The 57,671-nt window shown below is 40.0% G+C and carries 60 protein-coding genes and 4 pseudogenes (1 of these 64 only partly in view); 34 read left to right on the plus strand and 30 right to left on the minus strand.

The window, feature by feature from the left end:
- The 6 genes from SB658_RS15845 to cspC all read left to right on the plus strand — a co-directional run.
- Window positions 1–1,219, plus strand: partial view of an MFS transporter gene (locus tag SB658_RS15845; RefSeq protein ID WP_003234253.1) — the 3' portion only. It extends 92 nt beyond the left edge of the window; 1,219 of the gene's 1,311 nt are visible here — the last part of the coding sequence; its start codon lies off the left edge, out of view; it ends in the stop codon at window positions 1,217–1,219.
- A gap of 595 nt (window positions 1,220–1,814) precedes the next feature.
- Window positions 1,815–1,991, plus strand: a complete 177-nt coding sequence (locus SB658_RS15850) for a hypothetical protein (RefSeq protein ID WP_009966645.1) — start codon at window positions 1,815–1,817, stop codon at window positions 1,989–1,991.
- 24 nt (window positions 1,992–2,015) lie between these two features.
- Window positions 2,016–2,678, plus strand: a complete 663-nt coding sequence (locus SB658_RS15855; protein ID WP_032677461.1) for a hypothetical protein — start codon at window positions 2,016–2,018, stop codon at window positions 2,676–2,678.
- Window positions 2,679–3,102: 424 nt separating this feature from the next.
- On the plus strand, window positions 3,103–3,288 hold the full coding sequence (locus SB658_RS15860) for a hypothetical protein (protein ID WP_009966647.1): 186 nt from the start codon (window positions 3,103–3,105) through the stop codon (window positions 3,286–3,288).
- Between the two features lie 349 nt (window positions 3,289–3,637).
- Entirely contained in the window at window positions 3,638–4,231 is a 594-nt protein-coding gene (locus SB658_RS15865; RefSeq protein ID WP_003234249.1) for a type 1 glutamine amidotransferase family protein, read from the plus strand.
- 262 nt (window positions 4,232–4,493) lie between these two features.
- Complete coding sequence (gene cspC, locus SB658_RS15870; protein WP_003234247.1) at window positions 4,494–4,694, plus strand: cold shock protein CspC; 201 nt, start codon at window positions 4,494–4,496, stop codon at window positions 4,692–4,694.
- A gap of 683 nt (window positions 4,695–5,377) precedes the next feature.
- Here cspC and SB658_RS15875 read toward each other — a convergent pair.
- The 3 genes and pseudogenes from SB658_RS15875 to SB658_RS15885 all read right to left on the minus strand — a co-directional run bounded on the left by SB658_RS15875 (window position 5,378) and on the right by SB658_RS15885 (window position 7,616).
- Entirely contained in the window at window positions 5,378–5,839 is a 462-nt protein-coding gene (locus tag SB658_RS15875; RefSeq protein WP_010886417.1) for a CarD family transcriptional regulator, read from the minus strand.
- Window positions 5,840–6,406: 567 nt separating this feature from the next.
- A pseudogene (locus SB658_RS15880) lies at window positions 6,407–6,673 on the minus strand (DMT family transporter); the annotation flags it as partial.
- 67 nt (window positions 6,674–6,740) lie between these two features.
- On the minus strand, window positions 6,741–7,616 hold the full coding sequence (locus SB658_RS15885) for an AraC family transcriptional regulator (protein ID WP_410601911.1): 876 nt from the start codon (window positions 7,614–7,616) through the stop codon (window positions 6,741–6,743).
- A gap of 112 nt (window positions 7,617–7,728) precedes the next feature.
- On the opposite strand from SB658_RS15885, the gene SB658_RS15890 reads away from it, so the two are divergent.
- A complete protein-coding gene (locus SB658_RS15890; RefSeq protein ID WP_015252746.1) occupies window positions 7,729–8,688 on the plus strand; it encodes a DMT family transporter in 960 nt (319 codons plus the stop codon).
- A 122-nt stretch (window positions 8,689–8,810) separates the two neighbouring features.
- Here SB658_RS15890 and SB658_RS15895 read toward each other — a convergent pair whose 3' ends face one another.
- Entirely contained in the window at window positions 8,811–9,689 is an 879-nt protein-coding gene (locus tag SB658_RS15895) for an AraC family transcriptional regulator (protein WP_019712424.1), read from the minus strand.
- A 225-nt stretch (window positions 9,690–9,914) separates the two neighbouring features.
- Between SB658_RS15895 and SB658_RS15900 the strand changes: the two genes are divergently transcribed.
- The 4 genes from SB658_RS15900 to SB658_RS15915 all read left to right on the plus strand — a co-directional run bounded on the left by SB658_RS15900 (window position 9,915) and on the right by SB658_RS15915 (window position 14,140).
- Window positions 9,915–11,303 (plus strand): aminotransferase-like domain-containing protein, encoded by a 1,389-nt coding sequence (locus tag SB658_RS15900; protein ID WP_019712425.1) that lies wholly within the window; start codon window positions 9,915–9,917, stop codon window positions 11,301–11,303.
- 109 nt (window positions 11,304–11,412) lie between these two features.
- Window positions 11,413–12,705 carry an MFS transporter gene (locus SB658_RS15905; protein ID WP_144500899.1) on the plus strand — a complete coding sequence of 431 codons (1,293 nt, stop codon included), beginning with the start codon at window positions 11,413–11,415 and terminating at the stop codon, window positions 12,703–12,705.
- 230 nt (window positions 12,706–12,935) lie between these two features.
- Window positions 12,936–13,310, plus strand: coding sequence for a hypothetical protein (locus SB658_RS15910; protein WP_003243802.1), 375 nt, complete (start codon window positions 12,936–12,938; stop codon window positions 13,308–13,310).
- Between the two features lie 236 nt (window positions 13,311–13,546).
- Entirely contained in the window at window positions 13,547–14,140 is a 594-nt protein-coding gene (locus tag SB658_RS15915) for a YdeI/OmpD-associated family protein (protein ID WP_003234230.1), read from the plus strand.
- Between the two features lie 351 nt (window positions 14,141–14,491).
- On the opposite strand, the gene SB658_RS15920 is transcribed toward SB658_RS15915, so the two are convergent.
- Both SB658_RS15920 and SB658_RS15925 read right to left on the minus strand, forming a co-directional pair.
- Window positions 14,492–15,151 carry a lipoprotein gene (locus tag SB658_RS15920; RefSeq protein ID WP_003243990.1) on the minus strand — a complete coding sequence of 220 codons (660 nt, stop codon included), beginning with the start codon at window positions 15,149–15,151 and terminating at the stop codon, window positions 14,492–14,494.
- A gap of 420 nt (window positions 15,152–15,571) precedes the next feature.
- Window positions 15,572–16,435 carry a DMT family transporter gene (locus tag SB658_RS15925; protein ID WP_144500888.1) on the minus strand — a complete coding sequence of 288 codons (864 nt, stop codon included), beginning with the start codon at window positions 16,433–16,435 and terminating at the stop codon, window positions 15,572–15,574.
- Window positions 16,436–16,589: 154 nt separating this feature from the next.
- On the opposite strand from SB658_RS15925, the gene pdxR reads away from it, so the two are divergent.
- Both pdxR and SB658_RS15935 read left to right on the plus strand, forming a co-directional pair.
- The gene (gene pdxR, locus SB658_RS15930; protein WP_048654929.1) at window positions 16,590–17,981 is read left to right on the plus strand and encodes a MocR-like pyridoxine biosynthesis transcription factor PdxR; all 1,392 of its coding nucleotides are present in this window, start codon (window positions 16,590–16,592) and stop codon (window positions 17,979–17,981) included.
- Window positions 17,982–18,174: 193 nt separating this feature from the next.
- Window positions 18,175–18,600, plus strand: a complete 426-nt coding sequence (locus SB658_RS15935) for a MaoC family dehydratase (protein WP_048654930.1) — start codon at window positions 18,175–18,177, stop codon at window positions 18,598–18,600.
- Window positions 18,601–18,652: 52 nt separating this feature from the next.
- Here the strand turns inward: SB658_RS15935 and SB658_RS15940 are convergent, their stop codons facing one another.
- On the minus strand, window positions 18,653–19,225 hold the full coding sequence (locus SB658_RS15940) for an alpha/beta hydrolase (protein ID WP_048654938.1): 573 nt from the start codon (window positions 19,223–19,225) through the stop codon (window positions 18,653–18,655).
- An 82-nt stretch (window positions 19,226–19,307) separates the two neighbouring features.
- Window positions 19,308–19,637: a winged helix-turn-helix transcriptional regulator gene (locus SB658_RS15945; protein WP_021481668.1), complete on the minus strand. Its 330-nt coding sequence runs from the start codon at window positions 19,635–19,637 to the stop codon at window positions 19,308–19,310.
- Window positions 19,638–19,891: 254 nt separating this feature from the next.
- On the opposite strand from SB658_RS15945, the gene SB658_RS15950 reads away from it, so the two are divergent.
- From SB658_RS15950 to SB658_RS15970, 5 genes and pseudogenes are all read left to right on the plus strand, one after another.
- Window positions 19,892–20,764, plus strand: a complete 873-nt coding sequence (locus tag SB658_RS15950; RefSeq protein WP_021481667.1) for a YitT family protein — start codon at window positions 19,892–19,894, stop codon at window positions 20,762–20,764.
- A gap of 562 nt (window positions 20,765–21,326) precedes the next feature.
- Window positions 21,327–21,662: a metal-responsive transcriptional regulator AseR gene (gene aseR / locus SB658_RS15955; RefSeq protein ID WP_015482851.1), complete on the plus strand. Its 336-nt coding sequence runs from the start codon at window positions 21,327–21,329 to the stop codon at window positions 21,660–21,662.
- A gap of 12 nt (window positions 21,663–21,674) precedes the next feature.
- Window positions 21,675–22,982, plus strand: coding sequence for an arsenic transporter (locus tag SB658_RS15960; RefSeq protein WP_003243030.1), 1,308 nt, complete (start codon window positions 21,675–21,677; stop codon window positions 22,980–22,982).
- A 58-nt stretch (window positions 22,983–23,040) separates the two neighbouring features.
- Window positions 23,041–23,286, plus strand: a pseudogene (locus SB658_RS15965) (low molecular weight phosphatase family protein).
- A 186-nt stretch (window positions 23,287–23,472) separates the two neighbouring features.
- Entirely contained in the window at window positions 23,473–24,258 is a 786-nt protein-coding gene (locus SB658_RS15970; protein WP_082359965.1) for a GNAT family N-acetyltransferase, read from the plus strand.
- Window positions 24,259–24,314: 56 nt separating this feature from the next.
- Here SB658_RS15970 and SB658_RS15975 read toward each other — a convergent pair whose 3' ends face one another.
- Window positions 24,315–25,235, minus strand: a complete 921-nt coding sequence (locus SB658_RS15975) for a DMT family transporter (protein ID WP_053581896.1) — start codon at window positions 25,233–25,235, stop codon at window positions 24,315–24,317.
- Between the two features lie 132 nt (window positions 25,236–25,367).
- Between SB658_RS15975 and SB658_RS15980 the strand changes: the two genes are divergently transcribed.
- Complete coding sequence (locus SB658_RS15980; RefSeq protein WP_029725822.1) at window positions 25,368–26,816, plus strand: aminotransferase-like domain-containing protein; 1,449 nt, start codon at window positions 25,368–25,370, stop codon at window positions 26,814–26,816.
- Window positions 26,817–26,933: 117 nt separating this feature from the next.
- On the opposite strand, the gene SB658_RS15985 is transcribed toward SB658_RS15980, so the two are convergent.
- A complete protein-coding gene (locus tag SB658_RS15985) occupies window positions 26,934–27,557 on the minus strand; it encodes a flavin reductase family protein (protein WP_029725823.1) in 624 nt (207 codons plus the stop codon).
- 88 nt (window positions 27,558–27,645) lie between these two features.
- Between SB658_RS15985 and SB658_RS15990 the strand changes: the two genes are divergently transcribed.
- Complete coding sequence (locus tag SB658_RS15990; RefSeq protein ID WP_014478969.1) at window positions 27,646–28,326, plus strand: ArsR/SmtB family transcription factor; 681 nt, start codon at window positions 27,646–27,648, stop codon at window positions 28,324–28,326.
- Window positions 28,327–28,393: 67 nt separating this feature from the next.
- On the opposite strand, the gene SB658_RS15995 is transcribed toward SB658_RS15990, so the two are convergent.
- The 3 genes from SB658_RS15995 to SB658_RS16005 all read right to left on the minus strand — a co-directional run bounded on the left by SB658_RS15995 (window position 28,394) and on the right by SB658_RS16005 (window position 29,241).
- A complete protein-coding gene (locus SB658_RS15995) occupies window positions 28,394–28,837 on the minus strand; it encodes a carboxymuconolactone decarboxylase family protein (RefSeq protein ID WP_029725825.1) in 444 nt (147 codons plus the stop codon).
- Between the two features lie 87 nt (window positions 28,838–28,924).
- The gene (locus tag SB658_RS16000; RefSeq protein WP_080348091.1) at window positions 28,925–29,101 is read right to left on the minus strand and encodes a hypothetical protein; all 177 of its coding nucleotides are present in this window, start codon (window positions 29,099–29,101) and stop codon (window positions 28,925–28,927) included.
- Window positions 29,098–29,241, minus strand: a complete 144-nt coding sequence (locus SB658_RS16005; protein WP_014478971.1) for a hypothetical protein — start codon at window positions 29,239–29,241, stop codon at window positions 29,098–29,100. Before SB658_RS16005 ends, SB658_RS16000 begins: the two co-directional genes overlap by 4 nt.
- A gap of 247 nt (window positions 29,242–29,488) precedes the next feature.
- On the opposite strand from SB658_RS16005, the gene ydfH reads away from it, so the two are divergent.
- The 3 genes from ydfH to SB658_RS16020 all read left to right on the plus strand — a co-directional run bounded on the left by ydfH (window position 29,489) and on the right by SB658_RS16020 (window position 33,636).
- Window positions 29,489–30,712 (plus strand): two-component system sensor histidine kinase YdfH, encoded by a 1,224-nt coding sequence (ydfH, locus tag SB658_RS16010; protein ID WP_032678641.1) that lies wholly within the window; start codon window positions 29,489–29,491, stop codon window positions 30,710–30,712.
- The gene (ydfI, locus tag SB658_RS16015; protein ID WP_003244318.1) at window positions 30,705–31,346 is read left to right on the plus strand and encodes a two-component system response regulator YdfI; all 642 of its coding nucleotides are present in this window, start codon (window positions 30,705–30,707) and stop codon (window positions 31,344–31,346) included. The genes ydfH and ydfI overlap by 8 nt, the downstream gene beginning before the upstream one ends.
- A gap of 115 nt (window positions 31,347–31,461) precedes the next feature.
- Window positions 31,462–33,636 carry an MMPL family transporter gene (locus SB658_RS16020; protein ID WP_032678643.1) on the plus strand — a complete coding sequence of 725 codons (2,175 nt, stop codon included), beginning with the start codon at window positions 31,462–31,464 and terminating at the stop codon, window positions 33,634–33,636.
- Between the two features lie 412 nt (window positions 33,637–34,048).
- On the opposite strand, the pseudogene SB658_RS16025 reads toward SB658_RS16020, so the two are convergent.
- The 4 genes and pseudogenes from SB658_RS16025 to mneP all read right to left on the minus strand — a co-directional run bounded on the left by SB658_RS16025 (window position 34,049) and on the right by mneP (window position 37,751).
- A pseudogene (locus tag SB658_RS16025) lies at window positions 34,049–34,950 on the minus strand (carboxylesterase).
- A gap of 202 nt (window positions 34,951–35,152) precedes the next feature.
- A complete protein-coding gene (locus tag SB658_RS16030; RefSeq protein WP_033883509.1) occupies window positions 35,153–35,842 on the minus strand; it encodes a DUF554 domain-containing protein in 690 nt (229 codons plus the stop codon).
- A gap of 89 nt (window positions 35,843–35,931) precedes the next feature.
- Entirely contained in the window at window positions 35,932–36,744 is an 813-nt protein-coding gene (locus SB658_RS16035) for a MerR family transcriptional regulator (RefSeq protein ID WP_038427434.1), read from the minus strand.
- A 113-nt stretch (window positions 36,745–36,857) separates the two neighbouring features.
- Window positions 36,858–37,751: a manganese transporter MneP gene (gene mneP / locus SB658_RS16040; protein WP_015252717.1), complete on the minus strand. Its 894-nt coding sequence runs from the start codon at window positions 37,749–37,751 to the stop codon at window positions 36,858–36,860.
- Between the two features lie 477 nt (window positions 37,752–38,228).
- Here mneP and SB658_RS16045 point away from each other — a divergent pair, with 477 nt between their 5' ends.
- The 4 genes from SB658_RS16045 to SB658_RS16060 all read left to right on the plus strand — a co-directional run bounded on the left by SB658_RS16045 (window position 38,229) and on the right by SB658_RS16060 (window position 40,815).
- Entirely contained in the window at window positions 38,229–38,849 is a 621-nt protein-coding gene (locus tag SB658_RS16045; RefSeq protein ID WP_038427437.1) for a nitroreductase family protein, read from the plus strand.
- Window positions 38,850–38,864: 15 nt separating this feature from the next.
- Window positions 38,865–39,803 (plus strand): ring-cleaving dioxygenase, encoded by a 939-nt coding sequence (locus SB658_RS16050; protein WP_029725830.1) that lies wholly within the window; start codon window positions 38,865–38,867, stop codon window positions 39,801–39,803.
- A gap of 98 nt (window positions 39,804–39,901) precedes the next feature.
- Entirely contained in the window at window positions 39,902–40,291 is a 390-nt protein-coding gene (locus SB658_RS16055; RefSeq protein ID WP_003234169.1) for a DoxX family protein, read from the plus strand.
- A gap of 185 nt (window positions 40,292–40,476) precedes the next feature.
- On the plus strand, window positions 40,477–40,815 hold the full coding sequence (locus SB658_RS16060; protein ID WP_029725831.1) for a thioredoxin family protein: 339 nt from the start codon (window positions 40,477–40,479) through the stop codon (window positions 40,813–40,815).
- A 39-nt stretch (window positions 40,816–40,854) separates the two neighbouring features.
- Here SB658_RS16060 and SB658_RS16065 read toward each other — a convergent pair whose 3' ends face one another.
- The 4 genes from SB658_RS16065 to SB658_RS16080 form a co-directional block, all read right to left on the minus strand.
- Window positions 40,855–41,091, minus strand: coding sequence for a spore germination protein (locus SB658_RS16065; RefSeq protein ID WP_003244342.1), 237 nt, complete (start codon window positions 41,089–41,091; stop codon window positions 40,855–40,857).
- A 206-nt stretch (window positions 41,092–41,297) separates the two neighbouring features.
- Window positions 41,298–41,591, minus strand: a complete 294-nt coding sequence (locus SB658_RS16070) for a hypothetical protein (RefSeq protein WP_009969672.1) — start codon at window positions 41,589–41,591, stop codon at window positions 41,298–41,300.
- 33 nt (window positions 41,592–41,624) lie between these two features.
- Window positions 41,625–41,855 carry a spore germination protein gene (locus tag SB658_RS16075; RefSeq protein WP_017695984.1) on the minus strand — a complete coding sequence of 77 codons (231 nt, stop codon included), beginning with the start codon at window positions 41,853–41,855 and terminating at the stop codon, window positions 41,625–41,627.
- 123 nt (window positions 41,856–41,978) lie between these two features.
- Window positions 41,979–42,560: a DUF421 domain-containing protein gene (locus SB658_RS16080; RefSeq protein ID WP_003234158.1), complete on the minus strand. Its 582-nt coding sequence runs from the start codon at window positions 42,558–42,560 to the stop codon at window positions 41,979–41,981.
- Window positions 42,561–42,768: 208 nt separating this feature from the next.
- Here SB658_RS16080 and SB658_RS16085 point away from each other — a divergent pair, with 208 nt between their 5' ends.
- Window positions 42,769–43,476, plus strand: a complete 708-nt coding sequence (locus SB658_RS16085) for a DUF421 domain-containing protein (protein ID WP_015715314.1) — start codon at window positions 42,769–42,771, stop codon at window positions 43,474–43,476.
- 14 nt (window positions 43,477–43,490) lie between these two features.
- Here the strand turns inward: SB658_RS16085 and cotP are convergent, their stop codons facing one another.
- From cotP to SB658_RS16100, 3 genes are read right to left on the minus strand one after another with little or no spacing between them, the layout of a single operon-like run.
- A complete protein-coding gene (cotP, locus tag SB658_RS16090; RefSeq protein WP_015715315.1) occupies window positions 43,491–43,922 on the minus strand; it encodes a spore coat protein CotP in 432 nt (143 codons plus the stop codon).
- Between the two features lie 12 nt (window positions 43,923–43,934).
- Window positions 43,935–44,177 carry a spore germination protein gene (locus SB658_RS16095; RefSeq protein WP_003234151.1) on the minus strand — a complete coding sequence of 81 codons (243 nt, stop codon included), beginning with the start codon at window positions 44,175–44,177 and terminating at the stop codon, window positions 43,935–43,937.
- A 13-nt stretch (window positions 44,178–44,190) separates the two neighbouring features.
- Complete coding sequence (locus tag SB658_RS16100) at window positions 44,191–44,463, minus strand: spore germination protein (protein WP_003243854.1); 273 nt, start codon at window positions 44,461–44,463, stop codon at window positions 44,191–44,193.
- Window positions 44,464–44,818: 355 nt separating this feature from the next.
- Here SB658_RS16100 and SB658_RS16105 point away from each other — a divergent pair, with 355 nt between their 5' ends.
- From SB658_RS16105 to SB658_RS16115, 3 genes and pseudogenes are all read left to right on the plus strand, one after another.
- Complete coding sequence (locus SB658_RS16105; RefSeq protein WP_015715316.1) at window positions 44,819–45,418, plus strand: TetR/AcrR family transcriptional regulator; 600 nt, start codon at window positions 44,819–44,821, stop codon at window positions 45,416–45,418.
- Window positions 45,415–45,759 (plus strand): DoxX family protein, encoded by a 345-nt coding sequence (locus SB658_RS16110; RefSeq protein WP_015715317.1) that lies wholly within the window; start codon window positions 45,415–45,417, stop codon window positions 45,757–45,759. The genes SB658_RS16105 and SB658_RS16110 overlap by 4 nt, the downstream gene beginning before the upstream one ends.
- A 162-nt stretch (window positions 45,760–45,921) precedes the next feature.
- A pseudogene (locus tag SB658_RS16115) lies at window positions 45,922–46,394 on the plus strand (GNAT family N-acetyltransferase).
- Window positions 46,395–46,557: 163 nt separating this feature from the next.
- Here the strand turns inward: SB658_RS16115 and vmlR are convergent.
- The 3 genes from vmlR to dinB form a co-directional block, all read right to left on the minus strand.
- Entirely contained in the window at window positions 46,558–48,201 is a 1,644-nt protein-coding gene (vmlR, locus tag SB658_RS16120) for an ABC-F type ribosomal protection protein VmlR (protein ID WP_069703793.1), read from the minus strand.
- Between the two features lie 317 nt (window positions 48,202–48,518).
- The gene (locus tag SB658_RS16125) at window positions 48,519–49,895 is read right to left on the minus strand and encodes an amino acid permease (RefSeq protein WP_014475969.1); all 1,377 of its coding nucleotides are present in this window, start codon (window positions 49,893–49,895) and stop codon (window positions 48,519–48,521) included.
- 171 nt (window positions 49,896–50,066) lie between these two features.
- Window positions 50,067–50,585 (minus strand): damage-inducible protein DinB, encoded by a 519-nt coding sequence (dinB, locus tag SB658_RS16130; RefSeq protein ID WP_069703794.1) that lies wholly within the window; start codon window positions 50,583–50,585, stop codon window positions 50,067–50,069.
- Between the two features lie 168 nt (window positions 50,586–50,753).
- Between dinB and SB658_RS16135 the strand changes: the two genes are divergently transcribed.
- Both SB658_RS16135 and SB658_RS16140 read left to right on the plus strand, forming a co-directional pair.
- Window positions 50,754–51,212, plus strand: coding sequence for a MarR family transcriptional regulator (locus tag SB658_RS16135; protein WP_042977030.1), 459 nt, complete (start codon window positions 50,754–50,756; stop codon window positions 51,210–51,212).
- The gene (locus tag SB658_RS16140; protein WP_069703795.1) at window positions 51,209–53,866 is read left to right on the plus strand and encodes an MMPL family transporter; all 2,658 of its coding nucleotides are present in this window, start codon (window positions 51,209–51,211) and stop codon (window positions 53,864–53,866) included. The genes SB658_RS16135 and SB658_RS16140 overlap by 4 nt, the downstream gene beginning before the upstream one ends.
- 148 nt (window positions 53,867–54,014) lie before the next feature.
- Here SB658_RS16140 and SB658_RS16145 read toward each other — a convergent pair whose 3' ends face one another.
- Complete coding sequence (locus SB658_RS16145; protein WP_069703796.1) at window positions 54,015–54,644, minus strand: nitroreductase family protein; 630 nt, start codon at window positions 54,642–54,644, stop codon at window positions 54,015–54,017.
- 15 nt (window positions 54,645–54,659) lie between these two features.
- Entirely contained in the window at window positions 54,660–55,154 is a 495-nt protein-coding gene (locus tag SB658_RS16150) for a MarR family transcriptional regulator (protein ID WP_080477811.1), read from the minus strand.
- Between the two features lie 310 nt (window positions 55,155–55,464).
- Here SB658_RS16150 and SB658_RS16155 point away from each other — a divergent pair, with 310 nt between their 5' ends.
- Window positions 55,465–56,673, plus strand: coding sequence for a Bcr/CflA family efflux MFS transporter (locus tag SB658_RS16155; protein ID WP_015382899.1), 1,209 nt, complete (start codon window positions 55,465–55,467; stop codon window positions 56,671–56,673).
- A gap of 36 nt (window positions 56,674–56,709) precedes the next feature.
- Here the strand turns inward: SB658_RS16155 and SB658_RS16160 are convergent, their stop codons facing one another.
- Window positions 56,710–57,447 (minus strand): sulfite exporter TauE/SafE family protein, encoded by a 738-nt coding sequence (locus SB658_RS16160; RefSeq protein ID WP_015252701.1) that lies wholly within the window; start codon window positions 57,445–57,447, stop codon window positions 56,710–56,712.
- Between the last annotated feature and the right edge of the window lie 224 nt (window positions 57,448–57,671).

The following is a 57,671-nucleotide window of genomic DNA, read 5'->3' on the forward strand; positions in this document are numbered from 1 at the left end:
TTATAAAAAAACATTAAAAATCTTGATTTTTTCACAAATATTTGGGGGAGCAGGACTTGGAGCTGGGATAACAGTTGGGGCGCTTCTTGCACAAGATATGATAGGATCGGAAAATGTAGCAGGAATTCCAACTGCCCTCTTTACTTTTGGATCTGCCGTAGCTGCCCTGCTTATAGGAGCATCCTCACAACGTTTTGGTCGCAGAGCTGGACTTGCAGGTGGTTTCCTTATAGGCGGATTAGGTGCTATAGGTGTGATAATCGCGGCTTTAATTAACAGCGTTGCCCTATTATTTGTTTCTCTTCTTATTTATGGAGCAGGTATGGCTTCTAATCTTCAAGTTCGGTATGCTGGGACAGACCTTGCAAATGAGAAACAACGGGCAACTGCTGCAAGTATGGCCTTAGTTTCTACTACTTTAGGAGCTGTAGTAGGTCCTAACTTAGTTAATACAATGGGGGAATTTGCAGATTCAATTGGTGTTCCCAATTTAGCTGGTCCGTTTATTATGTCAGGAGCAGCTTTTATAATTGCTGGAATTATTCTCTTAATTTTTCTTCGTCCAGATCCGCTGTTTGTATCAACAGCTATTGCGAATGCTGAGAAAAAAGACGATAAAGTACAAATAGGAGGAAGTCTAAAAAATCCTGCTATAGACAAAAAAGGAATAATGGTAGGAGCTGTCATTATGATTTTAGCTCAACTAATCATGACAGCTATTATGACAATGACACCGGTTCACATGGGTCATCACGGTCATGGTTTAAGCGAAGTGGGATTAGTTATAGGACTCCATATTGCAGCGATGTATCTTCCTTCACCATTGACTGGTTTATTAGTAGATAAGTTTGGTCGCACAACTATGGCTATTGCTTCAGGTGCCACACTTCTTGCCGCTGGGTTGGTGGCAGCTATTGCACCGGCAGACTCATTATCATTGCTAATCCTAGCACTAGTATTACTAGGGGTAGGTTGGAACTTTGGTTTACTAACGGGAACTGCCCTTATTATAGATTCAACACATCCATCTCTACGTGCAAAAACACAGGGAACATTCGATGTTTTATTAGCACTATCAGGAGCAGCAGGTGGAGCCTTGTCAGGAATGGTTGTTGCACATTCTAGTTATACAATACTATCAATTTCTGGAGCCGTTTTATCATTGTTACTCATTCCAGTAGTTATTTGGTATTTTAGAAGGATTCAGGAAAAAGCATAAGCTTATATAACTGTCTTTGAAGAACCTAAGTAGACATTACTTTACCGGAACCTCCTTTTTCTATTTATTATAGTAAGGAGTTGACATGGCATTAGTGGCATGTGTATAACTACACAATTATTTGGGATTCAGAGAGCATGTAATGAACGGAAGAGATAATTATTTATCACTTTTATTATTGTACGGTGTTCTTGTGGCATTAAGTTCAGTCAATTTTGGTCTAACTGTTTTCTTTTTGTTTTCATCACCTCTCCATATTATCAACAAACACGAAAAGGATTTTAATGAAAATAAAATGATTAGCGTATGTATCTCTAATTTTCAAAATGAATGAATAGTCCTTTTTAAGATTTACACACAGTTATTCTCCAAGGAAAAATGACTCAATTTTTCGATTTTTTATGTAAATCAAAAAAGAATCATGTTAGAGTAGGTGTGCTGAAAATAATTCAAAAAATTATTTTGCGATATGATTAAAGTAATATTGCCAGAGAGTTTCAATTGGACAAAATTGTAAGTGTTTAATACGCTGGGGCTGCAATTGGGCTGCAATCAAATATGCACCTGGAATCAATTGCCAAACGGGGGAGTTTATATGAACAACAAGAAAAATATCTTTGATATTGTTATGTACATTATTTTCGGTGTGTTAAGTCTTTTTCTAGTTGCAAAAACTGATTATGGCACTGGAGTTTTAGTGTTTGTTGCAATTTTATACCTCGCTGTTATTGCTTATAAAATTAAGCAAGTATTTAGTAATTCAGATTCTTAAGGTGTAACACAAGGAGGATTTCAATTGAGAAAGAAAAGAGTTATTACTTGTGTTATGGCTGCATCATTGACTTTAAGCTCACTTTTACCTGCAGGTTACGCTTCTGCAAAGGAGGACTCTAAGACAACCCCTTCTTACGAAGAACTAGCTCTACATTACAAAATGAAAAGTGAAATTGAAATTGAGTATGTGAGTGGAAATGAAACTCACAAAGTTCAGATGAACGGAAATGATCATACTGTAAAAGTCGATGGCATAGAACAAAAAGGTTTAAACTTTGAGTATGATGAAAATGTTGCTAAAAGAACAAATTATGAAAAAAATAATTTGAAATCAAATGAATTCACAACACAGGCTGCAAAACCTAAAAAGGGATACAATTATGTGGGGACTTTATCTGAGCATACAAAAGCAGCTAAAAATGCGTTATCAGTTACAATGTCATTAGTCGGTATTGTCCCTGGCTTGGAATGGGGGAGTAAGGCTGCCACTATTTTATTCTCTTATTGGGCAAAAGAACAAATCCCTGATGCGTATTATAAATATGATTTATACGAAAAAGGAGCAATGACTGATAGTTGGTATCAGTATGCTACAGTTCAATTTTTTGAAGATAAAGCTCATAAAAAGAAAATGGGCAAACCTTGGACAAGTACTCCTGCAAAAGTAGATTTACCTAATAGCTAATTTTAAAATCACTTTGTCTTTATAAAGGACAAAGTGATTTTTTGTTATACAGAAGTAAAATCCCTCGTCTGAGGAATCTTGGAAAAAACTTGGTTCAATTTTGATATAACATGTTTTTTTCTTGCTAATTTAGTTTTTCTATGTATCGCTACACATTCTAAATAATAAGATATTAGCCGGACGGTTGATGCCAAGCTCAAAAGTTTATATGGAAGTCAAAGCATAAAAAAGGGTGTTACAACGTGTAGTCTTCTTTTTATTTTGCCAACGTAACAAGTGTGAAAGTAATGATTTATAGGATCAGTTAAGAAAGGTTTAAGATTAGATATTGAAAAATTTTATATATTTTCAATAAAATACTGGTACTATAATAAATGTATACAGATTGTATGGAGATGTAATTAATTAAAAAGGAGTTTTTTAATTGCGTTGGAGTAAATGGTTCAATGTTTTTTGTATAGTAGCATTGGGATCAATATATGGTTATAAATTATTTACTAACCAAGAAGTCAGTACTACTCGTTTAATAATAGCTTCTGTAATTGTGTTGTGGAATATTGTTGGACTTTTTAGCAAAGAATCAGTAAAACAAGCACAGCAAGCAAATTAAAAGTCATAAAGTTGGGAAAGAAGGATGTTACTTATGTAGTATCCTTCTTTATTATTCCTTGAAAAATGAAACAAATTGGAGATTACAGCTTATATAATCAATTGAAGTCGTTGATTATTTTCATGAACAGGAGATTTAATGCTTTCTGATGAAATATTATCGTATGAATGTTGCAAGAGGAAACGTTACTCAAAGATTACAGGGATGTGATGAACACTCCTCTTTATCGCACTCACCTGACCCCAAATTGTTGGGGAAGGGCAGGTACGGAAGATAGAGTATTTTTTCTTCGTAACAAATCGAAAAGGTTGGATAATAAAAAACTTATAATCTAAGGCGGTATATAGTTGTGAAAAAGGCGTTATTTCTTATATTAGACCAGTATGCAGATTGGGAAGGTGTTTACTTAGCATCTGCATTAAATCAAAGAGAAGATTGGTCGGTTCACACTGTTTCTTTAGACCCTATTGTAAGCTCAATAGGTGGTTTTAAAACATCTGTCGATTACATAATAGGGTTAGAACCTGCAAATTTTAATTTGCTAGTTATGATTGGCGGGGATTCCTGGAGTAATGACAATAAAAAACTATTACATTTTGTAAAAACTGCATTTCAAAAAAACATTCCAATAGCAGCGATATGCGGTGCAGTGGATTTTTTGGCGAAGAATGGTTTGCTGAATAATCATAGCCATACAGGTAATTTTGTTTACTTATGGAAAGATTACAAACAATATAAACCGATTAGCAGTTTTGTAGAGAAACAAGCAGTAAGAGATAAAAATTTGGTTACTGCTAATGGAACTGCCCCTATTGAATTTACTAATTTAATTTTAGAGATGATTGATTTTGATACTCCTGAGAACATAGAGAAAATGATGTATATGAATCGTTATGGTTTTTATCATTTTTGTGATAAATATGGAAATCCATTTGTTGATTAATTTGCTGGAAATGATTTTCCCGAATAGGGGGCTTTGCGATTGAGTTGAATTTCCTAATAAAGCAAAGAAAGATGATTTGAGGTCAAGTTTAACAAATAATGCCATCAATATTAATTTGCAGTTATTTCCGATACCTGATATAATAAAGAAGAATTATTTTTGTTCGGTGTAAAGGATAGTATGAAGATTGACTTTTCGTCTTGATGATACTTTGGGCAAGGATAGTATATACTGTGTGGTTACACACTAGGAGGCAACAAAAATGGAACAAGGTACAGTTAAATGGTTTAATGCAGAAAAAGGTTTTGGCTTTATCGAACGCGAAAATGGAGACGATGTATTCGTACACTTTTCTGCAATCCAAAGTGACGGATTCAAATCTTTAGACGAAGGTCAAAAAGTATCGTTTGACGTTGAGCAAGGTGCTCGTGGAGCTCAAGCTGCTAACGTTCAAAAAGCTTAATCTTCATTCGTTTATACAAACAGGCTCTTTATATAGGGCCTGTTTTTTTATGTCTATATCATACTCAATAAAAAACCCTACTCAACGTTCGAGTAGGGAGATGCTACAAGGTAATAGAAAAAGATTTAAAACTTCAAAGGTTTGTTTACAGTATAACATACTGGATTGACAATATGCGGAATGTATATAAAATATTTAATTTTTTGTTCAAGCATAGATAACTCTTTTTTTCACTAACCTGTTCGTTCATTTAAGTAAGATTAGATGAATTATAAAAATGGTTTCATCTAAATGTTATCAACTCGCATATCTCTTTTATGAGAAGAAGATAAACAATTATTATTCAATGTGGCAGTGGATATAAGAAATTCTTAAAAATAATGAGGAGATCGATTGTTTTTTTCTCCTGGAAATAATCACTTAGAGATACCTAAAACAATGAAAGCCCTACCTCTCTTCCATCCTTACGGCTCCTTGTCCGTGCCAGTGTGAATCAGGATACTAATAACAAGTGACTATTTTATTGAGTTTTTTGGTAAAACTTCAATCTTCGCAGAAGAAATGTAAATAATAAAAATGGATTAGAATGTAGGAATAACAAAAGAGGTCGTTAATGTTCTAAACATAAGTTGGAGAAGATTTGCTTTTCATCATAATATTCCGAAATATCTTTTGGGATGTATCTAACCAAAACTTTTTATTTGTTTTTCAGTGATTCCTTTAATTACTTCCAGTTCACTAATCAAAAATTCATATGCATTATCCAGCATTTTTTTTTCGCTTGCATTAAGTGCTTTTTCTTTCTTCATACGCATTAAATCACGTACAACTTCAGCACCTTCTTGTATTTCACCTGTTTTTATTTTGTCCGTGTTTATTTTGTACCTTTGCTTCCATGGCAGTAACCTATCGGATTCTCCATGCTGAAAAATGTGCATAATGTGTTTTAATGCAAGTATATCGGTAACTGGTCGTATATTCGAACTCAATATTTTACTCGTTGGAATCATAACTGTCATATTACTGATTGACATTCTTATGACATAATACTGTTGTTTTTCCTCTAAGAATTCTTTTTCTTCTATGGCTTCAATTATACCTGCTCCGTGCATTGGATAAACAATGTTATCGCCAATTTGAAACATATCATCCACCTCCATATATGGTATCCTTCTTAAGATTACCATATATGGAGGTGTAATATCAAAATTTTAATAATAACATGATCGAATTTTTGATGTCAATAACTTTTTTGAAAAAACAGATCAAGCAAAAACAATAGGGAACGTGTCGGATTTCCAATCAGGAAAAGGTCAATTGATCCGTGTGAGCAGTTTTTCATTGGCTCAATGACATTACAGAAATGATTTGAGTAGATAAGAAAGAACGATATTCGTGAAATGTCAGCTAAAAATATTTAAAGCACATGATTAAGTTCTAATTTCTTTACCGATTTGATATGGATAACGGCCGACTTACTTAATGATGCATTTTCACTTATCTTGCAAGCAGAAAAAGGTTTGTTGATAAACATTTAGCCACCAAATTGGCATTATTATCAGGGAAATTGACAACCTTCAAATGGGTATTGAGGCGAGAAGAAAAATAAAGAAAGGAGAGATTATAAATGAAGACCAGAACATAAAGAAGTAAAGGGGAAAGAACAAGGTTAATTGAAAAGCAAACTATATAAAATAGTTTGCTTTTTTTTGTTATGACTTCACTTCTTTTTCTTTCTCTTTAATGACTAATAAAACACCGCTCAGAATTAAAAACGAACCTATCCAAAATGTCCCGCCTATTTGTTCTCCAAGCAGAATCCATCCGAGTAAGGTTCCAACCAGAGGCTGAAAAAAGAAAAAGAGGCCTCCACTTGAGGCATTTAATAATTGTAAGCCGTGGTTCCACAATAAAAATGCACAAGCTGTTGAAACAATTCCCAAATACAAAAGGCCACCTAGAATTTTAGGGTCAAGCAGTAGTGGCGTAAAAATCGTGCTAGGGGAGTACCATTAACAGGGACTCCATTTATTAATAGAATAAACTTTATGAATTCATTTTTTTGTATGATAATGGCGTCATATTCATCGCTTGTTGAAATTTACTTATGAAATAACTGGTACTGTTAAATCCAACTTGATAAGACACTTCTGTCACATTGGATTCAGGGTGTTGCAGTAATAATAAGCTTTTTTGAATTCTATAATCCATTACATAACGTAATGGCGTCTTATTCAGCATTCGTTTAAAATAACGGCAGCATTCAGAACGGCTCAGTTGGCCAGCTTTTGCAATGTCCTCTAATGTGATTTTTTCAACATAATGGAGATGGATCCAGTTTAACATTTGTTTCATTCGATGACTTTTTATCATTTCAGATTGATCGTACTCTAATTGAAAACCATTAACGACCAGGTTTTTCCACATTAACGTTAATTGCATCGTAATGTCAATCTCATAGAGCGATGTCTTTTGTTGAATCAATTGATTTATTTTTTTAACAGCATCTAGAATATTTTTTGCCCACTGTTGATTTCCAGCCAAAAATAAATAGGGCAAATTGGTTGAAAACATATAGGGCTGAACATAGCTTGAATACAGTTCCTGAGATAAAACGAAATGGGGTGACACATTCAAGCAAATATACGTACAATCCGAGCCTTCCTTTTCTTCGGCCATGTGCAGGCAGCCGCTATTGATAAATAATCCATCCCCTTCGTGAACCTCTATTTTTTCTTCATTTATTTGAAAGAGAGCTATCCCTTTTAGTATCAAAACAAATTGGATTTCATCATGCCAATGAAGCGGAATATAGCCATTTATATTTTGATTGATCGTTGTCTTGTAGCAGGCAACTGGCAATTCTACCGTTCGGTGCTCTGTTAATTCTTTTAAATTTTGATCGATCACAAAATTCTTCATTCTGACTTCACACCTCAATATATTTATATTTTTTCATTCAATTTGAGTATTTTTTATCATGTTTTGCATTTATTATAACACTATTATTATATTTATTAGTGAGGAGTCATGTATGAATACTTCCAATAGAAGAATGGGATTGTTCTATGTTATCACAGGGGCGACATGTTGGGGGATTGGAGGCACAGTAGCCAAAAAACTTTTTCAAGAATATCAAATTGATGTCAATTGGCTTGTAACGACACGCTTGCTTACGGCTGGAATGTTACTTTTAATGCTGCAACTGTTCAGAAAGGATCGGTCTCAGGTTATTGAGGTTTGGAGAAACAAAGCGTCGGCTGGCCAGCTTCTTATTTTTGGCCTATTGGGAATGCTAGCTGTGCAGTACACATATATGGCATCCATTCAACATGGGAATGCTGCCGTTGCTACATTATTGCAATATTTATCCCCAGTAATCGTCATTATCTACACGCTTTTGCGAAAACAAACGGTTCTTACCAAACAAGATATCATTACTGTTGTACTTGCTTTAGTGGGTTGCTTTTTTTTGTTAACAAATGGTTCAATGTCTCAACTTTCAGTGCCGGCAGCTGCAGTAGTATGGGGAGTTTTATCAGGATTCGCGGCAGCTTTTTATACTTTGTATGCCGTTGGTTTATTAAATAAATTTGATTCTCTTGTCGTTGTAGGTTGGGCTATGATTATTGGCGGTTTTGCATTGGGTTTTATCCATCCGCCATGGCAACTGGATTTTCAACGATTAACTGCTGAGGCGTATGCATATATTTTATTTGTGATATTATTTGGAACAATGATTGCGTTCTGGTTCTTCATAAAAAGCTTGGAAAGCCTCTCTCCAAAAGAAACAAGCCTACTAGGCAGTCTAGAGCCTCTATCAGCTGTTGTAACAACTGTCGTTTGGTTAAAAGCGCCATTTGGTTCTTTTCAATGGATTGGTGCTATTTGTATTATAGGGATAACTTTAATATTGGCTTTACATAAAGAGCCTTCTATGGAGAGTGAAAAATCGATATTAAAGATTAGGAATCATGCAAATCGGGATATATAGGGGCTTTTTTTGCTTACATGACCGGTCCGGCAATGAAAAACACTGGTGGAGTTTGAGCCCTCTCGGCAATATCAAAAATACCAAGGGTTTTGACGCCCTTGGTATTTTTTCTTCAAGAACCTTCAATTTTTCTTTTTTGTAATTGGTATCCAAATTTCGCTTTTAAAAGATGGTGATGTTACATCCTTATGCTCGTTCCACAATATTTCTGGACCTTCTATTTGTTCGTAATTTGACGATGGAAACCATTCGGAATAAATGCGTCCCCATACTTCTTGCAGTGTATCCGGAAATGGCCCGATTGATTCGAATACAGCCCATGTTGAGGCAGGAACTTCAAGCCGTGAGAAGTTATCTGGACACTGTTTCGTTGTGGCTGCGCCAATATAGTGATCGAGCTCTCCTTTTTCCTCTGTCCGACCTTCAGAAAAATTGGTGGATGCACTAATGAGTCCTGATAGTGCTACATTAGAAAGCTCTTTTAGTTTATTTATTGCTTTTTCATCTAAACTTTCCCACATAGATGCAATTTCCGGATTAATTCCTTTGAAAATAATAGGAACTCTTTTTTTAATGCCAACGATGCGAAATGCCTCTTTTTCTTCAATACGGTAGTTCATTTCATTTCCTCCTTTAATTGTTAGCTGGAAGGTCATTCGTGGATAAGCTTTAAGGGAATGGCCATTAAGTCTGGCTTTTGATGGGTTTATGCCATGTAAATTTTGGAATGCCCGTGCAAAAGAATCTGGTGAGTTATAACCGTACTTTATTGCAATATCAATCACTTTTACATTGCTGTCTTTCAGTTCAAAAGCTGCAAGAGTAAGACGTCTGCGACGAATATATTCCGATAATGAAATACCTGCAAGGAAGGAAAACATCCTTTTAAAATGATATTCAGAGCAGAAAGCAAGCTTTGCTGCCTCTTGAAAATCAATATCATTAGTGAGGTTTTCTTCAATATACTTTAACGCCCTATTCATACTTTTAAGCAAATCCATTTATTTGGCCTCCTTTAACCAAAGAATAACAGGAGTGAAATGTATTTATCCGACATTCTGTGCACAGTTTTGCAGGATGACTTATATGAAATAAAGTAAGTGATTCACTTGTATTTGTACAGGTTTTATTGAAGCATGCTGTTCATAAAAAGGCATCAATAAAGAAAGTTATAATTGTCTTATAAGCAGCACATTCATATAATTGAGTGAAAAAGGATGCGTATCATGCCTATCAATTCTTTTGAAAATTATCCGATGAGCTGGAAGCCATCGATTGATAAAGCTGAAAAGCCTATTTATAAAGCACTTGCAGGGCAATTGGAACAGGATATTTTAAACGGAGTTTTATTACCTGGAACAAAACTTCCTCCACAGCGAGAATTGGCCGATTATTTAGATTTAAATGTGAGTACGATTTCCAAAGCATTTAAAGTGTGTGAGTTAAAGGGGCTGCTGAGTGCGACTGTAGGGAGCGGCACATTTGTATCGTATGATGCGTTGTCGAATGCGTATTTACTTGAGGATACAAAGCCGACACATTTAATTGAAATGGGAGCAATACTTCCAGATCACGCTTCATATGAGCCCTTGTTACACCAACTGAAAAACATGATTCAGGAGGAGGATTATGAAAAATGGTTTAGCTACGGCCGGGCAGGCGAAAGCCTTTGGCAAAAAGATGCAGCTGTAAAGCTCATCCAAAGAGGCGGATTTGAAACATCCGTGGATCACATTTTATTTGCAAATGGAGGGCAAAATGCGATTGCTGCGACATTGGCGAGTCTTTGTAAGCCTGGAGATCGCATCGGTGTTGACCATCATACGTACCCTGGATTAAAAACTGTTGCATCATTGCTTAGTGTGCAAATCGTACCGATAAAATCAGAAAACGATGAAATGAGTCCGGAGTCACTTGAATATGCGTGTAAAAACGAAAATATTAAAGGTTTGTATTTAATCCCGGATTATCATAATCCGACGACTTCCTTTATGTCTGTTGAGAATCGAAGAATGGTTGCAGACATTGCAAAGAAATATAATCTATTTGTTATTGAGGATGCATCGTACCATCTTCTCAACAAAAATCCGCTTCCGGCACTCGCCTCATTCGCACCGCAACAGGTTATTCATATTGCAAGTTTATCAAAATCGTTAGCGCCAGGCCTGCGTTTGGCTTATGTAGCAGTGCCGAGACAATATAAGGAGCCAATATCGAAGGCGCTTTATAATTTAAATATAACCGTTTCCCCGCTATTAGCTGAACTTACTGCTCGCACGATTGTATCAAATCAATTTGAAGTCTTAATTGAGAGTCATCGTGAACAAACCATTCGCAGAAATCAACTCGTAAACCGATATGTTGCGGGATATACATGTTTAGGTGTTGAAACAGGCATTTTTCGTTGGTTGTTGTTACCGGGTAAAATGTCTGGTGCCGAATTTGAAGAATTGGCTGCTCGACATGGCGTGCAAGTGTATGCGGCTGAACGCTTTGTAGTGGGAAATAGTTGTCCTGAAAGGGCTGTAAGGGTTTCTGTCTGTGCACCAAAAACACTTGAAGAGCTTGAACAAGGATTAATGATCCTGAGACGTTTGCTAGACGATCTTACCTAATATTGTTTGCCATACAATTATGACATTGTATGGCTTTTTTGTGCGTGTTATGATGATCCACATCTAGAGGGAGGTTTATACAAAATTGGCTTTTAGAAAGGAAGGTCAGATGATGTTAGACAAGGACAGCGTAAAAGCAATAGATGTTCAAACTGCTTCATTACAGAGCTACATCAGTTCACCAGAAAAACAAAAATCGTTATACAAGCGTACACTATTCGTTGTGAGTATCTCACAAATTTTTGGCGGTGCGGGGCTGGCGGCAGGAGTGACTGTCGGTGCGCTTATTGCACAGCAAATGCTTGGCACTGATGCGTTTGCTGGTTTGCCTTCTGCTTTATTTACTTTAGGGTCAGCAGGATCTGCATTAATTGTTGGAAGACTTTCTCAACGTTATGGCCGTCGAACAGGTCTTTCAGCTGGCTTTATGATTGGCGGACTTGGAGCAATAGGCGTTATTATGGCAGCAATCATAAATAGTATTTTCTTGTTATTTATTTCGTTGCTTATTTACGGTGCAGGTACAGCCACTAATTTACAGGCCCGTTATGCAGGTACAGACTTAGCAAATCATAAGCAGCGAGCGACTGCTGTTAGTATAACCATGGTTTTTACTACATTTGGCGCAGTGGCAGGTCCAAGCTTAGTGAATGTGATGGGGGATTTCGCTCTTTCTATTGGTGTTCCATCACTTGCTGGCCCTTTCATTTTAGCCGCAGCAGCATATATGTTAGCAGGTGTGGTCCTTTTCATTATGCTTCGTCCAGATCCATTAGTTATAGCAAGAACAATAGAAGCGGCAAATGAAGAGCCTGGTGATAAAGGACATTTGGCGGCAACTGAGCATACAGAAAACAAAAAAGGGATAATCGTTGGGGCAACGGTTATGGTTCTTACCCAAATAGTAATGGTAGCTATTATGACAATGACACCGGTTCATATGAGACATCATGGGCATGACTTGGGTGCAGTCGGTCTTGTTATTGGTTTTCATATAGGTGCTATGTATCTCCCTTCACTTGTTACAGGTGTTCTTGTAGATAGGTTGGGACGTACCGCAATGGCTATTTCCTCTGGAACAACGTTGCTTTTGGCAGGTGTAATAGCAGCATTTGCTCCGGGAGAATCTATGATTCTTCTCGTCATTGCTCTTTCTTTACTGGGATTAGGGTGGAATTTTGGTTTGATAAGCGGGACTGCCCTTATTGTAGATTCAACTGATACTGCCACACGAGCTAAAACGCAGGGGACAGTGGATGTTCTGATTGCGTTGTCAGGGGCTGCTGGCGGAGCATTATCTGGAATGATTGTGGCAGGTTCAAGTTACCTAGCATTATCATTTGCTGGAGGGATGTTGTCCTTATTACTCATTCCAGTGGTGGTATGGTTTAGGGGACGATAAAGGATAGGATTGTTTAATTTACATTAATTTGTTATATTGTTAGATAAAGTCTATTGCGTCGTCTAATAATCTAACTAACTATAGTTGCTCCATTAAATCTATTATAAAGATTTGACCAGGATTCCTTATAGCTGTGTCACTCACTGCATATTCTTTAATTGAATCACATAAAATGGTTATCGGATTTGAAAAAGGCAGGATTACTCGCTTTAGGTAAAGGAGTCATAACGTTGTTAAAAAGGTTTTCTCTTGTTATTGTTACACTAATGATGTCTATCGTTGTTGTTTTAGCGGCTGCTAAAGAGTCGCCTGGAGATCATGTCATCTCATTTGATGAACCTATTATCTTGATGATCTCAATTGGAATCGTTGTATTTTTATTGATCCCTCCATTAGTCATGTCCTTTTTTGGCAATTTGGTTGTAAGAATAATATCTGGTGTATACCAATGTTTTATCGTTTTCACTTTTCTGGGGCTCATTCCAATTGGATTTCTTATTCCCAATGGCTTTTTGACAATTCTAGTTTCTATTGCAGGAACTTTAGTCAGTATAGCTAGTGTTGCCGTAACCTTATGCATTGGCAAGAATAAAAAAGATATATAATCATCGAATTGTTATTTTTTCAGATTGTCAGTGAAATAATTATACAAAAAGAGAAGGCTTGTGGGCCTTCTTTTTTTGTTGTTGCATCATCCCCACTTTGAGCTTAATCTATTGAATAATAAGAGAAGGAACCTATAGAAGAATAAAATAAATACCGAGATGTCAAAAATAAAACTGGACTTCATTATTGTGAATTCACGTAAATGTAAAAAGATTGGAAAGAGGGGAATTCCTTCATGACAAATAGCAGAACAAATCCGAAGGTTGATGAATTTTTAAGTAAAGCGAAAAAGTGGAAGGAAGAATTTGAGAAGTTGAGAACCATCATTCTTGACTGTGAGCTGACTGAAGATTTTAAGTGGATGCATCCTTGTTACACATATCATAATAAAAATATTGTTTTAATACATGGGTTTAAAGAATATTGCGCGCTTCTGTTCCACAAAGGCGTCTTATTACAGGATACAGATGGAATTCTCATTCAACAAACGGAGAATGTACAGGCGGCGCGCCAGATTCGGTTTACAAATGTTCAGGAAATAAATGAGCTAGAAAACATTTTGAAAGCCTATATTCACGAAGCCATTGAAGTTGAAAAAGCCGGTTTGAAAGTGGATGTTAACAAAAATATTGAATTGAACATTCCTGAAGAACTTCAAAATAAATTCGATGAAATCCCTGCATTGAAAATTGCTTTTGAAGCTTTGACCCCGGGACGGCAAAGAGCGTACACTCTTTATTTTTCTCAAGCCAAACAATCCAAAACCCGAGAATCGAGAGTCGAAAAATATGTGCAAAAAATTCTCGATGGAAAGGGATTAAAGGATTAGGCACGCCAAGGTTCAGGCTAAAGGAATAGCATCATAGCGTAATAAGATCATTTCTATAGAAGAAAAACAAGCATAGTAAGATGCTTGTTTTTTCTTAGGACAACATTCACTTACTGCTGAAATGCTTCTAACATTGTATGCCACTAGACAGCGTTATAAAATATTAATGCAACACCTAGAAATCTATCCAATGAAATAGCTCAATGGTATGGCTCATTACATTTAGAATGCCTAGGAGAACTAATAGAACCGGAAGATTTTTAGCAAGTTACTACACTCCAAACTTTGTTTTTGTATTAATATACCTTATTAACCATTGTTTTTAGTCAGGTGCAGACAAACGAATACTGATTAATGAATCATCATGATATCAATGAGCCGCTTGATTTTTTCATCGTCGCCTGTATCAACGTACACTGTTTTTCTGTTTTTTATGATACTCTCAGTCACTTCCCGCATGACGCCTTTTTCTATATCATCAGCGGAATCCCAGCGTAAAGGCACATTATATACATGAATTGTGCCATCCCCATTGCCATGATAAGTGACTGATCCATCCACTAAACGAGAACCTGCCAACTGGGTCACATTTTCTGGATAGCTGGCACTTGTATCATCATTAGGATTAATTGGCTCGCCAGCCGCAATATGTCGAACATTTAATTCATCTATCTCTTGATTAGGTCCAAGTTGAAGCCAAACTCTGGCATATTCAATTTTTTCCGAAGAGTATGCTGCCAATACATTGTCTTCTTTGCTTTTCTCTTCTGCTGAAGAGGTATCATTTGCAGCTTTTGTTGCGGATTCTTCTGATTCTGTTATTGGCTCCGCTTCATCCTTGCGTATTTTGGTGCTCTCTTCAGGCTCAGTGTGTTTTTCGTCAGTTTGCACAGCAGAAGCTTGATTTGAAGGTTGTTGTGCTTCTCCATCCTTACTGTCCGTACATCCAGCAAGCAAAATCATAAGCAGCAGGGCAGTATTGCAATAACATATCTTTCTGCGTTTCTTCATTTTTTCATTCCTCTCTATTAATTCAGGTCAGCTTCATATATAAGTTTATGTATCTAAATATTACCATGGAATAGATAGGATGATATTGAAAACTGTTTAAGAAGAGGAAACGATCTTGAATAGCATCGCGAAAACCTAAGAATCTTAAGAAGTTTTGCCCCTTTTTCTTCAGGTATTGAATGTAAAGTGGGATATAAATGCAAACAAAAACGAAATGCCTTATCCACCTCGTGTCATGGCAGAAAAAGTGGGGGATTTATTAGAGCGGATTTGATAATGGCGGCAGGTAAATGGGTGTTGACTTATATGTCTAAGCGGGAGACTCAAGTCTGCTCGATCGCGTGCAAAATACCAAGGGCCAGCAACCCTTGGTATTTTTATACCTTCATGCATTTTTGAAGTTTACGATAAAGGTCTGCCTTACTTTGCAAATCGCCGTGCAGCAGCAACACACATGATAACGGCGATATTTACTGCTACGAGTGCCCAGCCCACTTTCTCGTGCAGAATCACTGAGGCAAGCAGCAGTCCAAAAAAAGGCTGGAGAAGCTGGAGCTGCCCAACCGCCGCAATTCCGCCTTGGGCAAGACCTCGATACCAGAACACAAAGCCGATCAGCATGCTGAATAAGGATACATATGCAAGACTGAGCAGTGCGGGAACGCCGATCGCCGACCATGAGTCCGGCGTAAAAAAGAACGACAATGGCAGCATAAGAGGGAGTGACAGAACGAGTGCCCATGAGATCACCTGCCAATTCCCCAGACGCCGTGAAAGCCTTGCCCCTTCTGCATAACCAAGACCGCATACGACAATAGAAGCCAGCATGTACGCGTCGCCAAGCGGGGATGAACCTCCCCCCTGAATGAGTGCGAAACCTGCTACTAACAAGCTGCCAACGGCTGAGAAAATCCAGAAGACGGGGCGGGGGCGTTCACCCCCGCGCAGTACGCCGAAGACCGCCGTTGCAAGCGGAAGAAGTCCAATGAAGACAATGGCGTGTGCGGATGTGACATGCTGAAGCGCTAAAGCTGTCAGCAACGGGAAACCAATCACTACGCCAAACGCTACCACTAATAATGAAATGAGGTCTCTTTTGGCAGGATGCTGCTGCCGGAAGATGAGAAGGAGACTTCCCGCCAGTACACCAGCTATCGCAGCGCGGCATACGGTGAGGAACAGCGGATCGAAGTCCGACACAGCCAAACGGGTCGCAGGCAGCGAGCCGCTGAAAATGAGTACGCCTATAAAACCATTTATCCAGCCATTTGTTCGTTTGTTCATTACAATCACTCCACATATCTTTCTTGTTCATTGCCTGTATTTTCTTAACAAAACCAGCAGTTAAGGATTACAATGACTATAAACTGGAATTGGCCTTTTATAAACAGCCAGTTTTCATAAAAAAATGCATACCAGTTAGGAGAACAACGCGCAAATGGATATCACGCCTTTTTTGAATAGAACTCTGGATATTCCGCTTTATCAGCAGCTTTATCGGTATTTTAAAGAAAATATGCATCGGGGCCGTATTCAAAAAGGAATGAAGCTTCCTTCAAAAAGACTTTTGGCGAATCAGCTTTCCATCAGCCAAACGACTGTAGAACGTGCCTATGAACAGCTCGCTGCTGAAGGTTATATTGTGAGCAAGCCAAGAAGCGGGTGGTTTGCTGATTATCATGATTCTGATTTTGCTTATGATAGAATGCCAAGCACAACACCCATTCAACAAGAAGCAGAAGAAAATAAACAATGGATTGATTTTCATTATGGAAATGTAGATTCTTCTTACTTCCCTTTTTCCGCATGGCGAAAAAGCATGGTCAATAGCTTAGACCAATATGGACACGAGCTTTATCGGCCGGGACATGTTTTAGGAGAGTTTGAGCTGAGAACACTCATTGCAGAGTACCTGTATCAATCTCGGGGTGTTCATTGCGGCCCTGAACAAGTGATTATAGGTGCCGGGAACCCTATTCTGCTGCAAATCTTGTGCCAAGTTTTTGAGCCGAATATTTCTATAGGGTATGAGGATCCTGGTTATCCAAGAGCACGCAAGATTTTTGAAGCCAACCGCATGAATATTGTTCCTATACCAGTCGATGCTGAAGGAATCTGTATACAGAAGATCAAAGAACAGCAGCCAAACCTTGTATATGTCACACCTTCCCATCAATTTACGCTGGGAACAATCATGACGATCAACAGAAGAATTCAGCTGCTCAAATGGGCGGCCGAAAATCAATCCTTTATCATAGAGGATGATTATGACGGGGAATTTAGGTACACAGGACAGCCGGTTCCTTCTCTGCAAGGGCTTGATCAGCATAACCGTGTCATTTATATGGGCACTTTTTCTAAGTCTCTTTTGCCCTCGCTGCGTATCAGCTATATGATTCTTCCTTCGCCTCTTTTAAAAAAGGGGCATGAAATCACGTCCTTATATAAGCAGACAGTGTCCTGCCACAGTCAGCTAACCCTAGCTGATTTTATAAAAAATGGAGAGTGGCAAAAACACATCAACAGAATGAGAAAACTTTACCGCAAAAAAAGAGCCATTGTATTAGAGGCAGTGCAAAGGGAATTAGGAGAGCATGTCAGAATTCGCGGAGAAAACTCTGGGCTTCGTATCTTACTTGACGTTTATTTGCCATTTGGTGAAAAAGAGTTAATTGAGAAGGCGAAAAAACATGGAGTAAAAATTTATCCTGTTTCTCTTTCTTATCAACATCATCCTCCTACAAAAACGGTTTCGCTCGGGTTTGCAGGGGTTTCTGAATCCAACATAAGAGAAGGCATAAAAAAACTGAAGGCTGCCTGGAAGATATGAGGGAGCTTTCAGTTTAGCAAAAAGGCCAAGTGACGACTAAGTGTTGAGAGCTGTTCAATATTTTTTAAGTATATGATGAGTGCCAGCAGTCCAGCCCACGATATGTCTGTTTAGCGAAAAACAGAATTTTTTATTTGCTCATCACAGTGCTAAAATAAACAAAATAGACAATTGAAAAAATAGAGGTGTAAGAATGAAGTTAGATGAGTTTACAATTGGCCAGGTCTTCAAAACGAAATCATTAAAAGTAACAAAAGATGATATTATGCGGTTTGCGGGTGAATTTGACCCTCAGTATATGCATGTAGATGAAGAAAAAGCGAGTAAAGGCAGATTTAATGGAATTATCGCTTCCGGCATACAAACACTGGCCATATCTTTTAAACTTTGGATTGAAGAAGGTCTCTATGGAGACGATATTATAGCCGGAACAGAGATGAATCATATGACATTCATAAAACCCGTATATCCGGATGATGAATTGTTTACAATTGTTGAGGTTCTTGATAAGCAGCCAAAGAGAAATGAATTGGGAATACTCACAGTATTGTTATCTACTTATAATCAAAAAGAAGTAAAAGTGTTTGAAGGTGAGTTATCCGTATTGATGAAACGATAACTCAGAAAGCCCGCTTTTCGCGGGCTCGATTGAAGCAGATGGGTGAAAGATGTTAGCGGGTTTCTTTTGAAAAATAAGAGGTTAAAATATCATAAACAATAGGCAAAGAAGTAAACCCCTCATTTTCTAGAAAATGACCCCCGTGCTGGACTTCGTATAACGCAGCGTCAATTTGTTGTGCCAGCTCCTTGCTCCATGAAAATGGAACAATTTGGTCGTTCTTAGAAGCAATGACAGCACGGTGCTTCGCGGACTCGATGATTTTTTGATGATCAAACGATCCCTGTGTAAATTCATCTAACATCTGTAAAGTGGGCAACGATTTGGCAAAGCCGGAAACAAGTATGATTCCGCCAAGCTGTTTTCGTAATTGAATATGTTCCAAAAATCTCAAAATGGCAGGGCACCCTAAGCTGTGCGCAACCAAATACGTATTTTCGTGTAAAGTGTGCTGATATAAAGAGAGTGTATCCAGCCAATCCTCAAGTCTTGGCTGGAGCGGATTAGGCATGTTTAAAATGTCTGCTTGGACCCCATCTGCGAGCAGACGTTTTTTCAGCCAAGGGAACCAATGATTTGTTGAGGAGGCTCCGTAGCCATGAATGATATAGACTTGTTTTGTCATTTTTTCCTCCACACGAAGCATTTTCATTCAGTATAAAATTCCTCTCAATGGGAAACAAGTACGCACTTTTTTGTAAGTAGTTTTACATATGAGGCATTCCTTGTGCCATTCCCCACTTACACATTTCATCTATGAGGGGATACAAAGATCGCCCTCTGTCAGATAACGAATACTCTACTTTCAGTGGGGTTTGAGAAACCTCATACCGATGAATAAGGCCGTCAGTTTGCAATTCCTTAAGCTGTGCGCTTAACATTTTATGGGTGATGAAGGGCATAGCCCTTTTCAGCTCGCCGTATCTCATCGTTTTTTCACACCCTAACTCATAGAGAATTCTCATTTTCCATTTGCCCCCTATAAGAGATAAGGTGTATTCAAATGGGGCTTGTTTACTGCGGCACAGGTTATTCATTGTAATCAAACCTCCTTTTTTAAGTATCATATCAGAATAAATTAGGATTTTCGGTGTTGAAGTTTGAGGGCGATTCACGATCTGAAGTGAAAGGGGCCGCTTGCTCAACAGGCGGCACGGTACATGAATGTTCTAAGTCAAAGAGGGTTACCTTACTGTTAATTACTTTATTTAAAAAAACGCATGTTTTTAGCTGAAAATATCTATTATGGTATATTTAAATATAACGAAATATTTGAGAAATGAGGAATGGTATGAATACAACCAAAAAACATAAGAAATTTAAAGCGAAAATGATTTTCCAAATCATCATGGTTATCATTGGAGGAATCATAGCGGCGTATGGACTAGAAACAGTGCTCATTCCAAACAGTGTATCTGATGGAGGGGTGACGGGTCTGAGCATCGTTGGTTCACAGCTATTCAACTTGCCGCTGGGGATTTTGATTGCTGTGATCAACATTCCATTTGTCTGGTTAGGATATAAGCAAATTGGGAAAAGCTTTGCATTATTATCAATTATCGGAATCGTATCGCTTGCCGCGGGGACAAGCTTTTTCCACCACACACCCGCTATCATAGAAGGAGATACCCTGTTAATTACCGTTGTCGGCGGGATTATCCTTGGATTCGGAATGGGGCTGGCGCTGCGTAATGGCGGCGCATTAGATGGAATTGACATGCTTGCTGTGCTGCTATCCCGAAAACTGCCATTCGGAACGAGCGATCTCATTCTATTCTTAAACCTATTTGTGTTTATTTTTGTTTCCACAGTATTTGGCTTACAAGGGGCATTGCTTTCAGTCATTGCTTACTACATTGCATCCAAAGTGATTCATGTTGTGGAGGAAGGCTTAAGCGGCTCTAAAACCTTTCAAATTATTACAACCCAACCTGAATTAATGGTAGAGACAATACGTGATCAATTAGGCCGAAGCGCCACATATAAAGAAGCTTACGGGGGTTTTTCCCACGAGAAATTTAAAGAAATCACATGTGTCATCAACCGTTTAGAAGAAACCAAACTAAAGGAAATTATTAATGATATTGATAAATCTGCCTTTGTCACCGTATATGACGTAGCTGAAGTGAAGGGCAGCAATTTTAGAAATCTTAATCATCACTAAAAAATAGAATGACCTTTTTAACCGTAACTGACATGCCGCGGGTAATTTAATCAAAAACACTTTTTTGAGGCTTGTGGGTGAATAACCGGTGAAGGTCTCAATCATAAATACCAAGGGTATCAAAACCCTTGGTATTTTTTGTATTTTGCTGATTGCTATTATGCTTTCCTGTCCGATATCCATTTCAGTTACTGATTTGGGAATGAAATGCTTTGTCCGCCATAAGTGTTGTCCTGGTCATCCTTCCTGCCAAAAGCAAATACAAGCTATATTGCCGTACTCGGTTCAATGTACAATGGGTAAAGGCAAATAAAGAGATTGATATTAATTGAATCAAACATATTTGATGTTCCGAATATAAGGGATTGTTTATATAAATAAAAGTTTATATAATGACGGTGGCGCTAAGGAAACGCGGGGAGCGACTCAGGTTTTCGTTTTTGAAATTTTGATCCTTAAGATAAACGGAGCTCTGCATATGGAAACGCAAAAGGGAATGTATAAACGTTTGGCGTGTATATAACGATTTGCTTATATATTGATTTGGGAAGGAGGAGCTCATATGACGATTGATGTTGCGGCGATGACTCGTTGTTTGAAAACACTTAGTGATCAAACTAGGCTTATAATGATGAGATTATTTCTTGAAAAAGAATATTGTGTCTGTCAATTGGTTGATATGTTCGAAATGAGCCAGCCCGCCATAAGCCAGCATTTGCGGAAATTAAAAAACGCAGGTTTTGTGAATGAGGACAGAAGAGGCCAATGGCGTTATTATTCAATAAATGGTTCCTGTCCTGAGTTTGATACATTGCAATTGATCTTACATCAAATTGATCAGGAGGATGAATTGTTAAACCATATCAAACAAAAGAAAACTCAAGCGTGTTGCCAGTAAGGAGGCATTAGATTGACATCAATGATTTTGGCAGTATTCATCTTTTTATTAACTCTAGTATTGGTCATATGGCAGCCGAAAAATTTATCTATAGGGTGGTCAGCCTGTGGAGGCGCAGTTTTAGCTCTAATAGCAGGTGTTGTCAATTTTCATGATGTGTTAACTGTGACAGGGATTGTTTGGAATGCGACCTTGGCTTTTGTGGCCATCATACTGATATCGTTAATTCTTGATAATATCGGTTTCTTTGAATGGGCAGCGCTTCATATGGCTAAGGCTGCAAAAGGATACGGTGTGCGGATGTTCGTTTATGTATCTCTATTAGGAGCTATCGTCGCCGCGTTATTTGCAAATGACGGTGCAGCTCTTATATTGACACCAATCGTATTAGCGATGGTCAGAGCATTACATTTTAATGAAAAATTAGTTTTTCCTTTTATCATTGCCAGCGGATTTATTGCGGATACCACTTCGCTTCCTTTTGTAGTAAGCAATTTGGTCAACATTGTTTCAGCGGACTATTTTCATATTACGTTTATTGATTATGCATCCAGAATGGTTGTCCCGTACCTGTTTTCGCTGCTGGCGAGCATCATTGTACTTTACCTTTTCTTTAGAAAAAGCATACCAAAACGCTATGATCTGACTGAGGTTAAAAAACCTGTTGAAGCAATTAAAGATCAAAACATGTTCAGACTGTCATGGTATATCTTAGGGCTGCTGTTAATTGGATATTTTGCAAGTGAATTTTTTTCTATCCCTGTATCAGTGGTAGCGGGCAGCATTGCAATCATTTTCTTAATCGCTGCGCAAAAGAGTCCGGCCGTCCATACAAAGAAAGTGGTGAAAGAGGCGCCATGGGCTATCGTATTCTTTTCAATTGGCATGTACGTTGTTGTGTATGGTGTCCGAAATGCCGGATTAACGGATGTCCTTTCAGATGTGATTCAAGCCGCAGCTGATCAAGGATTGTTTGCTGGGACAATTGGAATGGGCTTTATTGCGGCGATTCTTTCTTCCATTATGAATAACTTGCCGACTGTTATGATTGACGCATTGGCCATTGCCGGTACAGATACACATGGGATGATGAGAGAAGCGCTTATTTATGCAAATGTGATCGGTTCAGATTTAGGGCCTAAAATAACACCGATTGGTTCCTTAGCGACATTATTATGGCTTCATGTTCTTTCGCACAAAGGTATGAAGATTTCCTGGGGCACGTATTTTAAAACAGGAATTATCCTCACGATACCCACTTTATTGATCACACTTGTCGGCCTGTATATTTGGCTGCTGATAATCCATTCTTGTTTCTAAAAGGACAAGGTCACTATATCAAGGAAAACAATGCACTGGTAACTCTTGCCGCAGCCAAATGGCTGAAGGGTGGGGGAGAAAATACCTTGGGGCTAAGTGGAATGTGTACAGCGCAGGAATCGAAGCTCAAGGATGACATCGAGTGCTGTCAAAGCAATGAAAGAAGCAGGGATTGATATTTCAAATCAAACATCGGAGAAATTTGATGATCCGGCAAAAGCACACGGAACAGAAGAAGTGTTTCCAAAGGGTCCGTGATGAAATTGGTGACCGTTTAAAACAGTTTGCTGTAACTGGGGAATAAAGAATCGATATACTAGCGTTTCCTTGGGTTATATAATGCAATGTGTTGTTCAACAGGTGTCTGCGAGCTGAGTGCAGACACCTGTTTTTATTAGTCTGAGATTCGTAACAGGGAAGTTATTTAGCTGGTGACAGAGGAAAATTGATTTGTGAACAGAATCATGAAGGAGACGGTGTTTTAAAGGAGTTGTCTGTTTTGCAGGAATTAACAAAAGAAAAATACAGTAGCTTAAAAACGATGTTTGATGACAAATATTGTCCCACATTTGTCTATTCAATATTAGACCAAACCATTCCGGGAGCTGTTTATGCAGATGATCAAACCTTTCCTAAATCGTTTTTTATAGGAACTGAATCAGGCATTTATTTTATTGCGGGAGACCAAGGGAATCGGGATTTTCATGATTTCATTGCAGGATATTATGAAGAACAAGTGAAATCATCAAAACGATTTACCTTGTTTTCTTCCAGTGATACATGGGATAGTGTACTGAAACCCATACTGAAAGATGACTTGAACCAAATGAGAAGAGCTGCATTTTCTTATCAACCAAAATCTTTCAAAAAGACTTTGCAACTGCCAAAGGGGCTTGTATTGAAAAGAATTGACGAAGAGATCATTTCACACAGCACAGCGTTTAACAGCGCGTATTATGAGGAGTATTGGGATTCTGTCTCACAGTTTGCTTCAAAAGGTTTTGGATTTGCTGTATTACATGGCAATCATGTAGTAAGTGAGTGTACTTCTATATTTTTAGGGCATAATCGATCGGAAATGGATATCTATACACTTGAGGAATATAGAGGACTGGGGTTAGCTTATTGCGTAGCAAATAGGTTTATAGCGTTTTGTATGGAAAATGGGATTGTTCCTAGCTGGGATTGTGATATCTGCAACAATTCGTCCATTGCATTAGCAGCTAAACTAGGGTTTAAGCCGGTAACGGAATACACTATTTACTACTCTGGCTAATCTTAATGAAAGAACCTTAAAAGGAGATACCAACCGATGTTGGTATCTTTTTTGTTTTAGAGTTTTTTTACCCTTTTAGCAGAAAAATGGGTGATGAAAATCTTATTCATTTTATTTACTTTTAGGTAGGTAAAACATACCCCGCCAACTGTAACCACTCCGCCTAGCAGAGAGAGCAGTGTGGGTATTTCGCCGATCCAGATCCAAGATATGATCAAGGCTAAAGCCGGTGTAACATAAAGTGAAAGGGTTGCTTCTGAAGCACCGACGAGTGAAGTGACATATGCTAGTGCGAAGTAAGGAATAACCGTCGGCAATAATCCTAAGTAAACGATAGACAAAGTTGCGCTTATTGAAGCGTTCATCATCTCTTCGCCTAAGCTTGGCAGAAACACAAGCATAGGTATTGTTCCGCCCCAAATGGTGAATGTAACGAATGGAATAAAACCATATTTTTTTATATAGCGGGCTTGAAAAACGAAATAAATACTTTCCGAAAATGCTGCCAGCAGGATGACCAAGATACCGCTCATTGAATATGTAAAGTCTCCCGCCCCAAATGCAATCAATAATACACCCAATAAACTGATCATAGAGCCAAGCCATTTCGTAAATCCAAAATGCTCTTTGTAAAACAGGCGGGATAGCATGGCTGAGAAGATCGGTGCCGTAGTAACGAGTAAGCTTGCAACTCCGGCACTAACTGTTTTTTCACCGATGTTCAGCAAAATGTGATAGAGTGCAAAACCTAAAAACCCTAAAAGAAAAATGGCAGGAATGTCTTTCAAGTCGGGTAGGCGCATCTGAGTCAAAACAGCAAAAAGCAATAATGCCATAGAGCCGATTAACAAACGAAATAAAGCAAGGTGTTCTGGTGTGTACCCTTCTAGTCCTGCGCGAATTCCCGGAAAAGCAGATGCCCATAAACCAATCATGAGACTATGAGATATCATTATTTGAACTGTTTTCTTTCGCATTCCTCTCACTCCTCTTTACAAAAACCAACCAGTTATTTAATGTGTTTTTATATTAATAAAGATTTGGTGATATGGCTTCAACCAGTTAAACGGATTTTGACCCAACCAATTTATTTTAAGGAGACCGATTCTATGAGCTTTCCAGAAGAAAAAAAGATGAAAAAGCTCCCTAAGTACAGACAAATCGTTCATTTTATTAAAGAGAAAATAGGAAATGGCGAGTGGCCGATTGGAAGCAAGATTCCAAGCCAGCGCACGCTTGCAAAAGATTTTCAGGTAAATCGGAGCACAGTGATTACAGCGTTAGAGGAATTGATGGCCGATGGGCTAATAGAAGGCACAATGGGGAAAGGCACAGTTGTTATCAACAACACATGGACACTGATGGCTAAGAATTCTGCTCCCGATTGGGATCAATATGTCACCTCTGGCATTCAGATGCCAAGCCGAAAAATCGTTCAAGAGATAAATCAATCAGAATCAAATACAGACCTTATACAGCTCAGTAAAGGTGAACTTTCAGCTGAGATTTTTCCTTTGGCTGTTATGAAAGAGATGATGGAGAAGGTATCTCATCACATGGAGGCATTCGGTTATGAAGAACCAAAAGGTTACTTACCTTTGAGGGAGGCATTAAGCAACTATTTAAAAACCATTGGAATCAACGTCTCATCTTCTTCCATTCTGATTGTCTCAGGAGCGTTGCAAGCCTTGCAGCTGATATCAATGGGGCTGTTACAAAGAGGATCAACCGTTTATCTTGATCAGCCCTCTTACCTTTATTCATTACACGTATTTCAATCAGCTGGTATGAAGCTGACTGGACTTCCTATGGATAATGAAGGACTTTTGCCTGAAAATGTTCATTTAACAAGAGGAGAGCGGGGAAGGGCTATCTTATATACAAATCCATGTTTTCACAATCCGACTGGTATTCTTATGTCTAAAAAGCGGCGTGAAGAGATCCTGGCAGTAAGTGAGAATACACAGCTTCCTATTATTGAAGATGACATTTATCGTGAGTTATGGATCGATGAAATTCCGCCATATCCTATTAAAACAATTGATAAAAATGGACACGTACTGTACATAGGAAGTTTATCGAAAACATTAAGCCCAGGTTTGAGAATTGGATGGATCGTCGGACCGGAACCGGTGATTGAACGTTTATCTGACATTAAAATGCAAACAGATTACGGATCCAGTTCTTTATCCCAAAGAGTAGCGGCAGAGTGGTTTACTTCCGGCCACTACCAGCAGCATGTAGAAAAGGTTAGGCAGCAATTAAAGGTGAGAAGAGAATTGGCCTTGAGTGTTTTAGAAACTCATTTGAAAGATGTGGCGACATGGAATATCCCAAAAGGAGGATTTTTTGTCTGGATAAAAATATTGCCTTCCATATCAATGAAATTACTTTATACTAAAGCCTTATCAAAAGGGATTCTGATCAATCTCGGCAGTATCTATGCTCAGGAAAAAGGGAATTATATTCGCTTATCATATGCTTATGCATCTCTTGAAGACCTTCAAAAGGGGATTTATGAGTTGGGTTTAATGATAAAAGAACTGGCAAGTAAGTAACTTTTATATCCTTAAATGGATGTTTCACTAAAAAAGAGATCAAGCCTAATGATCGCTTGATCTGATAATAACAAGAGTTACTAGAATAGACCAAATCATGGTTCGGTCTTAAAATGATCATGTCTCTGATCGAAAAGTCTTTCCGACTTCTCTTCCTAAACCAAAGTAGTGTCTGAAATTATAGATAAGCGGGCTCCATTTGGAAGGGTTGATATGGTTTTCGTCCAGAATGATACTTTCCTCGGCATGAAAATGTAGTGCCTGCGTCTCTACAATTGCGAATGACGATTCATATTCTGGAAGCCGAATGTGTTTCACTTCGGCTTCTATTTGGATAGGGCATTCTTTGATTCGTGTTGGTGATACTGTTTTTGATTGTAAAGGCGTTAACCCTGCTGCCTCGTATTTTTCTTTTTTATATGTAAATCCGAGCTGTTTCTTCAAAGGCGGTATACTCTTTTTTCCGCTATAAGATGAAATTCTTTCAATGTTTTCCCATAATTCCGGGCCAGGCAAATTTATGACACATTCTTTGTGTCTTTCCAAATTGTCGATGGCTTTTCCTCCCAGTCCTACTCCAAGGATTATATAATGTCCAAGAGCCCAAGAAGAAGACATAGGACTAATATTAGTGGTTCCATCCTCATTCAATGTGGTTAGAAGAAATGTCGAGGTACCATAATACATGATCTTGGGTTTGATTTCCTTAAATCGACGAGTGTCTTGTTTTTTGATGTCCAACGTTTTTCCTCCTTGTCACGCTTACATTTATATTGTAAAGGATTAACATTTCAACTATCATCGAAATATGAATGTAAGGAGGAAAATCATGAATCCTAATATTGCAAAAATCTCTTCGTTGCTATCAGATCCCTCGCGTTCTTCCATTCTTCTCAGTCTGATGGATGGAAGGATACATCCTGCGGGAGAGCTTGCATATCTCGCTAACATTAAACCTCAAACCGCAAGTTTTCACCTGAATAAATTGCTTGAAGCAAAGCTGATTAGCGTAGAGAAGCATGGGAGACATCGGTATTACAGATTGTCTGACTCAGATGCTGCAAATGTGATCGAACAATTGCTTCATATTGCGCCTAAAGCAAAAGTCAAATCTTTAAAAGAGTCAAAAGAGAAAAAGGACTTGCATTTTGCCCGTACCTGTTATGATCATTTGGCAGGTTATGTGGGCGTGCAAATGGCACATTCATTAGTTGAGCAGGGGATGTTAAAAAAAGTTGATTTAAACTTTGAGGTGACTTCAGAGGGTGCTTTATTCTTTTCAAAGTTAGGCATCAATGAAGAGCAACAACGGAATAAGAGGAGAGCTTTTGCCCGCTGCTGTTTGGATTGGAGTGAACGGCAGCATCATATTGCAGGAGCATTAGGAAACGCCCTATTGGTGCGCATGTTAGAAGAAGAATGGATCGTTCGTATGCCTAAAACGAGAGCGATTAGGATTACACAAAGCGGGAAAATCGCGTTTGAAAAGCACCTAAACGTGAAGATTTAGGATGTTGAAGCGAAGGCACGATATCCAGGAGGAGGAGTAAGATTTGTTCTAATCTTACTCCTTCTTCTTATTTTGAAGCAGCTCGATTCCCCATTGCAATAGAGATGCGGTTCCAACTGTTTATTTGATTAATGATCAGAACAAGGTCAACATAATGTTTTTCATCATAATGTTCCCGCACCCGATGATATAGCTCATCAGGAACCCTTTTAGATGGAATGAGCGTGATGTATTCAGATAGTTCGAGAGCCGCTTTCTCTTCAGGTGAGTAAAAATCACATTCATTCCAAGCATGTAAACAGTAAATTCGCTGTTCAGTTTCCCCCATTTTGCGGGCATCGGACGTATGCATATCGATGCAGAAGGCACAGCCGTTCATTTGAGAGACTCTGATTTTGATTAGTTCTCTCGTCGTTCGGTTAATTGAGGATTGTTTCGTGTATTTCTCCATATCCATCATGATTTTCATACCTTCAGGTGCAATCTCATAGTAGGACACTCTTTGACTCATAAGGCAAGACTCCTTTCCGTCGTATATCTAAATTGTATCTCGATATTGATATCTTTACCAATGTGCGAATTGTATGGCGTTATTTCACTATTTTTTAGCAAAAAGCTGCTTAGAATAAAAATAAGGGTAACCCAAAATGATGAGTGGAGCTGCTAAGGCAAGCAGGGTCCACGAGCCTGAGTGGCTGTCTCTAATGACTCCAATGAATACACAAGTACCGATCAGAAAATATAATAAAGCACCTAGAAACCAATACATGTTCAATCCTCTTTTTCCTTGCTTTTTGGTTGTGCATTTTTGTCTGTCATATGGCTTAATCGATCAGGGTTCTGATTTTTTAATACCTTTTCGGTCCGGATTCCTTTTCTCTTTAATGATAAAATTGTGAGATCAATCGATTTCAATGATGATCATTCCTTCAATGAATAGTAAGTTCCTTATGATTTTAAAGGTAAATTTGAAAAGATAAAACGTACATAGAGGCAGAACGTTCATGTACGTTTGGGCAATGATCACTTGTTGGAAACTCTAATGTTTCCCTGCACCTGATATTGTTGTGTTCCTTCTCTCATGTATGTTTGCACGTTGAAATATGGGTTCGATTTTCATGAATCTCTATTCGGTGAAACAGGTAAAGGAAGTGGATAAGGTTTGCTTATAAGGAATCCTTTTAAAGATAAATATTACTCACATGATAGGCGGGCATTAAACATGCTTGCACTCAGAGTGCCGGGCCTGGCTTTTATTCTCATGATCTATATAGCCTCTATCGTGCTACAATTTGTTTCTGGGGGCTGGTCCATTTTATTGCTTTATGCGTTTACCATATTAATCGCCATTTTTGCTTTGCTTCATTGGCACTCATATCGCTGGGTTAAGAAAAGAGTGATTCTGTATTTCGCGGTACAAGGTTTGATCACCTTTGCACTTGCTAATCTCATGACTGGCTTCTTTATACTTGTCATTATCGGCCTTTATGCATTTTTAATTGGACAAATTATAGGAATGGCAGACAGAAGAAGGACTTTTCTCATTCTTTATCTATTGCTGCTGCTGGTCATAAATTCGGCGTATCACCTTCATAAAGGTGAAGTTTTGCATTTTATTGTTATTGCTGCGCCGATCATGATTGTCATCATCACTTATGCCGCAACATTTTTTGCCCAAGTCGATGAAAAAATAAAAGCTCAATTGACTCTTGAAAGGCTGGAGCTGGCTCATCAGCAGGTAGAACAGCTGACGCTGCAGAACGAAAGACAGCGGATGGCCCGAGACTTACACGATACGCTTGCTCAAGGTCTTGTCAGTTTAAATATGCAGCTGGATGCGATTCATGTTCATCTCGCCAAAGGCAACACAGAGAGAGCGAAGGAAATCATACAACAATCGATGAAAAGAGTGAAAAGCACATTAGCTGATGCACGTTCAGCTATTGACGATCTCCGCAGCAAATCAGAAGAAATCGGTGTTTTAAAAGAAAGAATTACCTCGCTAATGGATCATTTTATAGAGTCGACAGGCATGGCTTGTTTATTAGATTACAGATTGCATCAGGTGCTGGATGTGCGTACAGCTGAAAACTGTTATTACATCATTGGAGAATGCATGACGAATGCGGCAAAGCATGCTGAGGCGAAAACAATCTGGATATCCATTTGGGATGATGAAAAGGGAAGGCTCCATTTAACAGTTAAGGATAACGGCAAGGGATTTGATGTTGAAAAAGGAAAGAAAAAGAGAGGACATTATGGGCTTCTTGGCATACAAGAACGCGTCAGGGCAATAAATGGCCAATTCAATATCAAGAGTACAAAATTGAAAGGAACACAAATTGAGATCACTGTACCAATTCAGGGAGAGATGCAAGATGAATAAGGTTTTAATCGTTGATGACCATCTTGTCGTGAGGGAAGGTCTGAAGCTTTTAATTGAAACGAATGATCAATACACCATTATAGGAGAGGCGGAAAATGGAAAAGTCGCAGTCCGTCTTGCAGATGAATTAGAACCGGATATCATTCTGATGGATTTGTATATGCCGGAGATGAGCGGGTTAGAGGCCATTAAACAAATAAAAGAAAAACACGATACCCCCATCATTATTTTGACTACATATAATGAAGATCACTTAATGATCGAAGGGATTGAATTAGGAGCGAAAGGATATCTGTTAAAAGATACGAGTTCAGAAACCCTTTTTCACACAATGGATGCAGCGATCAGAGGAAATGTGCTATTGCAGCCTGATATCCTCAAACGTCTGCAAGAAATCCAATTTGAGCGGATGAAAAAGCAGCGCAATGAGACGCAGCTGACAGAAAAGGAAGTCATTGTTCTAAAAGCAATTGCTAAAGGTCTTAAAAGCAAAGCGATTGCCTTTGATTTGGGCGTCTCTGAGCGAACAGTAAAGTCAAGATTAACGTCCATTTACAATAAATTAGGCGCGAATTCAAGAACTGAGGCAGTAACGATTGCCATGCAAAAAGGTATTCTGACAATAGACAACTAAACTGCATATTTGAAAATTGCCCAAACGTACATGCCCGAATGTACGTTTTTTTCATTTCATTGTCAACTACAATGAGAAAGAATGTGATCAAGCAATGTGTTGAAAGGAGATTATCATGTCAAAAATGTTATATACATTAGGAGGATGGGTTGCTCGCAATCGCATAAAAGCAATATGTGCGTGGATCGTTGTGTTAGTTGCTTCGATAGGCCTTGCAGTCACCTTAAAACCAAGTTTTTCTGAAGATATGTCCATACCTGACACACCTTCGGAAAAAGCGATGGATGTGATTCAGAAAGAATTTCCTCACGGTCCTGATAAAGGGAGCATACGGGTTATTTTCGGTGCTGGTGATGGGGAGAAACTTACTGGGAAGCCAGCAAAAAAAGCAATAGAAGATACGTTCAAAGAAATCAGTAAAGATGATTCTGTTGACTCGATTGCAAGTCCTTTTGTGACAGGGACAATCGCGAAAGATGGCACAGTTGCCTATGCTGATATCAAGTATAAATCATCAGCAGATGATATAAAGGATTACTCTATCAAACACTTAAAAGACAGTTTGAAAATGGCTGATGATGAAGGATTGCAAACTGAGCTAAGCGGAGATGTACCGGGAGCCGAGATGGAGATAGGCGGTGTCTCTGAAATTGTCGGCATTATCTTGGCTTTTGTCGTTTTAGCCATTACATTCGGTTCTTTATTAATAGCAGGTTTGCCGATTTTAACTGCACTGATTGGTTTAGGTGTAAGTATTGGACTGGTTTTGATTGGGACACAAGTATTTGATATTGCTTCCGTCAGTCTCTCATTAGCCGGAATGATTGGCCTTGCTGTTGGTATTGATTATGCTTTATTTATTTTTATGAAACACCGCCAGTTTTTAGGCGAAGGCATACAAAAGAATGAATCAATTGCGAGAGCCGTGGGAACAGCGGGAAGCGCAGTCGTTTTTGCCGGACTTACTGTTATCGTTGCACTTTGCGGATTGACTGTTGTTAACATTCCTTTTATGTCTGCGATGGGGCTGACAGCAGGGCTTAGTGTACTGATGGCTGTTTTGGCTTCCATTACACTTGTGCCTGCGGTCTTATCGATTGCAGGGAAGCGGATGATTCCGAAATCAAACAAGAAAATAGAAAAACAAAGCACTGAAACAAATGTCTGGGGACGCTTTGTCACCAAAAATCCTATCATGCTAAGTGTATGCAGCATTCTGATTTTGATCGTCATTAGTATCCCATCTATGCATTTGGAACTGGGCTTGCCTGATGCTGGGATGAAAGCTAAGGATAATCCGGATCGCCGGGCATATGACTTGCTTGCCGAAGGCTTTGGAGAAGGATTTAATGGCCAATTAACAATCGTAGCGGATGCCACAAATGCTACAGAAAATAAGGCGGAGGCTTTCGCAGATGCAGTGAAAGAAATAAAGGGTTTAGACCATGTAGCAAGTGTCACCCCTGCAATGCCTAATAAAGAAGGGAACTTTGCCATCATTACGGTCGTTCCGGAAACAGGTCCAAATGATGTCACAACGAAAGATTTGGTACACGATGTACGCAGTTTATCAGATAAAAACGGAGTAGATTTGCTTGTTACTGGATCGACTGCAGTGAATATTGACATTTCAGATCGCCTCAATGATGCGATACCGGTGTTTGCTGTACTTATTGTGGGCTTTGCGTTTGTATTGCTGACCATCGTTTTCCGTTCGCTGCTTGTGCCGCTTGTTGCTGTTGCAGGTTTCATGTTGACGATGACAGCCACTCTTGGAATCTGTGTATTTGTCTTGCAAGACGGGAATCTCATCGACTTTTTCAAAATACCTGAAAGAGGGCCGATACTCGCGTTCCTGCCGATTTTATCTATTGGGATTCTGTTCGGGTTAGCCATGGATTATCAAGTATTCCTTGTCAGCAGAATGCGTGAAGAATATGTAAAAACAAACAATCCAGTACAAGCCATTCAGGCTGGATTAAAACACAGTGGTCCTGTTGTTACAGCAGCCGGCTTGATCATGATCTTCGTTTTTGCAGGATTTATCTTTGCAGGCGAAGCTTCTATTAAAGCCAACGGATTAGCTCTTTCCTTTGGTGTGCTCTTTGATGCCTTTATTGTAAGAATGACACTGATTCCAAGTGTCATGAAGCTGATGGGGAATGCAGCCTGGTATTTGCCGAAATGGTTAGACAAGATGATTCCGAATGTGGATATAGAAGGGCATCAACTGACAAAGGAAATACAGCCAGAAATAGATCATGAACAAAAGAAACAAATCAGTGTGTAATAGAAAAAGCAGATCTTTAATGATCTGCTTTTTTTGCATATGGTAGTATTTAGAAGATGAAGTCGGCAGTTAAAAGGAGACACTTATGGCGCCATCACTCATTTTCGATATGGATGGAACTTTGTTTCATATTGGCAGAAGCTGCATCATACTAGCAGGCATCCCAGGAGAAGTGACATGATTTTTTGACTTTGCATTCACTACTTGATGCCAAGGATCTTGAGAATCCTTCTTGAAAATAAAGGATTTTACAACTGATCATATAAGAAACCTAAAGAAACAAGCACACAAAACCAGCTGCGGGTTTTGTCCAAGAAAAATAGAGTCCATAAGAGGGACTCTATTTTTTGAAATGCCCGGCTAGAAGTATATTGCAGGTCTTTATGAATGCAAAACACTATCTTATAAGCCCTTACCGTGAAATGCCTGTTTTTGCATTGAAAAAACGCATTACACGTTCATTTACGTAAGCGGGTTGTTCCATCGATAAAACATGTCCGGCATTTTTAATGACTTCCGCCTCAATATCAGGAACGAATGAAGAGGCTCGGTGCAGGGCTGAGTGGGGATCATAGATGACTTCATGTTCACCAAGTAATAATAGGATAGGAACTCTTGCTGAACGTAATTCCTCATCGGTAAAAACATACGGAAATCCGTCGGCATTAGGATTTGGATTTCTTGATCCATCCTGCCACATTACCCCTGCCTGAAACTGCTTCACAAAAATCGGGTGCAGCACATTCTGATCATTCATCATCCAATTTAAGAATATTTCAACTCCATTTGACGCTGTAAGGCCAAGAGCGTATTTGTAGAAATCGTGATGAAATGGCAAAAACGTTTCTGCCGGACTCAGTATAGCTGCGCTTTTTACTCTCTCAGGCATACGTAAAAGGAAATTCATCGTATGGAGACCGCCAAGCGAAAGTCCGATCATGTGGGACTTTTCGATCCCCAGATTGTCAAACACATCAAGAAGCCAATTGGCGTAATCCGTTCTTGTACCGCTTACATTCTCAGGAATACTCTTGTTTTTATCACCTATGATATCAACTGCATAAGTTCTGTATTTACTGCTCCAATCGGCGATGTTGGGATACCACATCGTCGAGCTGAATAATGCTCCGTGGAGTAATACAAGCGGCGGGGCATCCTCTGGGCCGCTTGCAATCACATGTGTTTGACCAAAACGAGTAGATATATAGAATGATCCCAACGGACCGGCCAAAGACTAAGGCTTTCATTATAAGTTTGATAATAGCGGATACCGTTGTCACTTAATTCGGGAATACTAGATGAATGGTTTGACATACAAATGCCCCTCCCAATTTTGTTTAAATGAATGTGCCGTTTCGTGATGGGGAATCTGATATTGATATAACAGACTTTATTTACAATATAATACAGTTGTTATTCGACGTCAAATCCAAGATGAAAAGGAAATAAAACGATTGGAACAGATTATTGAAAATCAATATAACAGAATATTAACCTCCTTTGTGGAGCCGCTTCATTAAAGCCGCAATCCAAATGAATGAATCACAAAAATCACAACAGGAGGGATCAAGAGGGAAGGCAGCAAATTCAATGTTTTGAACTTCTTGATTCCAAGAATGCTTAGACCTGAACTGAGGATGAGTATGCCTCCCACAATTGTGATTTCATTAATAAGGTCTGTATTGATTGCGCTCTCCATTACTTTAGCAAATAAATAGATGGAGCCTTGCCAGGCAAATAATACAATGGCAGCAGCCGCTATTCCAAAACCAAAAGTTGAAGCGAGCACAATGGAGGTGATCCCATCTAACATCCCGTTTGTCAGGAGGTATGTATAATCTCCATGCAAAGCGGCTTCAACAGGGCCTAATATTGACAGCGAGCCTATACAAAATAATAAGACCGCAGTTGATAAGCCCTCTGCTAAATTGCTTTTAGAAAATTTGTTCACCAGCTTGTTGAATCGTAATTCTAAATTGATGATCTGGCCTAGCAAACCTCCAATGGCTAAACTCACGATGAATAGAATGGGGTATTTACTATCAGGCAAATGCTGTGTAATGGCGTTGATCCCCAGTGCGACCGCAGCGAATCCCATTGCCTGCATCAAAATATCCTGGTATTCATCTTTAATGCCTTTTTTGAATATCCCCCCGATTATGCTTCCTGCAATGATCATCACTGTGTTAAAAATCGTTCCAAACATAAGCTTTCTCCTCCAAAAATCATTCCTGCATAAAAAATAAACCCTCTAGTTAGTAGAGAGTCAAGGGAGATCAAAACATATTCATGAGATTATTTGATGGGCAGCAGGATTTCAGTCACGTAATTATCTAGGTTATTCGTAATGCCATAATCAATGAGTGTGATTTCGATTGAGTCCCCTGCTACTTCATAATGATGTTCTTTCATATATGCCAGTAATTTTTTGTAGTATGGTTCGGCTTCTGGATGTGACCCTTTAAACCTAATTTGCAGATATTCTCTTGAAGGAAAGATGATTTCTGAAGAAGTTTTTTCATTTTCATCTTCAAGAATCATAAATATACTGGAATATTTGTCAAACTGTTTTGCTTTCACATTTGCTGCTGATATGGATAAACCGATCTTGCCTATGAATATATCTTCGTTCACATTCAGGTGGGTTCTCAATTCAGCTAACGAATGTTCGATATCATGGCCGAGAACATATTCATGCTGCAAGTAAGCCACACGCATTGCGGGAAGTTTGATTTTTGTAATTTGATGTAACGGCATGTTAACGGCATCTTCTATATGTGTGATGCGTCGGGAGATCTTTCGTTCAATGCGTTCCAATTCTTTCTTTTTGCGATCAATTTCAGCCTGCTGGCTTTTTAGTAAATGAAGAAGAGTGTTTGTATTTTGAGAGTTATAAAAATCAAGAAGCTTATTGATTGGCAGGCCTAGGGCCCTCAAATACTTGATGGTATCCAGCCGCTCAAACTGTTGGGTAGAATAATATCTATAGTTCGTTTGCCCATCTTTATATTCCGGTTTCAAAAGGCCGATTTCATCATAATACCGAAGAGCAGAGATTTTCACATTGAATAACCTTGACACTTCTCCAATCGAAAAAAATTCCTTCATTCTAACAACCTTTCTGTCCCTATGATTATATACATCCACATTATATAGTACGGGCGAGTTCTAAAGGTAAAGTTTGCAGCAAAAAGAAAAAACTCCTTCTAAAAAGGAGCTTTTCATTCTTCGAAATAAGGATTTACATGGATGAGCACTTCTTCTACATCTGAAAACTGTCTTTTGATTTCATTCCGAATTTCGCGGGCAATGTCGTGTCCCTGCTTAATTGTCAAATCATGATCCAAAGATAAACGGACATCAAGCAATTTATAGTGGCCATGTTCTCGCGCGCGGATTCTATCAATTCGTTTTACTTGATCACATTGAAAAATAACAGCTTTATATTCCTCTATCAGCTCGGGATCAACACTCTTTTCCATGAGCACATCAACAGACGGCCTGATTAATTCCATTGAAATCTTAAAAATGAGGTAAGCAACGATTGCACTGGCAATGGCATCGGCGTACAACAGATAGGACCATCCGCGGGTGTTTCCGATGATAGCCAACAGGACGCCGATAAAAGCGGCAAGAGAGGCAACGATATCGCCTTTATGATCGTACGCAATCGCTATAATCGCTTTGCTGTTCCATTTTTCCCCTTGCTTTATAGAATAACGATATAAGATTTCCTTAGCCACGTACGAAATCAGAGCCGCAAACAATGCGCTGTATTGGGGAACGCTTGGCCCTTTAACAAAGGACAGAATCGCTTCTATGAGGATATAAACGGATACGATCACTAAGATAATTCCTACAATCGCCTCACTAATGACTTCAGCTTTTCCGTGACCAAAAGGATGGTCTTGATCGGGCGGTTTATTGGAAATTCCGATCACTGCCAAGACTGCAATCGAAGCAACGACATCTGCCGCGGAATGTATTCCGTCTGCAAACACGGCTTCACTATCGCCTACCAGCCCAAAAAAGACCTTTCCTGCCATTAAGATCAGATTGGCGATCAATGCAATCAAAGCAACTTTTCTGCTTATTTGTTCTCTTTCACTTGCCATTTTTTCCTCCTATAAAACTGCACAAAAAAATAGGAGTGCTCTATATACGCTCTCCGTATCCTTTCCTGTGTAATCACTTTGTTTATCATACCAATTCAATTTCGAGTGGGTCTATAGCAACGTTGTTTCCTGTTTACTAATAAATAAGGTGACAGAAAAAAAGTTGGAGCTATGCTAAAAAGGTCATACAGCAAACAAATGAGTTCTTATGTAACAACAGTGATGATTCGCTATTAAAATGCTGCCGTCAGTGAAAAATTTCCACCTAATTTTCAAAAACCTATTGACATGAGAAGATCTGTATTTTACTATTATCTCATATTCAAGATATTTTAATTTGAGATATTTGGTCGGAAAGATCAGCGATCAAGCGCATCTCTAAGTGTTCAATCCGTTGTCATTTCTTTTACACAATATTCAATATGGATTTTTTATAATAAAATATCTCGAATTCGAGATAAAAGGGAGTGTATCGTAATGGCTGAATTTACACATTTAGTCAATGAAAGACGATCTGCAAGCAATTTTCTTTCAGGTCATCCAATCACAAAAGAAGACCTCAATGAAATGTTTGAATTGGTTGCATTGGCACCATCGGCTTTTAATTTGCAGCATACAAAATATGTGACGGTTCTCGACCCGGACGTAAAAGAAAAGCTGAAGCAGGCTGCAAACGGACAATATAAAGTGGTTAGCTCTTCTGCGGTTCTCTTGGTATTAGGGGATAAGCAGGCATATCAACAAGCGGCCGATATCTATGAAGGTTTAAAGGTATTGGGGATATTAAATAAGCAAGAGTATGACCACATGGTGCAAGACACCGTTTCGTTTTATGAAAACAGGGGAGAACAATTTAAGAGAGATGAGGCGATAAGGAATGCTTCACTTTCGGCGATGATGTTTATGCTGAGTGCTAAGGAAAAAGGCTGGGATACCTGCCCGATGATCGGCTTTGATGCGGAAGCCGTAAAACGGATTTTGAACATAGACGACCAATTTGAGGTTGTCATGATGATTACGATTGGAAAAGAAAAAACAGAGAGCAGAAGACCGCGCGGCTACCGGAAGCCTGTGAATGAGTTTGTTGAGTATATGTAAAAGGAGCGGATAAAAATGGCGAAAAAAACGATGGGAATTCATCATATTACAGCGATTGTCGGTCACCCTCAAGAGAACACAGATTTCTACGCAGGAGTGCTTGGGCTTCGTTTGGTCAAGCAAACTGTCAATTTTGATGACCCAGGTACGTATCATCTTTATTTTGGGAATGAAGGCGGGAAGCCGGGAACAATCATTACCTTCTTTCCGTGGGCCGGAGCCCGCCAAGGCGTCATTGGAGACGGTCAAGTTGGCGTGACTTCGTATGTCGTGCCGAAAGGGGCTATGGCATTTTGGGAAAAGAGACTAGAAAAGTTCAACGTTCCCTACACCAAAATCGAGCGCTTTGGGGAACAATATGTAGAATTTGATGATCCTCATGGACTGCACTTAGAAATCGTGGAAAGAGAAGAAGGAGAGGCTAATACGTGGACTTTCGGAGATGTAACGCCCGATGTTGCCATTAAAGGTTTTGGGGGTGCAACCCTATTATCAGCGCAGCCTGACAAAACCGCTGACCTTTTAGAAAACATCATGGGGCTGGAGCGAGTCGGCAAAGAAGGAGACTTCGTTCGTTATCGTTCCGCCGGTGATATCGGAAATGTGATTGACCTTAAGTTAACGCCTATTGGCCGCGGGCAAATGGGGGCCGGAACGGTGCATCACATCGCTTGGCGGGCTAACGATGATGAAGATCAGTTAGATTGGCAAAGATATATTGCTTCCCACGGATATGGTGTAACTCCTGTTCGGGATAGAAACTACTTTAATGCCATTTACTTCAGGGAACACGGGGAAATCCTGTTTGAAATCGCAACTGATCCCCCGGGCTTTGCACATGATGAAACACAGGAAACAATGGGCGAAAAACTGATGCTGCCTGTGCAATATGAACCGCATCGCACACAAATTGAACAAGAGCTGCTGCCGTTTGAAGTAAGAGAGTTAGATTGATTTGACACATAAAAAATAAAGAAACATATATTCAATTGATGATTGCTGGATACCGTCAGCAAAGAATCAGATAAAATCAAAGATGAGGAGAGATACAAATGGAAGATGCAGGACTGTTGCTTATTCGTATAATGATTGGTGTGGTGTTTTTGTTTTATGGCACACAAAAATTATTCGGCTGGTTTGGCGGATACGGGATTAAAGGAACCGGACAATGGTTCGAATCAATTGGGGTGAAACCAGGAAACGTTGCGGCCGCTCTATCAGGTCTTGGGGAGTTAGTAAGCGGAATTCTATTTATTTTAGGCGTATTCCTCCCGCTTGGAGCTGCTATCATAACGATCATCATGTTAGGTGCTATCGTAAAAGTCCATGGAGCGAAAGGTTTTGCGAATGGCGCCGGAGGTTTTGAATATAACCTGGTGCTCATTGCAGTTTCCATAGGGGTTGCACTCATCGGTTCAGGAGCTTACGCTTTGCATTTTTAATACGAAAGTATGTAAGAACAGTTGCTGCTTGTCGGTAACTGTTCTTTTATTTTGACATTTTCGGCAAGCTTGCAGGTACTCTGCAAAGCAAAAAAGCGGATATCATAAATATAAATCTGTATAGTGAATGATACGTATTGATGAGCTTGGTCATGAAAAACAGACCTATTTGAAGGAGTAAATGGATGAAAAAGATGACAGAATTACATTCATTAGTTTCTATAGAAAACTTTATCAAACAGCACAAATTCAGTTTTATTTATATATCAAGGCCTGGCTGTTCAGTATGTCACGCAGTTCTGCCCCAGATCAGAATAGTATTGGATCAGTTTCCAAACATCAAATTGGGGCATATCAATGCTGACGATGTAGCAGAGGTCGCCGGCAGATTTTCAGTTTTCACCGTTCCTGTGCTTCTTTTGTTCATTGATGGGACTGAGTTTCTAAGAGAAGCCCGTTTTGTTCATTTTGAACAGCTTGAACAAAAGCTGAAAAGGGTTTATCGATTATATGAAGGCGAATAAAGGAATAAGGCAAAAAAAGAACTCAAATGAGTTCTTTTTTTATTCTTCACTAGGCGAAGAAGGGTTATCAACCTGCCCTTGATCACTTGTATCATTATCACAACTTGCTGAAATAATAATTGAATGAGAAGGAGAGTAATCTCCTAATGTGAAATTCACTCCGTAATTTTTGCTGTTCGCAGTATGGCTGTTTTGCAAGTTTTGTCCGATATCTGTATTGGCGTTTTGTGTCATTCCATTTATCGTGAGATTTGAGATGTTGATTTGAGATCGCATGCTTCAAAAACTCCTTTCACTCAGAAGTAGCCGTCATAGAGGACGCTGACAGTCTATTTACTTCTATGATATTGCGTTTTTATATCATTGCATCAACATAATGGTAAAAATAATAGCGAGTGAATGAGCATCTCTTTTGAAGATGATCAACCTATCAGCAGAAATAAAGCCGCCTGATAAAGAGGCGGCAGATCGTTATATGTCATCTATGAATTTGATGTATCGTTTTTCGTTTGCCTGAAGGATAAGATGGTCGTTTTTAATGATGAGTAGGAGCCTATAGCAGCGTAGCCATAAAACCAGCCCATAAATACGCCAGAAAAGAGGCTGTGTCGATGGCTTATGAAAACAGAAATGACAAGGCCTGTTATTAAGGCAACTGACGGTACAAAAGTTTTGGGGATTTTCAATAATATTTTGAGGATTTGGGTTATCAATATGATGATTGGAACAGCTATCACAGCATCCCAAAAGTTCGTGTGAATAATTGGAAAAGCCATACGGCACCTCATGAAGTGTTTATTTCTTAATTTTTACGCTAAAAGCTTGGAAAGCAGCTCTTGGATCGCATATGTTACATTTTGGGATTGATTGGCGGAGCTTGTTTGGCTTAAAGTATTGGATTCAAAAACCAAACCTGTATTACTCCCACCGGAACCCTCTGTTGTTTTAGACACAGAGAACGGGCTGATGGAAACTGCAAATCCGTTATTAAAAACGCTGTTCCCGGATATCGAATGAATATAAACTGGGAATTTCATCATTCATCTCTCCTCTCTGTTATGACTGTTTATACAATATGGTGTGTGAGCAGCAGTTGCTTAAACAAAACGGCAAAAACTTTCAGTAAGAGACAAAAACCTGCAAAATGCCACAAGCGCCTTTTGTTAATGCAGCTTTTTAGGGACGTTTTTTTTATTTTTTTTGCCAACTTCATCAAAAATATTCTGATTGCCAGACTGGGCTTGTCCGTCCTTATTTATGAAATCGGGGTGAATGAGTTTTTTCAGATCCCTGACTGTTAAAGGCTTGGCGTCATCAGTCAATTCAATTCCTAATTGTCCGTTGGCCTCTAATGTCGCAATTTTGACATCTTGTATAGCCGTAACGCCGTGAAGCCTTAGCTGCATTTCAAGCTGGTCAGCTGTAAGTCTCATCTTCTTTAAGTTTTCGATATGAAGCTGTCCGTTTTCAATGACGATTTTTGCTTTTCCGGTTAACATCTTTTCAATGGTGTTCGATTTCATTTGGATCCATTCCATAACGATGAGTGTGCTTGTGAAAATTGCCGCTGCAATTAATGTTTTGAAGAGGCTGTACTCGATGATTGGCTGAACGATAATAGTTCCGATCGAAATCATGACAACCGTTTGAGTTGACGTCATTTGTGCGATTGATTTCCTTCCTGAAATTCTCAGCAAAATGACCCCGGCTACAATGAGAACAAGAGATTCCCAAGTGAAATTCATGCTACCACCTGACCAATGATGAATTAGATTTGTCATGGGATTGGCTTTTCTTCCGGCCAATCGCAATTTAATATATCCGAAAGGCAGTCGGTTCATTCTGTCCTGAACCGAACAATATTTTTGGTATAGATGGATATATTAAGCCAAACAATGATAGCAACAGGAGTTTTTTGGCCGAAACAATCTGGGAAGCGGGGAGCGCCATAACATGATTGAACTTGAAGTTGTCATTAGAACGGTTGCCAGCTTTGGCTTGCTGTTAATCGCAGAACGAATTTTAGGCAAACAGACAATCTCTCAAATGACGATTTTTGATTTTATTGCGGCGATCACACTAGGGGCGATTGCTGCCGGATTAGCTTACAATACTTCAATAAAACCGCACAATATGGCCATTTCGTTTAGTATTTTTGTGCTAACGATTTTTCTAATTTCGTTTCTGTCGATAAAGAACAGGAAGCTGAGGAAATTTTTTGCCGGAGATCCAACAGTGCTGATTCAAAACGGGAAGATACTTGAATCAAATATGAGGAAAATGCGTTACACACTTGATTATTTAAATCAGCAATTACGGGAAAAAGAAATATTTAATATCGAAGAAGTTCTTTTTGCCATTCTTGAAACGAATGGTCAGCTGACTGTGTTAAGAAAACCGCAATTCCGGCATGTGACCAAACAGGATTTAATGATTGCGGTAAACCAAGAACAAAGGCTTCCGATAGAACTTATTATGGACGGAGAAATCATTGAGAATAATTTAAAGCAGAATCGTTTGACGGAATCCTGGCTTTTGGAAGAATTGCGAAAAAGAGACATAAAGGTGAAAGAGACCGTGTACGCAGTGCTGATGGGTAATGGGGATATTTATGTGGATCAATATAAAGACCATATATCAGTCCCTATGGATAAGGAATGAAGGAACAATCAATCTTAAAGCCCCTTATTGAACGCAATGGTTTCAACTTGTCTTGGGTACGAAATATGCAGAAGCCCGTTTAACAGCTGAATCTGTAACAAATGAGTTTCAGCGGCTTCGGGAAGCTGAATGATTCGCTCAATTTCTCCGTAATACCGTTCACGCAGCACTTCCATTTCGGCTGGAAAAACAGGCGTGATCGTTCCTTTGATCAGCAGCTGGGTTTTAGACAGTAAACGGATCGTTAATTCTTCCTCATACACACCGGGCATTTCCACAATGATAAAATTATATTCCTCATCTTGATAAAAGTCGTAAACAAACGTAGAAGCTTCGGAATCAAAAAAATGTTCCGGGGCTTTATATTTGAGCACATTTGTCCAAAAGTCACTTTGTTTATATTCATTCGTAATCTCAAGCCACTTTCGAATTTTTTCGAAATCCATATGAGATTCTCCTTAAATTTGATTTGAAATCGGCGCAGAAGGGTTTCCGATTTGGTCTTGGTCACTAACGTCTGAATCAATATTTCCAGTGTTTAAAAGTGAAGACGTAGGCGAAAGATCCCCTAAGGAAAAGTTTGCTCCAAAATATTTGCTGTTCGCAGTATGGCTGTTGTGCACAGTCGGACCGACATCTATATTTCCGTTTTGCGTGACGCCGTTGATCTTAATATTTGCGATATTAATTTGATATGGCATAGACGAAACCCCTTTAATCTAAAATTGGCGGTGGTGCAATCGGAGGAGCATTAACGTTGGATGTATCAGAGTTGCCGATAGATGTCTGGTCATTTACATCAGGATCGTTTAAGAAGTTTTCCATTACGGATTCTGTAGGTGATGTATCACCGAAAGAAGAGTTGGTCCCTTGAGATTTTTGATTGTTGGTAGGGCTGTTATAAGCAGCTTCGCCTATTGTAATTGAACCATTGCCCGAAATACTGTTGATCTTCAAATAATATAGGTTGATTACTGTAGACGGCATCCCATCACACCCTTCCATCTTTCTGTACAGTACATTATGCGCCGCTGCACCCAATTGTTCCTTGCATTTACGGGCAAAACTCTATCTGGCCCTGGAGTGATGCTCGTTAGAAAAAAAGAATAAAGTTTGTCACAGCCTGAATGTCAATCTATTTGGCAAATACTTATCAGTGAATGAAAAGCCATTGATATAGGAAGCAATGAATTGATTCAGTTATTCGAAATGCATGAGACCCTTTAATAAAGAAAGCTGGCAAACAGGATCAGTTTGAAATTATTGACAATGAAGCAAATGCCATGAAATAATACTCGTGAGTAACATTACTTGCGAGTATTATTTTTGGGGGTGGTCCTCGTTGAAAAGTAAAAAAGGACGTAAAGGGGAAGAAAGCCGGAAACGGTTACTCAAAGCTGCCGCTAATGAATTTTCGATTCGGGGATTCCATGACGCGAAGGTAAGTGAAATTGTGAAAAAAGCTGGGTTCACGCAGCCTTCATTTTACCTGTACTTTCAAAGCAAAGAAGCCATCTTTGCCGAGTTAATAACCGATTTTCACTCTCGGGTCAGAAAGCTGACAGAGTCACTTCTTCTGGAAAACGGATTAAACACGGAGGATGTGTCAAAACGGGTACTGCTAGCTGTAGAGACTGTTTTTCAATTTTTAGCTGAGGACAAGGATTTAACCAAGATCGGCTTTTTTCTCAACCCGGAAGCAAAACAAATGAAAAAAGACTTGGCGATGGTTTTGAAAGAGAACTTAGAAGCAGAACAGCGGCTTGGCTATTTTCACTCTGAACTGGATATGGAAACTGTCGCTGAGTGTTATATCGGCATGATTGAACATTTAACCGATTCATTTTTGTTAACCGGAATCAAAGATCCGGCAAGCCTCGCAGCAGAGGTTGTGAATCTTTTGATATACGGGATGCTTCCGAAAGGGAATGACGTAAGATGATATCTATTATTCTGAAAGTCAGTTTGGCAGTTTTTATGCTTGCGGGAGGCATAATAAAGGTAAGCCGCGTTCCCTTTCAAGTTGAGCATTGGCGGCATTATCAATATCCATTATGGTTTCTGACTGTTACTGGCATTCTTGAAATAGCCGGGGCACTTGCTATGACAGCGGGAATTTGGAATCGGAATGCAGCGATTGGAGCAGGTGTTCTGTTTGTCGTTCTCATGGCGGGAGCCATTCATGCGCATATGTTTCGAGCAAGACAATCGGCCATCATGGCGATACCAGCGATGATCTGTTTGATTGTTTCTATCATGATCATCATGGGGAGTTACACGTAAGCTTTTCACTAATGTTTAAGAACAAGCCCATTTGCAGGAAACCTCCTGTTCTTATCGAATAATAGAAAGTCCAGGAATTAACTGAAGCAGTAAAATAGAGATCCATTTCTGCGTTATTCGTCCGGCATCAGCTGGGCTTTTTTTATAAAGGAGGAATACAGGATGGCATTCACTTTGGAAGACATGACTGAGGAAGAGTTCGAAGCCTTTCGCGGGATGTCCGTGCAAAATTTTGCGAAACAAAACATAACTTCAGGAACTTGGACGGAAAAAGAGGCATTTGAGAAATCGGAGCAGACATATGAGAACATGATTCCGAATGGGCGAGACAGCAACAATCATTATTTTTGGAACATCACAAATGACCAAGGGGAAAGAATGGGCTGGCTCTGGCTGTACGCTGATCCGTTTCATCCGCAAAAGGAAGCGTTTATCTATTCCTTTGGATTGTATGAAGCTTTTCCGGAAAAGGACTTGCTCAATTGGCGCTTCAAATGCTTGATGAAAGAGCAAGAGAGCTTGGTGTGGAAAGGCTGGCTCTACATGTATTTGCACACAACGAGACAGCCGTCTATCTTTATCAGAAGATGGGTTATGCCATGACCAATATACGTATGCGGAAACAGCTATACTGAAAAAATTCGCTTACGTTACCCAAACACAACATGCCTATCTGGAAGCAGTGGCAGGGTACTATAAGTCATCATTAGAAACATTAAGGTCATGGGAAGGCTTGAACATATAAAGAAAAAAGGACAACAGCTGTTGTCCTTTTCAATGCCGCTTGAACTTTCTCCCTCAGTCTTTTTTGTCTTGATGATCCAGCTCTTTTATTCGTTTCGTAAGCTCATTGAAAGCTTGATCAAGCTCTTTATACCCTTTATCATTTGGCATCATAAAACTGAGCTTTCCCAGCACTTCTTGTCTTTCTGTCTCAAGCTTTAACCGAAGCTCCTCCCGCTCATTTCTTTCTGAAGGAGCGTCGTTTAACTGCTTTTCGATGCCGTTGTTTGAGATGACGAGTTTACTGTTTGTTGTTTTTTCGAGAAAGTATCGGTCATGTGAAACCGCCAGCAATGTGCCGCTGTATTGTGATAGTGTTTCTTCCAGCTGTTCGCGTGACGGCAGGTCGAGATGGTTTGTCGGCTCATCTAAAATCAGCACGTCTTTTTCCTCCAGAATATAGGCCATCAGCTTGATCTTTACACGCTCACCCATACTCATATGCTTGATCGGTTCAGTCCATTGGGCGGCTGTAAAACCTAAGTGCCTCATCAGATTTTGAACGTGCCCCCTTGCTTTGAATGTTTCATTCTTAAATAACTCTTCCGGTGTTTGTTCTAAAGGCAAATCAAACACCTCCTGCGTTAAATAGCCGATGTTTGCGGACGGCGACACCCATACGCTTCCTTCTGCTGTTTCCTGTCCAAGAATGATGTTCAGTAATGTCGTTTTTCCGCTGCCATTGGGGCCTATGATCGCAACCTTTTCGCCGTGCTGAATTGTAAAGTTTGCGTTTTTAAAGAGAGTCCTTTCTCCAAACGCTTTTGTTACATTCTGAACTTCTAAAAAACGTTTTCCTGTTTTGGGGGTTGTATCGATTGAAAAGCGGACTGTATATTCTGGGGTAACGGGTTCCGCCTTTGCTTTTTCCAGCTCTTTTTCAAGCCGCTTCTGCTTGGATTTTATCTGGGCATCCGTACGCTTCGCTTTTACCCGGTGATATTCTTTAAACCCTTCCTTTTTCGTCGATTGAGCATGGGCTTTTTCCGACCAAGAAGCGAGCTCATTCATTTGTGCTTCAATCCGTTCAACCATTTTTTGCTGCTTTTCATATTCACGCTGCTGGGTGAGTCTTTTCTTCTCCCGGAACTTCATATACCCGGAGTAATTCCCTTTGAATTCAATCAGCGTCTGATCCTCAAGCGACCATATTTTTGTTGCGGCTTCGTCTAAAAAATATCGATCGTGAGAAACGAGAATCACAGTGCCGTTATAATGTTTCAGCTGTTGGATGAGAAATTGCAAGCTTTTTTCATCAAGGTGGTTTGTCGGTTCATCTAACAGCAGCAGATCTGCATCCTCTGATAGTCCTTTCGCCAGCCGCGCTTTTAGTTTTTCACCGCCGCTTAACTGATGAAAATCACGAAGAGGCACATGCCATTTCTCCAGTAACTTCTTTTCGGCAGGTGTCTGATCCGCAAAGGAATATGCCGCTGTTTCCTGTTCAACCAAAGCCAGTTTTATATCCTTTCGAAGGATTTGACCCTGGGAAGGGGCTAAGTCATTGTGAATGAGGTGCAGCAGCGTAGATTTCCCAGCGCCGTTTTTGCCGATAATTCCAATGATATCTCCTTGCTGAACACTGGCATTTATATTTTTAAAAACAGTCAGATCCTTCACTTCATAGCTAACGTTTGTTAATGTTACGATCTCTTTCATCCATATCCCTCGCTTTAAAGGGAGAATAAAAAAATCCTCCCAAATGTGTTGGAAGGATTAGCCGTGCCTGTGCATGATCAAATAAGCTATTTTTTATAAATAGCAGGTCGTATATATAGAAAATGGGCAGACTAATCCTATTTTTTGATTTGAAATATTGATTTCAAACGGTAAAAATAAGATTAGTTAATCATTGTCCACCCATCATCCCTTCTTGTTTTGATTACAAACACTATAGCATACCTTCAAATTCAAAAGCAAAGGTCATTTTCATCAAAAAACTCCTGCTCTCATTTTTGAGGCAGGAGTTTCGAGTGTTATTGATGCTTCGCTTTTCTCACTTTATAAATTACAATCAGCAAAATAAACCAAACCGGTGTGACAAATAAGGAAACACGAGTATCCTGTGCCAGTGCCAGCACAACCAGAACAAACGCTAGGAACGCAAGAATCAGGTAATTTGTAAACGGATAAAGTGGAAGCTTAAACTTGTTTGTTTTCGCTAATTCAGGTCTTGTTTTGCGGTATTTCATATGGCAGATGACCGTAATCCCCCAAATGTAGATAAAGCATACGGTTGAAATACTTGTGATCAGGGTGAATACGCCTTCTGGCATGATGTAGTTTAACGTAACACCGATTAAAATCACGATAGCTGAAAAGAATAAAGCATTTCTAGGCACTTTACGCTGAGTCAGTTTCGCCATTGACTCAGGCGCATTGTGATCTTTCGCCAGGGAATAGACCATACGGCTTGTACTGAATACAGCGCTGTTGCATGCTGAAGCAGCGGATGTCAACACAACAAAGTTGATGATACTTGCAGCCCCGACGATGCCAACAGCAACAAATACTTGTACGAATGGGCTTTCGCTGGGATTGATGACATCCCAAGGATAGATGCTCATAATCACGAGAAGAGCCCCGATATAAAAAAGCAGCACACGGACAGGAATATTGTTGATCGCCTTAGGGATTACTTTTTCAGGGTTTTCTGTTTCACCGGCCGTAAGCCCGACAAGCTCAATGCCGACAAAAGCAAACACAACCATCTGGAACGAGAGGATAAACCCGTGCATGCCATTCGGGAACAGGCCTCCATGGCTCCAGAGGTTTGTGAAACTGGACACTCCTGAGCTTGTGGAAAAGCCTTTGAAAATCATCACAAGGCCAATGACGATTAACGCCAAAATGGCAATGACTTTAATCAAAGCAAACCAAAATTCTAATTCTCCAAAAAGCTTGACTGTCGCCAGATTCATAATCAGTAAAATAATAAGAGCGATTAAGCCAGGCACCCATTGCGGCACACCCGGGAGCCAATATTGAGTGTAGAGCCCGACTGCTGTCAGATCAGCCATCGCAATGGAAATCCAGCAGAACCAATATGTCCAGCCGGTGATAAATGCTGCCATATCGCCTAGGTAGTCTTGTACAAAATCCACAAAAGAGTGATAGTTCAAGTTTGATAACAGCAGTTCACCCAGCGATCTCATAATTAAAAAGCAAATGATCCCTGTGATCATATAAGCAAATAAAATCGAAGGTCCGGCAAAATGAATCGATTTGCCCGAGCCGAGAAATAAGCCTGTCCCAATGGCTCCGCCGATGGCGATGAGCTGGATATGCCTGTTTTTCAAGCCTCTCTGCAACGTTTGCTGATTTATATTGTCTTTCGTCATGTCGTCTGTCACTTTATGTGTTCCTCCATTGAAAATTGTTTATTGAGTCAGCAATCTATTTTTAATGATTATTATAACACTAAAATTTCTATCTTTTTTACTAAAAAAGGATTGATGAAAAGAATTTTAATGTGATTTGGACTATTTCCCGAAAAAAGCGGCTCCATTTAGGGAGCCGCTTTCTTATGCTTTTTCAGTTTTTTTCATAAACAGGTAGAGCCCATAATCTGTCGGTGCGGATGCGTAGCCTGCCTGCCGCAGCATTGCTGTGATATTGCCGCGGTGGTATGTCCCGTGATTGACAACGTGGGGAAGCAGTTCGGAAACAGTTGTTTTCATGATTCCGCTTGAGGGATTTTGAATCTGGAGTGGCTGATTGAGCTGTTCTTTTTGCTGTAAAAATAGTGTAAAGCGCTCGGATAACCTCAGAAAAAGGTCTTCCATTTCCTCTATTTCTTTTGCCTCTGTCTGTTCTTTAAGCTGTTCAGCTAAAGCCAACGCATCGCTCAAGGTTTTGCCGGAAAACACTTCAATCCAGCCGAGATCAGAAAGATAAACATGAGACAATACATGGGATATTGACGGAAACACGCTTTGAATTTCCTGATGGTATACCTCTTTTGGAAGCTCTTTTAATCGGTTGAATATTTGTTGATTGGCCCAGACGTTATATTCATACAATTTGAACGCCAAATCTGACATGTTAAAATTCCCCCTTTCATGTATATAGCTTCTATTATACACGAACGTGCGTTCCTGTGTAGAGTGCCCGTGAATAAAATTTGTTGACATATATAGTTTAGAGGAATAAACTAATTGACATTGAACATAAAGTTTAGTGGGGTAAACTATAATGAGGAGGGGAAGATATTGAATGAACAAAAGCTATGTCAGGCGATAAACCTGTTTGTGGAAGTCCTGCTTGAAGGGACAGAATTTGTGCATCGTGAAATCAATCAGGATGTCTTCAAGCATATCTCAAGGGAACAGGCAGACCTGTTGAAAATTTTAAAAGTCAAGGGCCCAACCTCTCCCGGCAGCCTGGCCATGTACCAAAATGTACATAAGAGCGCGATCTCTAACAGACTGAAAAAGCTGCTCGAAAAGGGATTGGTTCAATGGGACGACGGTCCGGAAAAAAGTGATAGGCGCTCTAAGCTTATTAACATTACACCCAGTGGTGAACACATACTAGAAGAATTAGATTCTGCCATCTTTAACGCGCTCAAACCGTTGATTGATGATATAGATGAGGAACACTTACATTCCATCATCGAGATATTCACCATTTTAAAAAGCAAATTTAAAGGAGGAGATTCTGCCGAATGAGAGCAATCATCAAATTCAAGTGGGCAATTGCAGCCATAGTATTAGCACTTACCGTCGTTTTGAGTTTGTTTTCTCCGAACTTAACGGAGCTGGCCAATCAAAAGGGGCAGGCCCAGCTTCCCGCTGATGCTGTTTCAGAAAGGGCAAACGCCATTTTAAAACAAGCGGGAGAAGACAATAATTCGATCAGTGTTGTCTTTACATTAGACAACGCTATAAAGAAAGAAACAGAGAATCAGCTCCGGATAATGATTGATAAAATTAAAAAGATCGACGGTGTAGAAGAGGTAACATCTCCTCTGTCAGCGGAAAAAGAAGTCAAAGACCAGTTGATGTCGAAAGACAAGAAAACCGTTCTCATGCCTATCACGATTACAGGTTCTGATAAAAAGGCGGAAAAAATTGCGGACGAGATTTATCAAATCGTTCCTGATGACTTGACGGCATATATTACGGGAGCTTCCCTTATCAACCAGGATTTCGCTCACAGCTCAGAGGAAGGGCTTAAGAAAACGGAAGTGATCACAGTCTGCCTGATCATCGGTTTACTGTTGATCGTGTTCCGATCTGTTGTGACGCCTTTTATCCCGATTGTGGTTGTCGGTTTTTCTTATCTGATCAGTCAATCCATACTGGGCATCCTTGTATACAATGTTGATTTTCCAATCTCGACGTTTACGCAAACCTTCTTAGTCGCGATCCTGTTCGGCATTGGAACAGATTACTGCATACTGCTTCTTACACGATTCCGTGAAGAATTGGCAAACGGGCATGATAAAAAAGAAGCGGCGCTTATCGCTTACCGCACAGGGGGAAAAACCTTATTTATCAGCGGATTTGCGGTATTGATCGGATTTTCCGCCTTAGGATTTGCGAAGTTTGCGATTTTTCAATCCGCAGTAGGGGTAGCAGTCGGTGTGGGAATTTTAATGATCATCCTCTACACACTGCTGCCATTATTTATGGTGACGCTGGGTGAAAAATTATTCTGGCCTTCTAAGAAAGTGCTGTCACACAGTGATAACAAACTATGGGCGTTTCTCGGCAGACACTCCGTTGCGCGTCCGTTTCTGTTCATTGTCATCACGGTGGTGATTACGCTTCCGTTCATCTTGACCTATGATGACCAGATTTCATTCGACTCAACTGCGGAAATCAGCAGCGATTATAAATCTATAAAAGCTCTCGAGGCCATTAAGGATGGATTCGGGGAAGGAAAAGCGTTCCCGATCAATGTTGTCGTAAAAGGAGACAAAGATCTTACAACAGCTGATACAATCCCCTATCTAGGAAATATCAGCAAAGCGATCGAGAAAGTCGATCATGTTGACTCTGTTATGACCATTACGCAGCCGACTGGTGAAAAAATCAAAGATTTATATATTGATAACCAGCTAGGATCGGTTTCAGACGGGCTGGATAAGACGGTAAAAGGGATTGCCGATGTCCAAAGCGGATTAACGGATATAGAAAACGGACTGAATCAAATGGCAGGGCAAACCGGCTCGGCCTCAAATGGAGGGTCTGGCGGGTCACTGGGCGATGCGGCAGATGGCTTGGGCAAAATCAATCAGCAGCTGCAGCTCGTGAGCAAACAGATTTCCCAAACCGGCAATACCGCACAGACCGTGCAGCAGCTTACGGCAATCAGCGGACAGCTTGGCCAGATTCAAACCGGCCTTGAACAAGCGAACCAACAGCTCTCAGGCCAGCAGGCACAAGCTGGAACGCTGACAGAAAGCCTGAAGAAGCTGTCCGAAGGCGTGAAAAGCGCAAATCAGGGCCTGACGAAAGTCTCTGACGGTATTACAGCTTCCAGTGATATGTTAGAGGATATGAGCAAAAGTTCAACTGTAAGAGATACAGGCATATTCATTCCCGGTCAAGTAATGAAGGACAAAGACTTTAAGAAGTCAATTGACCAGTATTCCTTTGCAGACGGCAAAGGTGTTCAATTAAGTGTCGTTCTGGATTCAAATCCGTACTCAGAACAAGCTATTACGACAATAAACCAAATCAAAAAAGCTGTCGCAAACGAAGTTGACGGCACTCCTTTGGAGGATGCACAGATCGTATACGGCGGGGTCACGAGTATGAATGCGGACTTAAAGGAGCTGTCCACAACGGACTTCTCCAGAACAATGGTGATTATGATTATAGGCCTGTTTATCGTGTTAACCATTTTGTTCCGCTCAATGATCATGCCGATTTATATGATCGCGTCATTGCTGCTGACGTACTATACGTCGATATCCATAACAGAATTAATTTTTGTAAACGGCTTAGGAAACGCGGGTGTCAGCTGGGCAGTGCCATTCTTCAGCTTTGTCATCTTGATCGCGTTAGGGGTAGATTATTCGATCTTCTTGCTGGATCGATTTAAGGAAGAGGTGCACCTTGGCATTGAGCAAGGTGTCGTCAGGTCAATGAGCAAAATGGGATCTGTCATTATTACAGCTGCCATTATATTGGCCGGTACGTTCGCGGCGATGATGCCTTCAGGTGTTAATACACTGATGCAGGTGGCAAGTGTTATCATCATCGGGCTCTTGCTTTACGGCCTTGTCATTCTTCCGCTTTTCATCCCGGCAATCATTGCGACCTTTGGAGAAGGAAACTGGTGGCCGTTCGGTAGGAAGAAAGGAAAAGAGTAATCGAGAGAAGAGTGATGAATGGTCATCACTCTTTTTTCATGACTAAACGACTAACTTCAGACGTGTTACCCAAAAAAGGTCAGACGATCAAACGGCGGCTGGGTACTTAAAAACAAAGAGCCCGGAAAACATTCCCGGGCTCTTTGTTTTATTTCCATTCTGCAATTGTATCAATCGGCAGACGGTAGGAAGCATAGCCTTCGTCTGCTGCTTTTCCGATAGAAAGTAGCATAACCGGTACATAACGTTCTTTATCTAATCCGAAGGTTTCCGCGATGTTTTCTTTATCGTATCCGCCGATCGGGTTTGTATCGTAGCCATGCGCGCGTGCAGTCAGCATCAGCTGCATGGAAACAAGACCTCCATCAATCAGGATCGTTTCACGGTTGACCTGTGCCGGAAGCTTTTCAAAATGTGCGGTCAGCGCGGCGATTTGTCTGTCTTTGACCTCCTGCGGCATGTAACCAAGTTCCACGGCCTTTGAATAGATTTCTTCTAAGTAGTCTGCATTGTTCATGTCTGCAAATACAGCGATGACAGCAGATGATGTTGTGACCTGTGTTTGGTTAAAGCTTGCAAGCGGTGCGAGCTTTTCTTTTCCTTCCGGGCTGTCAATGATAAGAAAACGCCATGGCTGCGCGTTAACAGAAGATGGGGCAGTTGTTGCTTCCTCTAAGATCTCTGTCATTTCTTCTTTGCTGATTTTTACTGCCGGATCATAGTTGCGGATAGAACGGCGGCCTTTCATAATTTCCATAAAATCGTTTGTTTTGATCATGTTGATACACTCCTCTTAAGCTTCGATATTATTTATATTGTTTCGCATGCGCGCCAGCACATCAATGAGCAGGCGGCGTTCTTCTGCGCTTACATTTGCGAGCATTTCCTTCATGAAACGCTCCTTTTCCTTCTTAGAAGACTCAATTCGCTCTCTTCCTTGGTCTGTTAACCTAACAAGGGTGATGCGGTTGTCCTCAGGCTTGCGCCGCCTTGATACCATGCCTTTGGCATCCAGCTGTTTCAGGTGTCTGGTAACGGCTGCGCTATCGATATTTACTTTCTTTTGAAGGTCGCTTTGACTGATCTCATCTGCATGATAAAGCAATGTCAGCAATTCCAAACGAGATTGGCTGATGCCCGTGCATGCCTCGAACTTCACGCCAATCACCTTGTTCACGCCTTGCAGCTGATATAAAATCTCGGCTTCCTCTGAACAAAATGACGCCAAAACCCATCCCTTCTTTCCTGTCAAAACTATTAATTGATATATCAATGATTGACACGTCAATTAATATACAACGATTGATTTCATCTTGCAAGCCATTTGCACTTTTGAACAACCTCCCAGCGCATAAAATTCGCTAGGCTAGAACTTAGCAAAAAAAGCTGGCCGTTTCTTCAGATGATGCTGATCACGATGATTCCCCGCATCATTCCCTTTATAGGTGTTCGGAATATCACTTTGCCGAGCCCGTGCTCAAGCGGCTTTCACAGGCTGAAAGTTATGATACAATATACAAATGTTTCACAGCTTCAATCCATAGTTGGAGCTGACATCCATTATATAAGGGACTAGGTTGAAGGGAAGGTTTGATAACATGCTGCACAATCCAACTGGAAAAGAACGCTTGGCACTAGCGTTTCTGCTCGGCATGCTTGCTATATTGGGCCCGCTTAATATAGATATGTATTTGCCAAGTTTTCCTGAAATCGCGGAAGATTTATCAGCAAGTGCTTCACTTGTTCAGTTAAGTTTAACAGCCTGTCTGGTCGGGCTTACGATCGGCCAGCTAATTGTCGGGCCGGTCAGCGATGCGCAGGGAAGACGAAAACCGCTATTAATCTGTATTTTTTTATTTGCGTTATCTTCTCTGTTTTGTGCACTGTCGCCCAATATAACAACTTTAGTGGCTGCGCGTTTTTTACAAGGCTTCACTGCTTCTGCAGGGCTTGTGCTGTCTCGCGCAATCGTCCGCGATGTGTTTACCGGAAGAGAGCTTTCTAAATTTTTCTCGCTGTTAATGGTCATTACCGCGGTGGCGCCAATGGTTGCGCCTATGACAGGCGGTGCCATTTTGCTTTTGCCGTTCGCAACGTGGCATACAATTTTTCACGTCCTCATGATCATCGGATTTTTACTAGTTCTTCTGATTGCATTGAGGTTAAAAGAAACGCTTCCGCCGGAAAAACGGATTCCAAGCTCAATCGGAACATCCGTCAAAACGATGGGCAGCCTGCTGAAGGATCGATCCTTTATGGGGTACGCGTTAACTGTCGGATTTATTCACGGGGGAAGCTTTGCATATGTGTCTGGTACGCCTTTTGTATACCAGGATATCTACGGGGTGTCTCCGCAGGTATTTAGTATTCTTTTTGGCATTAACGGGCTGGCGATTATATCGGGCAGCTTTATCATCGGGCGCTTTGGCGGAATCATTCATGAAAAAAGCCTGCTTCGTATAGCGGTCATTACGGCTGTGATTGCGACGGCTGTGCTATTAACCATGACCATGATTCACGGTCCTCTTGCTACATTAGTCATATCCATTTTCATTTACATGATTACGATCGGCATGGTTCTGACCAGCACGTTTACCCTGGCCATGGAAAAGCAGGGGCACCGCGCCGGAAGTGCAAGTGCGCTGCTTGGAATGCTCCCGCTGCTCCTCGGTTCAATCGTGTCACCGCTTGTAGGCATTAATGAGACAACAGCTGTTCCGATGGGAGCGATCATGTTTGTGACAGCTGTCATCGGCTCACTGGCGTTTTTTGGATTAACGAAAGAACGAGTAGGGCAGAATTCATAAAAAAAACCTGACATGACGTCAGGTTTTTTGTTTTATTTAGAATAACAACAGCAGGCCTGCAATCGCCGGAGTCAAAAAGATGGCTGATTTCAAAACCACCTTTGGCATGAGGTTGGTGAATTTCGCGCCTACATAGGCACCGCACATTGTCCCGACCAGAACTTTGACAAGCAAAACGTAATCAACAAAACCTTCTGTGATATACCCGATGCCTCCACCTACAGCCAGAGGGATGATCACAAGCATCGTCGTTCCGACAGAATGGCGAATGGACAGATTCAGCATAATCATTAAACCGATTTGAATAAAAGGTGCCGACCCGATGCCGAATGTGCCGGAAAGAACGCCGGCTACAATTCCTAAGATGACCGCTCTCGTATACGTTGAAAGAGTGCTTTGATTCACTTGAGCCTTCTCTTTTAAAATAAATAATCTGATTAAAATGAGAATTGCTGATAAAAATAACATTCCAGCCGTCAAATAATGAAGCAAATCAGCCGGAATAAAAGATGTCAGCTTGGCGCCGAAAAATGAGCCAACCGCAGCAAAGCCTCCGACTATTAAGCCGATTTTCATTTGAATGTTGCCCTCGCGATAGTGGCTGTATGCCCCTGATAAGCTTGTAAAAGCCATGCCGGCAAGTGAAGTGCCTAAAGCCGTATGAATCGGGATATGGAAAAGAAGCGTTAAAAGGGCAATGACAAAGCCGGCTCCACCGGCGCCAATAAAGCCTAAAATAATTCCTAGAAGAAACATAACAAGAATAATGAGCATATTTTTTCCTCCATTGAAAAGATGTAAAAATGTAATCGTGCGCTATTCTGGCGGAGGTATGGTGTCCTATTGACGAAGAAAAACACGCCGTTTTTCGGTTGTCAGTAGTCCGTCGACCGTCGTTCAGCAAACATATCGTACCTCAAATTCTGGGATCTGACAAGGCAGTTTGTTGCTTCCCATTACCATCTGTTATATGATTTTGATGAAGAAAAGCCCTTGAA

The sequence above is a fragment of the Bacillus sp. SIMBA_008 genome (assembly GCF_046535495.1).
GTDB lineage: Bacteria > Bacillota > Bacilli > Bacillales > Bacillaceae > Bacillus > Bacillus subtilis.

Bases quoted from the DNA above. Each gene is read 5' to 3' on its own strand.
- SB658_RS15850 (WP_009966645.1), top strand. From the start codon at position 1,815: ATGAACAACAAGAAAAATATCTTTGATATTGTTATGTACATTATTTTC.
- cspC (WP_003234247.1), top strand. From the start codon at position 4,494: ATGGAACAAGGTACAGTTAAATGGTTTAATGCAGAAAAAGGTTTTGGC.
- SB658_RS15875 (WP_010886417.1), bottom strand. From the start codon at position 5,839: ATGTTTCAAATTGGCGATAACATTGTTTATCCAATGCACGGAGCAGGT.
- SB658_RS15885 (WP_410601911.1), bottom strand. From the start codon at position 7,616: ATGAAGAATTTTGTGATCGATCAAAATTTAAAAGAATTAACAGAGCAC.
- SB658_RS15890 (WP_015252746.1), top strand. From the start codon at position 7,729: ATGAATACTTCCAATAGAAGAATGGGATTGTTCTATGTTATCACAGGG.
- SB658_RS15895 (WP_019712424.1), bottom strand. From the start codon at position 9,689: ATGGATTTGCTTAAAAGTATGAATAGGGCGTTAAAGTATATTGAAGAA.
- SB658_RS15900 (WP_019712425.1), top strand. From the start codon at position 9,915: ATGCCTATCAATTCTTTTGAAAATTATCCGATGAGCTGGAAGCCATCG.
- SB658_RS15905 (WP_144500899.1), top strand. From the start codon at position 11,413: ATGATGTTAGACAAGGACAGCGTAAAAGCAATAGATGTTCAAACTGCT.
- SB658_RS15915 (WP_003234230.1), top strand. From the start codon at position 13,547: ATGACAAATAGCAGAACAAATCCGAAGGTTGATGAATTTTTAAGTAAA.
- SB658_RS15920 (WP_003243990.1), bottom strand. From the start codon at position 15,151: ATGAAGAAACGCAGAAAGATATGTTATTGCAATACTGCCCTGCTGCTT.
- SB658_RS15925 (WP_144500888.1), bottom strand. From the start codon at position 16,435: ATGAACAAACGAACAAATGGCTGGATAAATGGTTTTATAGGCGTACTC.
- pdxR (WP_048654929.1), top strand. From the start codon at position 16,590: ATGGATATCACGCCTTTTTTGAATAGAACTCTGGATATTCCGCTTTAT.
- SB658_RS15935 (WP_048654930.1), top strand. From the start codon at position 18,175: ATGAAGTTAGATGAGTTTACAATTGGCCAGGTCTTCAAAACGAAATCA.
- SB658_RS15940 (WP_048654938.1), bottom strand. From the start codon at position 19,225: ATGACAAAACAAGTCTATATCATTCATGGCTACGGAGCCTCCTCAACA.
- SB658_RS15945 (WP_021481668.1), bottom strand. From the start codon at position 19,637: ATGAATAACCTGTGCCGCAGTAAACAAGCCCCATTTGAATACACCTTA.
- SB658_RS15950 (WP_021481667.1), top strand. From the start codon at position 19,892: ATGAATACAACCAAAAAACATAAGAAATTTAAAGCGAAAATGATTTTC.
- aseR (WP_015482851.1), top strand. From the start codon at position 21,327: ATGACGATTGATGTTGCGGCGATGACTCGTTGTTTGAAAACACTTAGT.
- SB658_RS15975 (WP_053581896.1), bottom strand. From the start codon at position 25,235: ATGCGAAAGAAAACAGTTCAAATAATGATATCTCATAGTCTCATGATT.
- SB658_RS15980 (WP_029725822.1), top strand. From the start codon at position 25,368: ATGAGCTTTCCAGAAGAAAAAAAGATGAAAAAGCTCCCTAAGTACAGA.
- SB658_RS15990 (WP_014478969.1), top strand. From the start codon at position 27,646: ATGAATCCTAATATTGCAAAAATCTCTTCGTTGCTATCAGATCCCTCG.
- SB658_RS15995 (WP_029725825.1), bottom strand. From the start codon at position 28,837: ATGAGTCAAAGAGTGTCCTACTATGAGATTGCACCTGAAGGTATGAAA.
- ydfI (WP_003244318.1), top strand. From the start codon at position 30,705: ATGAATAAGGTTTTAATCGTTGATGACCATCTTGTCGTGAGGGAAGGT.
- SB658_RS16020 (WP_032678643.1), top strand. From the start codon at position 31,462: ATGTCAAAAATGTTATATACATTAGGAGGATGGGTTGCTCGCAATCGC.
- SB658_RS16030 (WP_033883509.1), bottom strand. From the start codon at position 35,842: ATGTTTGGAACGATTTTTAACACAGTGATGATCATTGCAGGAAGCATA.
- SB658_RS16035 (WP_038427434.1), bottom strand. From the start codon at position 36,744: ATGAAGGAATTTTTTTCGATTGGAGAAGTGTCAAGGTTATTCAATGTG.
- mneP (WP_015252717.1), bottom strand. From the start codon at position 37,751: ATGGCAAGTGAAAGAGAACAAATAAGCAGAAAAGTTGCTTTGATTGCA.
- SB658_RS16045 (WP_038427437.1), top strand. From the start codon at position 38,229: ATGGCTGAATTTACACATTTAGTCAATGAAAGACGATCTGCAAGCAAT.
- SB658_RS16050 (WP_029725830.1), top strand. From the start codon at position 38,865: ATGGCGAAAAAAACGATGGGAATTCATCATATTACAGCGATTGTCGGT.
- SB658_RS16055 (WP_003234169.1), top strand. From the start codon at position 39,902: ATGGAAGATGCAGGACTGTTGCTTATTCGTATAATGATTGGTGTGGTG.
- SB658_RS16060 (WP_029725831.1), top strand. From the start codon at position 40,477: ATGAAAAAGATGACAGAATTACATTCATTAGTTTCTATAGAAAACTTT.
- SB658_RS16065 (WP_003244342.1), bottom strand. From the start codon at position 41,091: ATGCGATCTCAAATCAACATCTCAAATCTCACGATAAATGGAATGACA.
- SB658_RS16070 (WP_009969672.1), bottom strand. From the start codon at position 41,591: ATGGCTTTTCCAATTATTCACACGAACTTTTGGGATGCTGTGATAGCT.
- SB658_RS16075 (WP_017695984.1), bottom strand. From the start codon at position 41,855: ATGATGAAATTCCCAGTTTATATTCATTCGATATCCGGGAACAGCGTT.
- SB658_RS16080 (WP_003234158.1), bottom strand. From the start codon at position 42,560: ATGAATTTCACTTGGGAATCTCTTGTTCTCATTGTAGCCGGGGTCATT.
- SB658_RS16085 (WP_015715314.1), top strand. From the start codon at position 42,769: ATGATTGAACTTGAAGTTGTCATTAGAACGGTTGCCAGCTTTGGCTTG.
- cotP (WP_015715315.1), bottom strand. From the start codon at position 43,922: ATGGATTTCGAAAAAATTCGAAAGTGGCTTGAGATTACGAATGAATAT.
- SB658_RS16095 (WP_003234151.1), bottom strand. From the start codon at position 44,177: ATGCCATATCAAATTAATATCGCAAATATTAAGATCAACGGCGTCACG.
- SB658_RS16100 (WP_003243854.1), bottom strand. From the start codon at position 44,463: ATGCCGTCTACAGTAATCAACCTATATTATTTGAAGATCAACAGTATT.
- SB658_RS16110 (WP_015715317.1), top strand. From the start codon at position 45,415: ATGATATCTATTATTCTGAAAGTCAGTTTGGCAGTTTTTATGCTTGCG.
- vmlR (WP_069703793.1), bottom strand. From the start codon at position 48,201: ATGAAAGAGATCGTAACATTAACAAACGTTAGCTATGAAGTGAAGGAT.
- dinB (WP_069703794.1), bottom strand. From the start codon at position 50,585: ATGTCAGATTTGGCGTTCAAATTGTATGAATATAACGTCTGGGCCAAT.
- SB658_RS16140 (WP_069703795.1), top strand. From the start codon at position 51,209: ATGAGAGCAATCATCAAATTCAAGTGGGCAATTGCAGCCATAGTATTA.
- SB658_RS16145 (WP_069703796.1), bottom strand. From the start codon at position 54,644: ATGATCAAAACAAACGATTTTATGGAAATTATGAAAGGCCGCCGTTCT.
- SB658_RS16155 (WP_015382899.1), top strand. From the start codon at position 55,465: ATGCTGCACAATCCAACTGGAAAAGAACGCTTGGCACTAGCGTTTCTG.
- SB658_RS16160 (WP_015252701.1), bottom strand. From the start codon at position 57,447: ATGCTCATTATTCTTGTTATGTTTCTTCTAGGAATTATTTTAGGCTTT.